Source organism: Amphritea sp. 1_MG-2023 (assembly GCF_030547545.1).
Taxonomy (GTDB): Bacteria; Pseudomonadota; Gammaproteobacteria; order Pseudomonadales; family Balneatricaceae; genus Amphritea.
Genome location: NZ_JAUOQE010000001.1, coordinates 1 through 57671 on the forward strand (window position 1 = coordinate 1; position 57671 = coordinate 57671).

The following is a 57671-nucleotide window of genomic DNA, read 5'->3' on the forward strand; positions in this document are numbered from 1 at the left end:
TCGGGGCTTTCAGAGAAGCAGGATCTCAGCGTTAACATTTTTCGACGTACAACCAGTATGCCTGTAACTGTTGCCTTTATCTCCAGCTTCTCTGTAAGCCAGAGGCGTAATTGACTTATTCGCACCTTCCCTAATATCCTGAAAGCCTTAATCTATGTATGTATACGCAAGATTGAGGTTTTTTATCGCTGCACAAATAGTTGAAGTAGGAAACTTAAGGTTCAAAATCAAATTTCTTTTTCTTCTTATACCGATAACCTTTCGGGTTGTAAGCTACGCCTTTAACAGCCATTACATTCGTCTGAATGGATTTCTTTAACCCAGTAAAGGTATCAATCTCAGCAGAGTTCTCAATGCTTTCCATGATGCCGTCAGCCAGTTCATGAATGATCACTTCTGGATGATAGATCTCATAACCCGGCACAGCAGAAGCAAGCTTAATGAGTGCTTTTTTATCAGGGAACGCTTTATCGTTATCCAGCTTTAAAGCCAACCTTTTATCAAGCGTAGGATAGATCAGCGTATGCGTAATATCGTAAGGCGGTGTTAAGCGGATATCGCTCAGATCGGCATTATATTGAAGGGCAAAGTTCTTCAGGTGGGCATCACCATTACCGATCAGGCAACTGAAGACGATATAGCGATACGCCAACTCAACCTGCTCTTTACTGTGTGTAATGCCTGCAACGACTTTAAGTAGGTTTTCATAGGAGCCTGTGTACTTCGCATCAAATGAATCGCCTTTCTTAAGCAGAGTGGTGAAATCCTCAAAGCCAATCTTTTCCCCCACTTCATCATAATCAAAGCGATCTATGACGAAGTTCTCTAAATTCTCTGACAGATAGAAATTTGGAGGATTCAGGCCACAATGTTTGGCGGCTGACATACACACAAACTCATTAACGGTCAGCAGATCCAATTCTTCATCAAAGGATTTCACGATGAAGTCCTTTTGATGAACGGAAGTCTTCGCTGAGTTAATCAATACTTTAGGCTGCACACCGGAAAGCATACCTTTTAAGTAATGTTTTTCTAATAACTGAGGAAAAAGGGCTTCCTGACTATCCCACTTTAGAACCTCGCTTAAAGTCGTTTCTTGAATGGTAGGTAGTTGGATCTCTGATTGGTAATTTAATTGGCCAATGCCGTTATCCATCTGTAGGGCCAACAGAAACATATCATCGACTTTAATATTTCTATTTAAACGAAAGAGTTTTTCATGAATGTAATGCCGCACATAGCCCTCAGGCAGGTTCTGGCGAAAGATAGGGTGTAGAGCACCGTATGTGATCACGCCCATCTTATCTTCTGAGCGTGCCATTGTCAGAGAGATGGCCGGACTCTCAACATCATCATAATTAAACTCGTGTCTGGCCGCTTTTTTCAGAATACCTGAATGAGTATCGCCAACCTGCACATCAATTCGGCTCACTTTTTCAGGAAAGTAATAATCAGTCTTCTCCATAAAGCCCCTCTATCTCATCAAAACGTGGTAATACGCGCTTTTTAGGTGAGATATCCAGCTCAAAGTCGAGCGCATCCAGATAATCTTCAAAGATGCGCAATGAACCATTAAACCGGCCATTTTCTATCTTCGAGATGATGGCCTGATCCAAACCAGACGATTCTGATATTTGTGATTGCGTGAATCCTTTCTCTTTTCGAGCCTTTGAAAGCTGTTTCCCTATTGCTTTTCTGCCAGCCATTTTATGACCATATATTCATATTTTTTTAAATTATGGTTGAATATGATTATATGGTCAACTTTAATGATTGTTGATATTAAAATATTCACCCCAGATACCATCGGCTTAGCTGAGATATCGGCCTTTAGTTTCCAACTTGAATTGTCGTTATCATAAAAAAAGGCCGCAGATAGCGGCCTTTAGTTTCCAACTTGAATTGTTGTTATCAACTAAATTCAGTCTTCCATGTAGGTTTCGATGCTGGGGCAAGAACAGATGAAGTTCCGGTCGCCATAGACATTGTCGATACGGTTGTTGGTTGGCCAGAACTTATTCTCGCGAGTTGCACGGTTCGGGAAAACCGCTTCTTCACGAGTGTAAGGTCGGTTCCATTCGTCTGCCATGATATCCGCTTGAGTATGCGGCGCACGGCATAGCGGGTTGTTATCGGCAGGCCATTGACCGTTCTGCACTTTATCGATTTCGGCTTTAATCTCAATCATCGCTTCGATAAAGCGATCGAGTTCAACTTTAGATTCAGATTCTGTCGGTTCGATCATCAGCGTACCGGCCACGGGGAATGACATGGTCGGTGCATGGAAACCGTAATCCATCAGACGCTTAGCGATATCTTCTTCTGAAACGCCGGACGCTTCTTTCAATGGACGGATATCGATGATGCACTCATGCGCCACTTTATTATTGCGGCCACGGTAGAGCACTGGGTAGTACGCCGACAGTTTCTCTGCCATATAGTTGGCATTCAAAATCGCGATCTGAGTTGAGCGTTTCAGGCCGGACTTACCCAACATCAAGTTGTACATCCAGGTGATCGGCAGAATCGATGCCGACCCATAAGGCGTTGCCGCTACCGCACCGTTGTCTGGATTCAATCCTTCAACGGGGCTTACTTTATGGCTTGCCAAGAACGGTGCTAAATGGCTCTTCACACCGATAGGCCCCATACCTGGGCCACCGCCACCGTGAGGGATAGCGAAGGTTTTGTGCAGGTTAAGGTGTGACACATCAGAACCGATCAGGCCAGGTTTAGAGATACCCACCTGCGCGTTCATATTGGCGCCATCCATATACACCTGACCACCATTTTTATGGATGATGTCGCAGATTTCGACGATATCTTCTTCATACACGCCGTGCGTGGATGGGTAGGTAATCATCAGGCAAGACAGATCATCTTTATGCTGTTCGGCCTTAGCGCGCAGATCAGCGACATCGACATTGCCCTTCTCATCACAGCGAGTAACGATAATTTTCATATCGGCCATCGCCGCAGAGGCCGGGTTGGTGCCGTGTGCCGAGGATGGGATCAAGCAGATATTACGCGCCCCTTCACCAATCGATTGCTGATATTTACGAATCGCCAGCAATCCGGCATATTCACCCGAAGCACCGGAGTTTGGCTGCAGTGACACCGCATCATAACCGGTGATTTCCACCAACTGCTCTTCTAATGACGAAAGCATTTTATGGTAGCCCTGCACCTGATCGGCTGGTGCGAAGGGGTGAATATTGGAAAATTCAGGCCAGCTCACCGGTATCATTTCGGCGGTAGCGTTCAGCTTCATGGTGCAAGATCCCAGCGGAATCATGCCGTGAACCAGAGAGTAATCTTTATTCTCTAGTTTCTTCATGTAGCGCAGCATATCGGTTTCGCTATGATAGCTGTTGAAGGTTGGGTGGGTGAGAATCGCATCGCTACGACGCATCTCAGCCGTCATACCGGTGGCGGCACCGGCAACGATCTCAGCATCCAGATCAGCAATGCTCAAGCCGTGACCGGCACCGAGTATTACATCAAACAGCTCGGCAACATCGCTTGGACGGGTGGTTTCATCCAGTGAGATACCCAGCTTATCGGCACCGATTTGACGCAGGTTACAACCAGCATCCAAGGCACGCTGATAAGCGTCAGCCGCAGTTTCAGGCAAGGTTAGCGTCAGGGTATCGAAATAGGTATCGTTAACCGCCACCCCTTTAGCTTTCAGGCCATTCGCCAGAATCGCTGTCAGGCGGTGGACTCGCTCAGCAATGGTTTTTAAGCCATCTGGGCCGTGATAAACACAGTAGAACGATGCCATATTGGCCAATAATGCCTGTGCAGTACAGATGTTCGACGTGGCTTTCTCACGACGGATATGCTGCTCACGGGTTTGCATCGCCATGCGCAACGCTTGATTACCATTGGCATCGATAGAGACACCGATAATCCGGCCGGGGACGGAACGTTTCAGCTTTTCGCTGGCGGCAAAGAAGGCCGCATGTGGGCCACCAAAGCCCATCGGTACACCAAAACGCTGTGACGAGCCTAACACCACATCCGCGCCGAGTTCGCCCGGCGATTTAAGCAGTACTAGCGCCAATGGGTCGGCCGCGACCGAAACCATCGCCTTCTGCGCTTTGGCGTTATCAATCAGTGATTTGATATCGGTGATATCGCCATAAGTGCTGGGGTATTGTAGCTGCACACCAAACACATCATGGTTATCCAGTTCGGTCACTGGGTTGCCAACCACAATCTCAAAACCAAAATATTCGGCGCGGGTTTTAATCACGTCGATGGTTTGTGGATGCACATCATCAGCGACAAAATATACATCGGTTTTTTTACGGTTAGAGCGTTTGCACAGCGTCATCGCTTCCGCCGCAGCGGTCGCTTCATCTAGGAGTGATGCATTCGCCAGATCCATACCGGTGAGGTCCATCACCATCTGCTGATAGTTCAGCAGAGCTTCCAGGCGGCCCTGAGCAATCTCAGGCTGATACGGTGTATACGCGGTATACCAGCCAGGATTTTCAAACACGTTACGTAAAATAACATTGGGCACCAGGGTATTGTGATAACCCATGCCGATGTAAGAACGGTTAACTTGATTCTGATCAGCTAGGCTGCGTAGCATCGCCAACGCATCGGCTTCTGATACGGCATCCTCCATGGTCAGCGCGTCATCCAGTCGGATCGAATCGGGCACCGTCTGCGTCATCAGTTCTTCGATAGAACCGACACCCAAATCAGCCAGCATCGCTGCCGTCTGCTCGGCATCCGGACCAATATGTCGACGCGTAAAGTCTGTCGTCTGCTGCAACACACTGAGTGCAGGGGTAGGAGTAAAATTATCAGTAGCCATTACAATAACCTGTTTAAACTGATCAGCCGTGTTAACGCCTGATCTGAAATCAAAGGGGTGCGGGATGCACGTATATCACCCCGCATTTGCGAAAAGATCTGACTGGGGGACATGACCGTCATTATCTCACACGACCCTGCTGCACAACACCGTCATAGCAGAATCGTCGATAACAACCGTCAAGACAACTCAGCTCTCTTCGGCAATCGTCGCCGCATAAGCATTGGCATCGAGTAATGCTTCAACTTCAGCGGTATCCGTCAGCTTAATCTTAACGATCCAACCACCCTCGTAAGGTTCGTTATTCACCATTTCAGGCTCATCTTCCAACGCTTCGTTAATGGCGATAACTTCACCACCCACGGGTGCATAGATATCAGACGCGGCTTTTACCGATTCAACCAGTGAGAACTCTTCACCCGCCGCCACTTCGCGACCCACTTCAGGCAGTTCAACGAAGACTACATCGCCCAGCAGTTCCTGTGCATGATCAGAGATACCCATCGTGACCGTTCCATCACCGTTATCCAGAACCCACTCATGGCTGGATGCAAAGCGGTAGTTAGTTGGAATGTTCATAGTCGTATGTCCCATATAATTAAGATCGGTCGCCCGACCGTTACAGTGAATATCAATACCGTTATTCGGTGTTACTTGTACAGTGGAAAGCGCTGACAAAGGGCTTCAACTTGCGCCTTAACCTCGGCTTCCACGGCAGCATTATCATCCGCATTAGCCACCAGACCATCGAGCACGTCGTTAATCAAATTGCCAATCAGGCGGAACTCTTCGGTGCCAAAGCCTCGTGTTGTTCCGGCTGGCGTGCCCAGACGGATACCCGATGTCACCATCGGTTTTTCTGGATCAAACGGAATACCATTTTTGTTACAGGTAATGCCGGCACGCTCTAGCGCCGCATCAACCACGTTACCGGTTAACCCTTTAGGCCGAAGATCTACCAGCATCAGGTGCGTATCGGTGCCGCCGGTGACAATCGCACAACCACGTTCAACCATCACACTGGCCAGTGCTTTAGCGTTATCGATCACCTGCTGAATATAGGTTTTAAATTCAGGTCGCAACGCTTCACCGAAAGCCACCGCTTTAGCCGCGATGACATGCATCAGCGGGCCACCTTGCAAACCAGGGAAAACCGCCGAGTTAATCTTTTTACCAATCTCAAGGTTATTGCTGAGAATCATGCCACCCCGAGGTCCACGCAGTGTCTTATGGGTTGTCGTCGTGACGACATCCGCATGAGGCAGCGGACTAGGATGTAAGCCTGTTGCCACCAAACCGGCAATGTGCGCCATATCAACAAACAGATAAGCACCGACTTTATCGGCAATTTCACGGAAACGGGCAAAATCAATTTCACGAGGAATCGCAGAACCACCGGCAATAATCATTTTTGGCTGACATTCGACCGCCAGCGCTTCAACCGCATCATAATCGATACGGTTATCGGTTTTAGACACGCCATACTGCACCGCATTAAACCATTTACCCGACAACGCCGGACGCGCACCGTGCGTTAAGTGACCACCGGCATCCAGCGACATACCCAGCACGGTATCGCCTGGTTGCAACAGCGCCAGCATCACCGCGCCATTAGCCTGTGCGCCAGAATGCGGTTGCACGTTGACAAACTCGCAGTTAAACAGCTGCTTGGCCCGTTCAATCGCTAAGCCTTCGGCTTTATCGACATATTCACAGCCACCGTAATAACGACGCCCCGGATAGCCTTCGGCATACTTATTGGTTAACACGGTGCCCTGCGCCTGCATCACCGCTTTAGAAACGATGTTTTCTGAGGCGATTAGCTCAATCTGATGTTCTTGACGGTGAAACTCTTCATTGACCGCCGCCATAATTTCGGCATCACGTGCCGCTAGATCTTGTGTAAAAAAGTCTGCACTCATCGCGTCACCGCGATACTCTTCAGTGTTCATCATATTGTTATTCTCTTGGGTCATTGGAGAGCGATTAAATTCAACTATTTCAAATCAGCAGGCAACGACATTGACCGCCAGCCCGCCCTGTGAAGTTTCTTTATATTTATCCTGCATATCGACACCGGTTTGACGCATGGTTTCGATCACCGAATCGAGCGATACATGATGCTGTCCATCGCCGCGCATCGCTAAACGCGCGGCGTTGATCGCTTTAACCGCGCCCATGGTGTTACGTTCGATACAGGGCACCTGTACCAAGCCTTCAATCGGATCGCAGGTTAAGCCTAAATTATGTTCCATGCCGATCTCGGCGGCATTTTCAACCTGTTCAATGGTACCGCCCATCACGGCACACAACGCCCCAGCCGCCATCGAACACGCCACGCCGATCTCACCCTGACAGCCGACTTCCGCGGCAGAAATAGAGGCATTTTTCTTGTATAACATGCCGATCGCCGCGGCGGTGGCGAGAAAATCGAAGATGCCTTGTTCATTCGAACCATGCACAAAGCGATCGTAATAGGCCAACACAGCCGGAATAACACCCGCCGCGCCGTTGGTTGGTGCTGTCACCACGCGACCACCCGCCGCATTTTCTTCGTTGACAGCAATGGCAAATAGATTGATCCAATCCATCACTGTTAGCTGATCTTTAAATGAAGCTTCTGGACTATTACGCAACTCGTTATAGAGTTCATTGGCGCGACGCTTAATGCCTAAGCCTCCGGGCAAGTCACCCTGCTGCTGACAGCCACGCCGAATACAGCTATCCATCACTTGCCAGATATGACGCAAGCCGGCACGGGTTGCCTCTTCACTGCGCCACACCTGCTCATTTTTCAGCATGATCTGCGCCACGCTCAAGCCACTGTTTTTACACAGCTGGAGTAATTCGATGCCGTTATTAAAATCATAAGGCAGTAGCACTTCATGCTCAGCGCTTGACGACTGATCGGCCTCGGCATCACTGAGGACAAAGCCCCCACCGACGGAATAAAAAATGGCGTCATGCAGTATAATACCCGCTGCATCAAACGCCTGAAAACGCATACCATTAGGATGTTTCGGCAATGTCTCGGCAAAATGGAACAACAACTCGGTGTCAGGACAAAAGCGAATCTGTCGTTGCCCTGCCAGCATCAGTTGCTGAGTTTGCTTAATCTGTTCGATCAACACCGGCACGCTATCGGGATCGACTTGATCGGGCACTTCGCCCAGCAAACCTATCATCACCGCCACATCGGTAGAGTGACCCTTACCCGTCATCGCCAACGAGCCATAAAGGCCGACTTTCACCTGTTCAACTTGAGTTAGCTGAGCACGTTGACTCAGCTCGTCGATAAAACGATTGGCTGCGACCATAGGTCCCACCGTATGGGAACTTGAGGGGCCAACCCCCACCTTAAAGAGATCAAATATACTTAAAGACACCGTCTCGTTGCTCCCATATCATCGTCATCGATACTCATGTTATGTCCCAAGCCAAGACTCAAGCCAAACATCCCCGTTAAAAAATCTCAGGTTAACCACGCTTCAGTTGAGTTAACCCGACCTTGATACATAGCGGCTTAAAAGCCCTATCAAGAACTGGATCGAAGATTAGCAGCGGGATTTCTCAAAATCAACAAAAAGTTTCCTATAAGAAACATATTCCACATAATATTCCAATCTCGATAAAAAAGGCGACTTTCCTTGCCTATAACGGTTGTGTAATATTATTGGAAACAGCAATCCTTTTCTTGCCAACCACGATCGATACGCAACAGCGCGTCACTGTATAGGTTTATGCGGAGCCCCCGATGCCAGACAAGCCCTCCTTTCTTCAGGAATCTCAACAACATCTCTCTGCAACGCAAAATAATGCAGAGGCGATGGTAGAACCCCTTGAATTAGGCAAGCGAGTACGGGAGATACGTCTGAGCCAAAAGCTGACGCTCGAAGAAGCCAGCAAGCTCACCGGATTGGCCCGTTCAACCTTGTCTAAAATAGAAAACGAACAGATCTCACCCACCTTTACCGCCGTGAATAAACTGGTGAAAGGCTTGGGTATCGATATCCCTCAACTGTTTACGCAACCGAAGAAGAAAACCCCAGGCAGCGGGGGACGCAGAGATATTACTCGCTGTGGCGAAGGCAAACCCCATCCGACCCCCACCTATGAACACGAAATGCTGGCCACGCAACTTTCCAGTAAAAAAATGATTCCGTTCAAAACCACCGTGCGCACCCACTCTTGGGATGAATATGAGGATTGGGTACGCCATGATGGCGAAGAATTTCTCCTCGTACTGAGTGGCAGTATTATGTTTTATAGTGAATTTTATGAGCCCATCGAACTGCACACCGGCGATAGCGCTTATTACGACTGTGAAATGGGCCATGCTTTAGTTTCAACCAGTACAAAAGATGCCGTGGTGCTTTGGGTAACCGCTTAACGGAGCCCTGCATCGATTCATCGGTGCCTCCTTCGATTTTAAGATTCTCGACGCCGCCTACTTAAGCGGCGACGATCGCCACGACCCCCATATCGTCGATTCAGGCCCCTCTCGGCAGCACTCCTGCGCATCAACATTGTCTCAAGACGACATCAACTAGCCTCAATGCGTAACTTTTTATTGCAAAATATTTCCTCTTAGATTAACTTTGTTTCCTATTGGAAACCTATTCTATTGCTAATCTATTCTATTGCTCTAGTTTCAATGTTACCGATGTCGCTTAATCTCGCTAGCTCGATATGAGTTCAATTAAGCCATGATGAGCGCAACAACATTCTGCTTAACAGCCTATCTATAATGGAGACACTCATGTCTGAACTGAACAAAACACCACTTTACAATCTGCATCTGGAACTGGGCGGAAAGATGGTCCCTTTTGCAGGCTTTGAAATGCCTGTTCAGTATCCGCTGGGGGTTAAAAAAGAACATATTCATACCCGCGAACAGGCCGGCCTATTTGATGTGTCTCATATGGGACAGGTCAAACTCAGTGGTGCGAATGCAGCCGCTGAACTGGAAAAACTGGTACCCGTCGACATTATTGATCTGCCTGTTGGCAAACAACGCTATGCCCTATTCACCAACGAGCAAGGCGGTATTATGGATGATCTGATGGTCACCAACGCCGGTGACTATCTCTATGTCGTGGTTAACGCCGCGTGTAAAGCTCAGGATATCGCACATATGCAGGCAAACCTTGGCGCAGGCGTTGAGTTGGAAGTCCTCGATGATCGTGCCTTAGTTGCCCTGCAAGGACCAAAAGCCGCGCTCGCACTATCACGCATCTGCCCCGCCGTTAACGATCTCGTGTTTATGGATTCCCGTCAAATGACCATTGATGGCGTGGAATGTTTCATCAGTCGTTCTGGCTATACCGGTGAAGATGGTTATGAGATCTCTATTCCTGCCGCTCAAGCCGAGCGCCTGTGTCGCCTGTTTATTGCTGAACCTGAAGTCGAGTTTATTGGCCTTGGCGCGCGCGATTCACTGCGTCTTGAATCTGGGCTGTGCCTCTATGGTCACGATTTGGATCAAAACACCACGCCGATTGAAGGCAGCCTCATCTGGGCGATCAGTAAATGCCGTCGTGCCGATGGCGAGCGTGCCGGTGGTTTCCCCGGTGCTGACAAGATCTTTGATCAAATCGCTAACAAAAACTATCGCCGTAAGCGTATCGGCCTCATCGCTCAGGGCAAAGCGCCGATTCGCGAAGGCGCTGAATTACAAAATGCCGAGGGCGTTAAAATTGGTGAAGTGACCAGTGGCAGCTTCGGTCCAACCGTGGGTGTCCCCATTGCGATGGGATATGTCGCAACTGAGTATGCTGTACTGGATACAGAAGTATATGCTCTGGTACGCGGTAAACAGCTACCAATGCGCGTGGCTAAAACACCGTTTATCGAACAACGCTATTACCGTGGCTAAATATAACGATCCTCAGCAGCAGCGCTTTAGATAAGCGCTGCCAAGCCAGCATAAAGGAACGAATGATGTCTGTTTATACACCCATCACTCATGAGCAACTTGAACGCTACCTGCAACAATACACTGTAGGCCAACTGATAGATTTTCAGGGCATCGAAGCCGGTGTTGAAAACACTAACTACTTTGTTACCACCACTCAGGGAAGTTTCGTGCTGACCTTGGTCGAATCGGTCAGTGATACACAGCTACCCTTTATTCTCGATTATATTGAACACCTAACTCAGCAGGGCATTGCCTGCGCTACCCCGATTCATTTGAACAATCAGCAACTGTTTGGTCAGCTTAATGATCGGCCTGCGGTATTGATGTCACGCCTCGATGGGGCACCACTCGACACCCCTAACGATCAACAGGCGAGCATTATCGGCTTAACACTGGCACAGATGCATCGTGCAGCAGAATCACTCCGTGCCGATCAGGCAATCCATATTCATCAGTGGTGTCATTCGCTGGGGGATAAGTTGATGCCTCATCTATGCGCTGAAGATCAACAGTTGTTGCAATACAATCTGCAACAGGCTGAATTAATTACTTGGGATCGTTTACCCAACGGGCCGATCCATGCGGATCTTTTTCCCGACAATGCATTATTTGATGGCGACAACCTGTGCGGCCTGATCGATTTCTATCATGCCTGTTCTGCGCCCTATCTTTATGACCTTTGTATCACTCTCAATGCTTGGTGTTATAACGAGACTGATGCGTCCTATGATTTCAATAAAGCCCTATTAATACTCGACAGCTATCAGAGTGTTCGTCCGCTAAACAACGATGAACAACGCAGCTTTGGCGCAATGCTGCAAGTGGCGGCGATGCGGTTCTGGCTATCCCGTTTACGTGATAGTCACTTTCGCAAAGAGGGTGAGGTTGTCACCCGTAAAGATCCAGACGGTAAACGCCAACTACTGAAGCTGCTCGGCGAGCATCAACGCCTACCAATGGCTAGTTAGCTAGGCGATTGACGCCTCGATTGCATCGCCGGTGTGATTCACAAAGCACGTAGTAAGACGACTTAATACGTGCTAACAACCTTACAGTAGGCGTTTCACTTGATATCCCGCCAACTGTAACTGCTCTATTAAGCCATCCTCACCGGCCAGATGGCCACTGCCCACCAGCACTAATTCGACCGGTCGATCGCGCAGCATATTCTTAATCTGTGGCATCCAATGCTGATTTCGTCCCACCAGTAGCGTCTGATATTGCGCCGGAAAATCCCGTCGCATATCATCCACAAGCAGATGTTCAAGCTCATCCAGATGCCCTCGTCGCCAAGCAGTGAGAATCTCATCGATCAATGCGGCCGACTCATCGAGTTCGTCTAACGACAAGCGCATAAAGGTTTCTTCATCGCCCTCACCCATTCGCGACAAAAAATCAATCTGCTGATCAACACTCTCTAAGCCAGACACCGGTTTACCCTGCTGCATGGCTCGTGTGTAATAAAAATCATCGATACCCTGTGCATCGACGCCCATCTGTTTCAAGTTGAGCATCGTTAGCGTAATCACAACCCCCGATGGACGTAACTCATTCAACACCTCAACCGGCAAGCCATAGTGTTGCCAGACGCTCTCGAGACGCTGATATAACTCGGCGGACAGTCGCTGAGATAAACCGGAGCCATCACCATAGCGAATCGCTTGCTGCATGCGCTGCTGTACTGCGACGCTTTGTAATTGCGCCAGATCCGTCTCGAACACTAAGCGGTCGGCACGCAAAAAGGCTCGATCGAATTCAACCGGCAAGGGATAATCTTGCTGACGTAACACATGCACGGTGCCTCCGAGATACAGCACATGATCGCCGTCACTCACCTGCCAAACGCTACTCCCAGTCTCGGCCGCAGCCGTCATCGCAACAACAGATAGACAGATTAGCGTCAAAAACCGCTGCACCTCTTGTATCAATCTCATGGCATACCTCTACAGTTTATCAACCGCGCATCACTCGCGCGGTGTGTCATCATACAGGCAAGATTACCCCTGCTGGCACACAGAAGCCACTGTCTCGTTCGCTCTGATTTAGCAATAAGCCAAGCTCAAAAAAAAACCGGCACAGGGCCGGTTTATTCAAGAACCAATAACTAGCGATTTAAATAGTGCTTATACACTCGGCGCGTAATACCGGTGAATAATGTATAAGGAATCGTATCGCAATAAGTTGCCACCTCGGCGGCGGTAACATTTTTACCCCAAAACTCAACTTCAGTGCCGATATCAGCCCCCTCAATATCCGTGAGATCAACACCCAGCATATCCATGGAAACTCGTCCGACAATACGGCTACGCTGACCGTTAATCCATACCGGCGTACCAGTCACCGCATGACGAGGATAGCCATCGGCATACCCCATGGCAACGGTGCCGACACGGGTCGGTTTATCGGCACAAAAGAGCCCCGCATAACCCACGGTTTCACCCGGCTGCACGTCACGCACGGCAATCACCTTAGAGCTCAGTGTCATCGCGGGAATCAGCTTATTGGCATTTTCTTGCGCCTCAGGGAACGGCGTCGCACCATAGAGCATTAAGCCTGGGCGCATCCAATCACGATGCGCATCCGGCCACGCTAACACCGCCGCCGAGTTAGCCATACAATGAGGCGCATCCAATCCCTCAGTGGCCTTATTAAACACCGCCAACTGCTTCTCTGTATCAGCCTCGGCTAACTCATCGGCATTAAAGAAGTGCGTCATCAAGACCACATCGGCAACATTATCTAGCTGCTTGAGGCGCTTAAACGCCGTTTGATAATCATCAGGATGAACACCTAAACGGTTCATCCCAGAATTCATTTTTAACCAGACGGTAATTGGCTTACTGAGTTTCGCCTGAGCAATCTGTTCAATCTGAGCGAGGCTGTGCACCGCACACCAGACGCCATGCTCACTGATATAATCCAGCTCACTGACTTCAAAATACCCTTCAAGAAGCAACACCGGCTTCTGAATACCCGCCTCAATAAGCTCGGCACCCTCTTCGAGACAGGCTACACCAAACGCATCGGCTTCAGCTTCTAACGCCTTAGCGACCTCAATTGCATTATGCCCATAAGCATTCGCTTTGATAATCGCGACCGCATGCCCTGCGGTATTAAGGGAACGTGCCAATCGATAGTTGTGGCGGATTGCATCCAGATCAACTGTAATTTTAGCTGCTCGACTCATTCTAGTTTACCTTACCCTCTGTTCTGGCCCGATACCTATGAGGTTAACCACAGGTATCAAGGTTCATTCATTCGCGATGCTTACGCTGCTTGTTTAAGCAACAACCATCACGGCTTCAACTTCGATATCTGCATCTTTTGGCAATGCTTTAACCGCATAAGCAGCCCGTGCTGGGTATGGCTGCTCAAAGTAACGCGCCATCACATCATTGACGGTGGCGAAGTTTGCCAAGTCGGTTAACAAGATAGTCACTTTAACTAGATCGTTCATCGAACCACCAGCCGCTTCTGCAACCGCTTTCAGGTTATCAAATACCTGCACAGCCTGAGCTTCAAAAGATTCGGTTACCATTTCCATCGTAGCCGGCATCAACGGTATCTGACCCGAGATATAGACAGTCTTGTCTACTTTAACCGCCTGAGAATATGTGCCGATAGCAGAAGGTGCGTTTTCAGTCGCGATAATGGTCTTAGTTGTCATAATATAAATTCCAGTAATAAATAATGTAATCGACCAACGGTCTAATCAATCGGCCTTAGTCGCAGGCTTTGCCAAACCGAAGCGGCCGATTATAGCCTGTAAAAAAAACTGAGCACAGAGAGATAATCAACTACTGAGGGGGTGCATAAAAACCTCTGTGCTCAAAAAAGAGTGCGTTACTTGTGTCCGTAACGAGCCGCCGATAGTCCCTCGGGATCAATATCCGGCTGCTGCCCACCGATAACATCCGCCACAAACTTGCCGGAGCCCAGCGACATGGTCCACCCCAAGGTGCCATGTCCGGTATTTAGATACAGATTCGGGTAACGTGTACCACCGAGTACCGGTGTACCATCGGGCGTCATCGGCCGTAAACCGGTCCAGAATTCAGCATTGGCCAGATCACCTCCTCCAGGAAATAGATCCCCAACGGTAAACTCAACATTTTTGCGACGTTTCTCCTGTAACGAAACATCATAGGAGGTAATTTCTGCCGTACCGCCGACACGGATGCGATCATCAAAACGAGTCACAGCCACCTTATAGGTTTCATCCATGATGGTAGAAACAGGCGCTCTGGATTCGTCAATAATCGGCAGTGTAAGTGAATAACCTTTGATCGGATAAACCGGTATCGCCACGCCCACATTGGCCAGTAACAGTGTGCTATAGCTACCTAAGCACATTAGATAACGGTCGGCGGTCAAAATACCCTGATTCGTTTTAACCCCGACAATAGCCTTATCATCGCTAATCAAACCTTCGATTTCGGTATCAAACTTAAACTCAACCCCTAGCTTCTTACACTCATCGGCCAAGGCATTGGTAAATTTGAAACAATCACCGGTTTCATCGCCCGGCAATCGCAAACCACCGACAATCTTCTCTTGAACATGCGCCAACGCGGGTTCACGAGCAACACAACCTTGCCGGTCGAGCACTTCATACTGAACCCCACACTCTTCCAATACCGCGATATCTTTAGCCGCCGCATCCACTTGCTTCTGAGTACGAAACAGTTGTAATGTACCGTTAGCTCGCCCCTCATAATTAATACCGATCTCAGAACGCAGATCTTTGAAGCAATCACGGCTATACTCAGCTAAGCGCATCATGCGGGCTTTATTAGTGTGATAAGACGATTCTGTGCAGTTGGCCAGCATTTTGGTCATCCACTTCAGCGTGTTTGCATTGACCTTGGGGTTGATCATCAGCGGAGCGAGATCCTGCATCATCCACTTAATCGCTTTGAGTGGTACGCCGGGGGCTGCCCAAGGGGCTGAATAACCCGGCGAGATCTGACCCGCATTACCAAAGCTGGTTTCCATCGCCGGACCATTCTGCCGATCAATGACGGTAACCTGATGACCCTGTTTGGCGAGATACCAAGCGCTGGTTACGCCAATGACGCCACTACCCAAAATCAAAATTTTCATGAAAGATACCTATCCATTTTTATACTTATCACCAACAAACTATTTAACTAGTGTATTGTATATTTGACAGATTATTTTTTTGTATTTAAAATATTTTCAAATAAATCACCCTATAAATGTAGCTTAATAAAAATTTTTACCTCCTTAGAGGTTTAAGAGCAAAGTGACACTATGAACAGTCAACAAAAACGTAAACTGGATAAGATTGATCTCAATATCCTAAAAACCCTGCAGGAAAATGGTCGTATCAGTTATGTTGATCTGGCGGATATTGTTGGCCTCAGCACTACGCCCTGCATGGAACGAGTAAAAAGATTGGAAAAAGATGGACTGATTCAGGGCTACTATGCCCGTATTGATCCGCATGCGATGGGTTACGGTATGCTGGTGTTTGTCGAAATATCCCTCTCCTATCAGTCTCCCGATGCCTTCCTCAAGTTTAATAAAGCGGTGGTATCGCTGCCCTATGTACTCGAATGCCATCTGGTATCCGGTGATGCCGACTTCCTCATCAAAGCACGGATTGCCGATATGTCAGAATACCGAGCGCTACTCGGCGAGATGCTGCTAACCCTACCGGGGGTTAAAAACTCGAAAAGTTATATCGTTATGGAAGAAGTTAAAGAATCGCTTAACCTACCGATCAACCCAGTGCAGCCAAGAGGCTAACATGAGTCTATGTCGCTCGGTTAGGTTAAGTTAGCCGCCTTAGTCGAATAACAGCGTCGGTGGTTCAGCCTGGCTGACCACCAATCTCTATCAACCAATCGTGTACGGCTTTAATCCCCGGGTTATTGAGCGCACCGTGTTCATAAACCAGATAATAGCTACAACGGCAGGTCTGTTTAGGATAAGGCGCAAATAGCCGGCCACGAATAATCTCATCGGTTAATAGCGATTCTCGCGCAATGGCTATCCCTAGCCCCGATTCAGCAGCCTTAATCGCCATATCGCCGCGATTGAAATAATGCCCACGATCCGTCTCAATCCCCTCGATACCACTGACTTGCAACCAATAACGCCACTCGGCATCGGGCTTTGCATTCGCCCACGGCGCACTGTCATGCAACAGCGGCACGCGATTCAGTACCCCAGGCGCATGCCAATCGATATCACTAAAAAACTCAGGGCTGACCACCGGAAACAAGTTTTCACCTTTCATGCGTGAATAACCTAAGCCGGGGTAATGGCCCACGCCATAATCGATGGCGATATCAAAATCGCGCTTATTCAGATCCAACAAGCTGCCTTCGGCAATCGTCTCGATACGGATATCGGGATAGCGCTTCTGAAAACCGCCCAATCGCGGAATTAACCATTTAAACACCAACGAGGGAATCGAGCGAAGCCGGACACTGCCCTCAGGGTCAGGGCGTTTGATCCGATTCAAGCAGCTTTCCAGACTGAGTAATGCCGGCCTAGCGGATTCATACAGCTGCAACCCCTGAATGGTTAACTCAACTTGTCGAGTCTTGCGGGTAAATAGCGGCACGCCTATCTGCTGTTCTAAGTTTTTAATCTGCTGACTCACGGCACCTGGGGTAATCGCCAGTTCGCTAGCGGCCTGACTGAAACTATGCAATCGCGCAGCGGCTTCAAACGTGCGCATAGCCGCCAGAATTTGACTATTGATATGCATAAAAATACTTTCATCTTCGATAAGATTAGTTTAGTCAAACTAAACTATACAATAGAAATGATCGTTTGTTTAGTCATCCCTTTGACTAGAGAATAGCCTCACTGTGCGATATAAACATAATAATATGCAGCGTGATTAATATAGAGCTAGCTATGAGCCACCTTATTGATACAGCACTAACAAAATCACTCAGCGCCGGTCAGCCGATGTTTTGGTTGAATCCCGACTACCAAAGCGCGCCTAATCAGCCTCAAACTGAACTCAGTCGACTCGACATTGAGCAAGCCGATCAACGTTTAAGACGCTTTGCGCCACTCTTGCAGCAACTCTTCCCTGAACTTATAGCCAATCAAGGCATCATTGAATCCGAACTGCATCAGGTCACCGAGCTGCAACAACAGTATTATCCTGATTTATTAGGTAAACTAATGATCAAGGGCGATCATGCGTTACCGGTTGCCGGATCAATCAAGGCCCGTGGCGGCATCCATGAAGTCCTCTGTCATGCCGAACAGCTGGCACTGCAACATCAACTGATTCATAGCACAGAAGATGATTATCTCACCCTACTCAGCCCTCAAGCCAAGGCGATCTTCAATCGCTATGAGATTGCCGTCAGCAGTACTGGCAACCTCGGTTTAAGCATCGGCATTATCAGTGCAGCCCTAGGATTTAAAGCGGTGGTACATATGTCAGTGGAGGCTAAACAGTGGAAAAAACAGCGCCTACGTGATCGCGGCGTGCACGTCATTGAACACCGTGATGATTACAGTGCCGCTGTCGAAGCAGGCCGGCGCGCCTCTCAGGCCGACCCAAACAGTTACTTTGTGGATGATGAAAACTCGTCACGCCTGTTTCTCGGTTATGCGGTGGCCGCGCTTCGCTTAGAGCAACAGTTAGCCGAGCAGCAAATTCGCGTCGATACCGAACATCCTTTATGCGTCTATCTTCCCTGCGGAGTTGGCGGTGCTCCCGGCGGCATTACCTTTGGCCTCAAGCAGGTATTTGGTGCCGCTGTGCACTGTTTCTTTGCTGAACCGGTGGAAGCGCCTTGCGTTCTACTCGGCATGCAGGCGGAGGATAAGCGACATCCTGAATCTGTCTATCAGCTCGGCCTCAACGTCACCACTGAAGCCGATGGACTTGCGGTCAGCATGGCTTCCGGCTGGGTCTGCTCGATGATGGAGACCATTCTCAGCGGCGTGTTTACCGTCACCGATGAGGCGTTATTTATTCACCTATATCAGCTGTATCAGAGTGAAGGCTTGGCCATCGAACCCTCCGCGGCAGCAGGGTTTTCTGGGCCTAACTGGTTAACCAATACTCCCGAAGGCTACCGTTATCAACAACAGCAACAATTACAGCCTTTGATGTCACAAGCCACCCATCTGCTGTGGACCACCGGTGGCTTATTTGTACCACCTGAAGAGATGCAAAAATTTCAACAACGTGGCGCTCAACTCGCCACTTAAAACGATTACTCAGGCTAACCACTCACTTGGCCTGAACAGATATCGGTCAGATCGCTTATTTGACCGATATCGCGCTGCGGCGTAGAACCGCCGCAACATTGACGCTGGAGATCAAACACGGTGACTTAATCAATAACCGTGATTTTATTCATCGTCACCATAATACAGCCGTCACAAAACGGCCACATAACCAATCGAAAGGCCCTCTCGAGAGTCGGTCAGTTGGAACATTACAATAATGATGGAGTTCATATGGAAGCTATTTCTTCGGTAATCAGCACAATCAACGGTATCGTTTGGGGACCGATGATGCTGGTACTAATCTTAGGCGTTGGCCTGTTTCTGATGTTGGGTCTGAAACTCATGCCAATTTTAAAACTGGGTACCGGCTTTAAACTACTCTGGAGTGGACGTTCGGCAGAAGGTGATGCAGCCAGTGAAGGTGAAATCCCCCCTTATCAAGCCCTCATGACGGCGCTATCAGCCACCGTGGGCACCGGTAATATTGCCGGGGTGGCCACCGCAGTTTTTCTTGGCGGTCCCGGTGCGCTGTTCTGGATGTGGTGTACAGCATTGGTGGGGATGGCCACCAAATACGCAGAAGCCGTATTGGCGGTTAAATACCGAGAGGTAGATGATGCGGGTAACCATGTGGGTGGCCCGATGTACTATATCAAAAACGGCTTAGGGGCTAAGTGGGCTTGGCTCGGCAGCGCCTTTGCGATTTTTGGTGCCATCGCCGCTTTTGGTATCGGTAACACCGTACAATCGAACTCCGTTGCCGACGTTATTCAATCCAACTTCGGCCTGAATGTTTGGCTGACCGGTGTTATTTTGATGGTTCTCGTTGGCGCCGTACTGATCGGTGGTATCAAGCGGATCGGTAGCGTTGCGGGTGCCCTAGTGCCAATTATGGCGATCGCCTACCTGGTGGCTGGCCTCGTGGTTCTAGCCATCAATGCCGATGCGATTCCCGCCGCTTTAAATCTTATCTTTACCTATGCCTTTACTGAAAGTGCGGCCGAAGGTGGTTTTGCCGGTGCGGCTATCTGGATGGCGATCCGCTTTGGTGTGGCGCGCGGTATTTTCTCTAACGAAGCGGGCCTTGGCTCAGCGCCTATCGCACATGCCGCGGCACAAACAAAAGATCCCGTTCGTCAGGGTTTGGTGGCCATGCTGGGCACCTTTATCGATACCATTATCATCTGTTCAATTACCGGCTTAGTCATCATCACGTCCGGCGAGTGGACCTCAGGGGTTTCTGGCGCAGCACTCACCTCAGCAGCCTTTTCTCATGCGCTGCCCGGCTTCGGAAATTATCTCATTGCGATCTCGCTAGCGATCTTTGCGTTCACCACTATCATTGGCTGGTCTTTCTACGGTGAGCGTTGCGTTGAGTTTCTGTTTGGCCTCAAGGCTATTACACCCTACCGCATTTTGTGGATTATTGCCGTGCCATTAGGGGCGGGAGTCAGCCTCGATTTCGTCTGGCTGTTAGCCGACACGCTCAATGCCATGATGGCGATTCCTAACCTGATTGCGCTGGCGCTGCTCAGCCCGGTTGTCTTTAAGTTGACACGGGAATACTTTGCTAAACAACGATAAAGCTAGCTATCGGTTTGACATCTAAGAGGGCTGCGGCCCTCTTTTTTATGTCCAGATTAACCCCATCATTGATGTTCATCAGCCACGTTAGCCCTCGATAAGCGCACAACAAAATAGCCATATTACCCTTTTCTCCTCGGTATTTTTACGACTACACTTTCACTGAGGTGTAACGCGACAATGCAAGCAGGCAAACGAGATCTCGCTATTCACAAGCATGGCGCCGATAAGCCTTAGCACCAAGGAATCTACCCTGTATTAAGTGGAGGTGAAACAAGACTGTTATGGCTAAACAACAGTGGCTATTACTGCGAGGCCTATGCCGTGAAAGCCGGCATTGGGGCGCATTTCCAGAACAGATGCAGAAGCATTTACCCAACACTCAGGTTAGCTGTATCGATTTACCGGGCAACGGAAAACGTTACCGTCACCCCTGCCCGACCTCGATTAACGAACTAATCAACGATCTGCACCGTCGTCACCGACCAGAACAACCGGTGTACCTTCTCGGCCTGTCCCTCGGCGGTATGATTGCCTACCACTGGATGCAGGAATACCCAGATGACTTACGCGGCGTTGTCTTGCTCAACAGCAGCCTATCTCTCGATAGCAGCTTGCCTTTACGGCTGCAGCCCGGTGCATGGCCCAAATTAATACGCGCCATGCTCAGCACCGGCTATTCGCGAGAGAAGGCCCTCTTTGATCTCACCTGCGAGTCGCCCCATGCGCAACAAGAAATACTCTCTTTCTGGCAGATGTATCAGTTGGAATACCCCCTCAGTTTCAGTAATGTCCGGCGACAGCTGCAACTCGCGATGCAATGCGGCACTCAGCCCTATCCACCGAAAAAGCCGGTGCTATTACTCAGTAGCGAGAACGATAAACTGGTTAACCCTCGCTGTTCGGAACAACTCGCCAGCGCTTGGCGTATGCCTCACCGCCAACATCCGAAGGCGGGGCATGACCTGCCTCACGATCAGCCTGACTGGCTGATTCGGCAGCTTCAAGAGTGGCTAAAAGGCTAAGGGAGGTATGATAGGCAAGAGGCCATCGACTCATGGGCTGCCATGAATATGCTGATTGAGCAGCTCCATAAACAGATCTCTGGGCTTATTTAACGGCCCAGAGCGGCGGCTAATCGCCGCCACCTGTAAATTATAAAAACGGCTGGCAGGCAATAATGCTCGCATGCGTCCTTGCGCGACCCACTGCTGAGCGAACTTTTCCGCCAGAAACCCCACATAGACACCCGACAGAATCATGGTGGCCCGCGTTTCATAATAATAGGCTTCGGCCGCTTTATTCATCTCCTGCAACTGCTGACTCGCCTCGGGGTTAGTCAATACTCCCGCATGAACGAGCTTCGCTTGTTTTAAGGCGTGATTCAGTTGTTGCTCGTCTTGCTCATCAAACAACGGATGACGATCACCACAATAGAGCAATGATTTATCTTGATACATCAAGAGAAAGTCCAGCCCCTCTATATCACGATGATGAGGTATAAAACCAACATCGGCATCGCCATTAATCACTCGACGCTCAATCTCACCGAGGGGCGCGGTATCAAAACTAATATAGACATCCGGTGCCAGTGCGGCGAATTCAGCCAGCACCCGATCCAAACCGCAACGCTCATCCAGACTAATGGTATCTGAGGTTAAAATACGTACTTCACCGGTCATCTGCTGATGTAACGCGTTGACTGTCGAACGAAACTCCGCTAAACGAGAAAATAGCTGACGGGTCGCGTTATAGATCGTTAACCCCTCTTCCGTGAGGGCGAAGCCAGACCGCCCCCGCTGACAGAGCTTAAGCTTAAGACGGCCTTCAAGGTTTGACATATGTACTGAGATCGTTGAACGACTGATATTCAACTCCACCTCGGCGGCAGAAAAGCCACCACACTCAACCACCGTTTTAAAGACTCTCAGTAAACGGATCTCAAAATCCCCCACCTTACCCATACTTTGCAGCGCTTTGTTGACCATCCACTCTTTCCACATATTAAGTTTGATAAAGATAAAAGTAAGTATTCAATGTTTGTTATTTATAAGACTTTAACACTGACGCTACTATGTCGCCATAAGGCCATTAAGTTAGACGCTAATATTGGGTTCTGATGCTCACTCATCGATGCCCTATGGCGGATAAAAACGCACGCCACTAAGCGAACGTTAGCCTCCAACCATTACTCATCACCTAGATAGGGTTTTCTCATGAGCACAAACATTAATATGGATGCGTTCTGGATGCCATTTACGGCTAACCGGGACTTTAAAAATCAGCCTCGCTTGATTGAGCGCGCCGAAGGTGTGATGTACTACACCACTGAAGGCCAAGAAATTCTCGATGCCACGGCAGGCCTTTGGTGTGTCAATGCCGGCCACGGGCGTAACGAAATCGCCGATGCGGTTAGTCAGCAATTACGCGATCTCGATTATGCCTCACCGTTCAACTTTGGCCATGAGATCGGTTTTGAGTTTGCTAATCGTCTGATTAAACATACCCCCGCCCCCCTGAATAAGGTGTTCTTTGCCAACTCGGGTTCAGAAGCCGTTGAATCGGCGCTAAAAATTGCGCTGCAATATCAGAAATCCCGCGGCAAGGGTGGCAAAACTAAGTTTCTCGGTCGCGAACTGGCTTACCACGGTGTTAACTTCGGTGGTATCTCGGTTGGCGGGTTGACTCCAAACCGAGTTGGCTTTGGTCCATTGTTACCCACAGATCACCTGCCACATACTCTGGATATCGCTAATAACGCCTTCAGCAAAGGCTTACCCGAACAGGGCATCGATAAAGCGGAAGCGTTGGAACAGCTGATACATTTCCACGGTGCTGACAGCATTGCCGCCGTGATTATCGAACCGATGAGCGGTGCCGGTGGTGTGATTATGCCGCCACAAGGCTATCTAAAGCGGATGCGTGAAATCTGTGATCAACACGATATTCTGCTGATCTTTGATGAAGTCATTACCGGCTGGGGACGTTTAGGCTCAGCCTTTGCCTCTGAAGAGTTTGATGTAGTTCCTGACATGATCACCTCAGCAAAAGGAATCACCAACGGTGTCATTCCCTTGGGTGCCGTATTTGTTAAAGATGAAATCCACGATCAAATCGTCAATAACGTCGCCGTCGGTGGAATCGAGTTTTATCATGGCTACACCTATTCGGCTCACCCTGTTGCCTGTGCTGCGGGTCTAGCAACGCTGGATATTTATGAGCAAGAGGGCTTGTTAACTCGCGCCAGCGGCGAAATCGGCACTCACTTTGAAAATGCATTGCATAGCTTAAAAGATGCCCCCAAAGTGATTGATGTGCGTAACTACGGCTTAGTCGGTGCGGTACAGTTTGATGCCTCGGTAGCCGCCAACGGGGCCATCGGTTTGGACTTCCAAAAAGGCTGTTACAATCGCGGCGTGATGGTGCGCACGATGGGTAATATCGTGGCCTTTTCACCACCATTAACCGTTCAAGCCAACCATATCGATCGCTTAGTCAATGTACTACGAGAAACCGCAGAAGATATGTTCGGTTAAGCCGGCTCGGTTAGCCGCTCTAGGCTAAAGCGTGCCAACGTCGGGGCATCTCGACGTTACCGTTTTTGAGGACATCAGCCCCAGCTCGAGTAAGGTTGATGTTCTTTTTTTTTCAGCGCAACACACAGCCACTATTCATTTGCCGTCAGTTGATCGTACAGCAACTGTTCAAAATCCCCCAGTGTCAACGGCTTTGAATATAGGTAGCCTTGACCCAAATCACACCCCAGTTCCAGTAACAAACGATGCTGTTGTTCGGTCTCAATTCCCTCGGCAATCACTTTAATGCCTAAGTTATGCGCCATGACTATAATGGCTTTACACAGTGTGTAGGCATCCGACGAGAGCGACAGGTTTTTAACAAAATAGCGATCAATTTTCAGGTAATCGATATCGTACTCACTGATATAGGCCAGACTCGAATAACCGGTACCAAAATCATCTAACGCCACCTGCACCCCTGCGGCCTCAAAAGCAATCATCTTCTCACGAATTTCTGCCGCATCGCTCATCATCATCCCTTCGGTGATTTCAGCAACGATCGAGTCCCCAGATAACGCCATCGCGCCAAGCTGCTCGAGCCAAGACGATATATTGCTATCTAAACTTTCGAATTGTACCGGTGAGATGTTCACACTCACTTGAAACGCTGGATGATATCTATCTCGCAACATCAGCACCGCCTTCGATGCCTCTTCAAGTACCCAACGACCAATCGATATGATCAGCCTCGTCTCTTCTGCAACGGGAATAAAGTCATCCGGCATGATCATGCCTTTCTCTGGGTGAGGCCAACGCAGTAGCGCCTCAGCTTTCTGGACGGAGCGATCGCTCATCTGCACTATCGGTTGATAATAAAGCACAAACTGATGCTCAGATATCCCTTGGCGGAGATCGGAAATTAACTGCCGACGATCAATCGCCTGCTGCTGCATCTGTTGGGTAAAATACTGATAGCGGTTACGACCACTCTGCTTGGCGGCATACATCGCCTGATCAGCAGACTTGATTAAATCATCGGCATTGGTCGCATCGTCAGGATAAAACGTAATACCAATGCTGGCGGTAATATACGCCGTTTCTTCTCCTAGCTGAAAAGGTAAAGCAAGTTGATGTAGCAGTTCATCGCAGATAGTATCCACGACATGCATATTCTTCACCTGACTGAGCAAAATAGTAAATTCGTCACCGCCCTGTCGCGCTACCGTATCCATCGAACGAACACATTTGATCAGCCGATCCGCCACTTGCACCAGCAACTGATCGCCCATCACATGCCCTAGCGTATCATTTATCTCTTTGAACAGATCTAGATCGAGAAACAGCACGGCGGTGGGTAAGCCACTGCGATCGGTATGTTCAAGTTCTTGTAAGATTCGATCGGACAATAACTTGCGGTTGGGCAAACCGGTGAGAGTATCCTTATGCGCCTGATGCCAAATCACTTCTTCAGCGCGTTTTTTCTCGGTAAAGTCAATAAACATGGCGATACGGCGAACCGGCGTATTCTCATTATCGTAAACCGTATTGATGGTTAGCCATTCAGGAAATACCTCACCATTTTTACGTTGATTATAAATCTCGCCTTCCCAGGTGCCAGTGTCCGTCAGTTGTTGCCAAAATGATGCGTAGAACGCAGCATCATGATAGCCCGATTTGAGTATTGCCGGGGTTTGACCGATAACGTCATCCAGACGATACCCCGTTATCTTAGTGAACGCTGGGTTAGCATCCAAAATCACGCCATTGGCATCAGTGACCAGAATACTTTCACTCATCGACTTAAATACCGTGGCTGATAACTCGAGTGATTCCTCCGCATGCTTTTTAGCCGTGATATTGCGCACCACCACAATAAACTGATTAAAACCAGCAATCCGGCTCATGCGGGCTTCAAAATATTTTTCATCACCGGAAAAATCCAAGCGATATTCCCAGATCACCGAGCCATTGCGATTCTTCAGTTGATGCTTATATTCATTAAACCCAACCGAAGCAGGCATCACATCGATTATCGATCGGTTAAGAAAAGCGTCTGGAGAGAGGTATAGATCAGATTCCACATCCGCTTTGTAATCCAGAATAATGCCGTCTTCATTAAGCCTGAAGTAAAGGTCGGGTAAGGCATTAAACACAGAGTTCAGTACCTCATTTTTCTCCAAAACCTGTTGTTCAGCATCGAGGCGTTTACCTGCCATATCCTGAAACTGAGCATGTAGCTGTATTATTTCAGGTGCCGCCTGAGGCACAGAAGCTAGCGTAAAGCGGCCTTCAGACAGTAACCGAGTCGCCTCAGTCAGCTGAGCTAGCGGCCTGAGAATACTGACTCTCAGCCCATTGATCGCAATGATCAGCACCCCCACCATTAAACCGATCAATAACAGCAAGCTGACATAAAGTTGTCGATTAGCGGCGCTTATCTCCGCCTCAATCGGCACCCCTACACTCATTGAAATCGTTCTACCCGCCGGTGTCTTATAGAGATCGGCAGTAAAATAAACACGATGGATATCGTCTAAACCCTTATGGATAAAGCTAGCGGTAACCTGTTCTCCAGCGCTTGACGAGGAGCTATCCGATACCTCAAAGCGCTGATCATGCCGCTCAGCTAAACCACCAGATTGACGCGAGTCCGACGGATAACGAGCAATCACTTCGCCACTAGCATCATAAATATACGCGACGGCATTATCCGGTAACCCCGATTCAGCCAGATATTGATTCCACCAATTGAGCGACACTACGGCAACAACGGCGCCAGCAACATGCCCGTCATCGGCGATCACTGGGTAAGCGAAGTTAATACTCACAATATCTGCAGCGCGGTCTAGTTGATACTCACCGATCGCAAAGCTGCGATGCTCTAGCGCACGTTGAAAGTAGCCTCTGTCTGCCACCGAGACCGGTTTATCCAACGGTAAAGCGTTACACAAAAGCTGCCCGTTCTTATTGGGCACCCCCAAGTTCACAAAGTCATTATTAAATCGCAGCAGGTGTGACAGATACTCAGAACAAGCGGGATCCGAAGGTTTTTTAACCAATGGATAATTCGCCAGTAGCTCAAGATATTGACGGGTACTCTCAACCAGATGATGTTGATGCTGAAGCGAGTGTTGCACAACAAATTGAGCCTGATTACGGCTAAAGTTAATCGCCGATTCCCGCTGTTGATGTACATGAATGAACACGGCTAAAAAACCGGGCAATGCCACCAAAAGCATCAACAATACCAAACGGCATTTCAATGACCCGAACGGACAACTCAGTTTCATTCATCCTCCCCGCCAGCCAAACCAATATACTTATAATATGATACTAGGCGGAACAGAATACCACCCCCTTTTATAGTACTGATCTCAATATAGAAGGTTATTATCAATCCAGCATCTGCGGCTTGCATAGCGCCTCACACGCTCTGATAAGATTCGCTAGGCTTATCTAGCCAATCATCCCGCCGATGGATGGTTCAATTTAAGCCCTGACAGCCCATCGAGGAGCGATTTAAGCTATGTTTAACTGAAAGAGAATGGCTTATCACTAGCATAATAAGATACATTACTTTCATCGACCTTCGTAAATCAAGGCACGGCTGTGCGCCCCCTCCAGTATTCAATCAGTCATCTAGGTTATCGCCATGAAACATTACTTTGAGAATTTGGCAAAAGCGCTGTTGGGACAAAGCTATGGCGCGCTGGCCAAGAAAGAGCAGAAAGTCATCACGAGTATTGCCGAACACACCACCGTGTCGGAAAACATTAATGACACCTATGGCGATAGCCTGACCAGCGGTGAGAAAGTGGCTGATATCGTCGCTCGATTCGGTGGTTCTTGGTGGTTTATCTCGCTATTTTTTCTGTTCATCATTGCCTGGATTGTGCTCAATAGCTATTTACTGATCGACAAACCATTTGATCCTTACCCTTATATCCTGCTCAACTTGGGTCTATCAAGTTTGGCGGCCTTTCAAGCCCCGATTATTATGATGTCGCAAAACCGGCAGTCGGCCAAAGACCGGATCAAACAAGATGCCACTTACGAAATAAACCTAAAACTCGAGCTGCAGATCATGCGACTGCATACCAAGCTGGATCAGCTCAACGAAGTGATGACCCAGCATGACAATGAAAAATCGGGAGATGTATAAATGATGAAGTACTTTATCGTGCTCGCCGTCATCGTCGCTTATGCGCTGGCGATCCGTTTAATCAATCGTAGCATCAATCGACTCGGAGAAATAAAAGGCACCGATTCCTATCGATTAAAATATATCGCTAAAACCCTCAACATTGCCTTAACCGTCTTATTCTTGACACTGTTAACGCTCATCTTAGGCATTCAGTATTCGCAGCTATCCGTCTTTTTGTCATCCGTTTTTGCCGTTATTGGTGTGGCGATGTTTGCTCAGTGGTCGATCCTCAGCAATATCACTGCCAGCCTAATTATCTTCTTTGGTTTTCCTTATCGAGTGGGCGATGCGATCAAGGTTGTCGATAAGGATGATGATATTCGCGGGATCGTCGACGAGATCACCCTGTTTCATGTAATCATCCGGCGTCAAGGCGAAATCATTACCTACCCTAATACACTGATTCTACAAAAGGCCGTGATTAAATTTGAAGACAGCTCCTCACTCGACAATCCAGCCACTCATCAAGCTGATAAGGAAGCGAGTCTAACAACGCCAATCGAGAGTACAGCCTCCACATCGACGCTTGAGACACCCATCAAAGACCGTTAAACAGCGGGGTTGGCACTCACGATCTCGCATACCTCAGCGAAGCTATTGCGAAACCGATGTGGGCGGTTACTATCAAAATAATAACCATCACCCGTTTTCAGGTGGTAGACCTGAAAGCCCACCGTCAGTTCTATCTCTCCGCGGATAACCACCCCGGCCTCTTCACCTGGGTGCTGGAGCATCTCCGGACCGGTTTCTGCACCGGGTTCATAGCGCTCAACCAACAGATCCATCGAGCGTCCCTTATAGCGGCCGCCGATCAGCTTAAGACTCAGGTTATTAGAACCTATATCGGGCATCTCTGCGGCTTTATATACCACGCTATCGGGCTCAATATCGTCTAAGTCCAAGGTAAAGAAATCGCCAATCGAGATAGGGATACCTGATAACACCTTCTTTAATGAACTCACCGAAGGGCTCACACCATTTTTCTCAATCATCGAGATCGTGCTGTTCGTGACGCCGACTCGTTTCGCCAGCTCTCGTTGCGACAGCCCGTTCATTTTGCGAATCGCTTTTAAGCGTTCGCCAACATCCATATGCTCCACGTCAGTTGCCACCGTCAATTTTCATTATGAGAACAATCACACCTCAGCATGACTCTGTGTGTAAAATATTTTATACAAAGAACGGCATAGGAGGAAGGGGCGTGCTCGAGTCGCACAACGCACGACTCAAGCGATCAACGATATGATAACGGGGTTCAGCCGCTGACGGACTTAAAGCCCACCCACCAGGGTGTATTTAAGCTCCAGATAATCATCCATGCCATATTTCGAACCTTCACGACCGGTACCCGATTCTTTAACGCCACCGAAAGGGGCCACTTCCGTCGATAGAATACCGTCATTCACCGCCACCATACCGTATTCCAGCGCCTCAGATACACGAAAAACACGCGCGTAATCACGGGTAAAGAAATAGGCAGCCAAACCAAATTCGGTATCGTTGGCAATCTGCACCGCTTCTTCTTCGGTTTCGAAACGAAACAGCGGCGCCACCGGACCAAATATCTCTTCGTGGGCTAAGCGCATATCGGCGCTAATATCCGCGACGATAGTGGGTTCATAAAAATTGCCCCCCAGCGCATGAGGCTTTCCACCCGCAATAATACGGGCGCCTTTGGCCACCGCATCATCCACCATCGCAGTAACTTTTTCTACCGCTGCCTGATTGATTAACGGCCCCTGCTGAAACTCCCCTTCGGAACAGTTACCCACCTCAAGCTTAGCCACCTCAGCGGCATAACGCTGTGCAAAGGCTTCATAGATACCACTCTGAATCAATAACCGATTGGCACAGACACAGGTTTGTCCCGAGTTACGGTATTTAGACGCTATCGCCGCCGGGATGGCCTTATCCAGATCCGCATCGTCAAAGATGATGAGCGGCGCATTGCCTCCCAGCTCCATAGAGGTCTTCTTCACGGTATCGGCACACTGACGCATCAACTGTTTACCCACTGGCGTCGAGCCCGTAAAGGACAGCTTACGTACCACCGAACTATCGGTCAGCGCCTTGCCGACTTCGATTGGACGCTTGGTGGTTAACACACTGATAACACCCGCCGGAATACCCGCGCGATCCGCCAGTTCCATCAATGCCAATGCCGACAGTGGTGTATCTTCCGCCGGCTTAATCAGCATGGTGCAACCCACCGCCAATGCTGGGGCGCATTTACGCGTGATCATCGCGTTAGGAAAGTTCCACGGGGTAATTGCGGCGGTAACACCGATAGGTTCTTTGGTGACAATAATACGTTTATCGACGGCATGACTGGGGATGACATCGCCATAAGCTCGCTTACCTTCTTCGGCAAACCACTCGATAAAGGAGGCACCATACAATACTTCACCGGCGGACTCTGCCAATGGCTTACCTTGCTCTGCGGTCATTAGCATCGCCAGATCATCTTTATTCGCAACGATCAGTTCAAACCAGTTACGCAGCAGCACTGAGCGCTCTTTCGCGGTTTTCTTTTTCCAGCTTTTGAAGGCGACCTCTGCGGCAGCGATCGCCGCTTCGGTTTCTTCAACCCCTAAATCAGGTACCGTCGCGATCTGCTCGCCGGTGGCGGGATTGATCACCGGATTGACGTCACCATTTAAGGCATCGATCCATTGACCGTTAACATAGGCTTGTTGCTTTAACAAAGAGGGATCTTTCAAATTAATCATGTGTGACTCCAAAACAGTCGGGTCATCCGTAGCACCGCTCAGAATGACCCACAAACTAAAGAATTTTTTACATACGCTTATATCAAAAGCGAATCACTCACGGCTTACCGTAGGTTTAAAACGCTCTATAAAAACGGCGTAAAAAGCATTAAATGGGTGCGCCGCGTAACAAGCGCTTTAAAAACGATTATCAATACCACCAGCCAATTGCTCGCCTAAAGTTAGCCAATCACCTTACTGGCCTTTAGCTGAACAATCTCTGCTTGCGAAAGCCCCAACTCGGTGAGTACCGCTTGCGTGTGTTCGCCCAACATCGGAGATGGCCGATGATATTCGATAGGGGTGTGCGAAAATTTCACCGGATTCGCCACCGATGGCACACAACCAACAACGGGATGCGGCAGATCGAGGCGTAATTGACGATACTTTACCTGCGGATCATTAAACACTTGATCGAGTGTGTTAATGGGACCACACGGCACCCCTGCTGCTGTTAAATTGTCTAACCACCAACGACTCGCGTGATTCAGCATCAATTCCGCCATCAAAGGGATCAGATAGGCTCGGTTCTCTACCCGTAAAGCATTGGTCGCGAAAGCAGGATTAACGGCTAACTCAGGCACCGCTGCTAGGTCACAGAATTTAGCAAACTGCGCATCATTACCCACTGCCAAAATAATATGCCCATCGGCGGTTGGAAAAGCCTCATAGGGGACGATATTCGGGTGAGCATTACCCAACCGCTCAGGGGATTGATCAGTTGCCAGATAGTTCAGCGCTTGATTTGCTAGAGTTGCCACCTGTACATCCAATAACGCCATATCAATATACTGCCCAATACCGGTTTCTCGCCGATGCAGTAGCGCCGCCTGAATCGCATTACAGGCGTACAGCCCCGTCATCACATCCACCAGCGCCACACCGACTTTCATCGGCGCGCCATCGGGTTCACCGGTGACACTCATCAAACCACCCATGGCCTGAATCATAAAATCATAACCGGCCCGTTCGGCATAGGGTCCATCCTGACCAAAGCCAGTGATAGAGCAATAGATCAGGGCAGGATTGATCGCCTGTAGACTGGCGTAATCGAGACCATACTTTTTCAGCCCACCGACTTTATAGTTTTCGATGACCACATCCACCTCGGCCACCAAACGTTTAATTAACGCCTGACCTTCCGTGCTGGAGATATCGATCGCGATTGAATGCTTGCCACGATTAGCGGCATGAAAATACGCCGCATCAGCCGAGTTTCCTTGTTCATCCTTGACGAACGGCGGCCCCCAGCTGCGAGTATCATCACCACCATCGGGCCGTTCCACTTTAATCACCTCGGCACCGAAATCAGCCAGTAACTGACCGGCCCAAGGGCCCGCCAGAATACGACTTAAATCCAATACCTTGATATGACTCAGTGCACCCGACATCAGAAGAACGCCTGAATGCCTGTCATTGCACGGCCCAGAATCAGCGCATGAATATCATGCGTGCCTTCGTAGGTATTCACCGCTTCTAGGTTCATCACATGACGGATAACGCCAAATTCATCGGAGATACCATTACCACCGTGCATATCACGAGCGACACGGGCGATATCCAACGACTTACCGCAGTTGTTACGCTTCATCAGCGAGATTAACTCCACTGGGCAGCAATCATCATCCATCAAACGCCCCATCTGCAAGCACCCCTGAAGCCCCAGCGAGATCTCGGTTTGCATATCCGCCAGCTTCTTCTGCACCAACTGATTCGCCGCCAGTGGTCGCTGAAACTGAATCCGATCGAGCGTATATTGCCGTGCCGCCATCCAGCAGAACTCTGCCGCACCCAACGAGCCCCAAGCAATACCGTAGCGGGCTTTATTCAAACAGCCGAACGGACCAGCCAACCCCTGCACATTGGGGAGCAGGTTTTCATCTGGTACAAACACATCTTGCATGACGATTTCACCGGTCACCGAAGCCCGCAGTGAGAACTTACCTTCAATCTTCGGTGCACTCAGACCCGGCATGCCTTTTTCCAAAACAAAGCCACGCACCACGCCATCGAGCTTAGCCCAAACGACAAAAACATCGGCCACCGGCGAATTGGTAATCCACATCTTCGCGCCTTTTAGACAATAGCCACCATCGACTTTTGTCGCGCGCGTTTTCATATTGTTAGGATCAGAGCCCACATCCGGTTCCGTTAGACCAAAGCAACCGATCCACTCGCCAGATGCCAGTTTCGGCAGATATTTCATGCGCTGTTGTTCGTTGCCGTAAGCATAGATAGGATGCATCACTAGCGAGGACTGCACCGACATCGCCGAACGATAACCGCTATCAACTCGCTCAACCTCTCGAGCAACCAAGCCATAACAGACATAGTTAACGTCAGAGCCGCCATACTGTTCTGGCAAGGTGGAACCGAGTAAACCAAGGCCGCCCAGCTCCTGCATAATCTCGGTGTGGAAGATCTCGTGACGATTAGCTTCTGTCACCCGCGGTAACAGCTGCCCCTGACAGTAGTCGCGGGCCGCATCACGTACCATGCGCTCCTCTTCGGTCAGTTGGCTTTCAAGGGAGAATGGGTCTTCCCAGTTAAATGCAGGCTTGCTGGAAGATTTGCTCATGGAACACACCTTTTGCTTGATGTAGGGTCATTGCTATGGACAGCGGTAACACCGATACCGACAGTATAATGACCCTATATTGTTCATTATTTTTGACAAAAAATAGTCATCGACATGGCCGATAAGCGCTTTTTGTCCTTATATCGATACTACCTTTCTGCCTAGTTGGGCGTAAATGCCCCAACAGGGGGAGGTAAAAGCGAGTCACATAGCCAGCGATAGCAATAAAAATCTCAACGAATTAAATCGTAATCAAGCTAAAATCACTCTAATATTCAATCAACGGCCTTACTCTGCCATGTCGCAGATCGATAGAATTTAAAGTTTGCCTGATCGATATCCGTTAGTTACCTTAACCATCGATCTATTAGGATAATCCAAACCCAACAACCGAGGATAAACTGTGCGCCACACGATCATCCGAACACTTTATCTATTAGGCGGTTTTATATTCGTCCTGCTGGGTATTATCGGTGTGCTACTACCATTATTACCAACCACGCCATTTCTTTTACTGGCGGCCTTCTGCTTCTCCCGAAGCTCTGAACGCCTACATCAGTACCTGCTTAATCAACCCACGTTTGGTCATTTTATCCGTGACTGGGAAGCCCATGGTATCATTCCCTTCAAAGCGAAAATTTTTTCTACCGTCATGATGCTACTAATGATCAGCTATCCTCTCTTCTTCCTACCTTTTCATCTCGGTTTAAAGTTACTGGCCGCGACAAGCGTTGTCTTCGCGCTCTGGTATGTCTGGAGTCGCCCTTCCTGCCCCAAGACAAGCACAAACGACACCATCCATCAGCTAGAAACCAACCTACTCGAATAAGCTAAACAGCCAAGCCTTAGCCTCACGACAGCCGTCAACCGGATAACGATTAATTTACCTGATACAAACTCACCCTCAGAGTAAACTCATTTGCAGACGCGCGATATCGAGTCGACCTGACATTATCGCGTGATTACATCGATGTCTGACAATACGGTTTTGAAATGAGTTCTTGAAAAACGATTTTAAACAACAGCACTGAGGCAATCCCTCATCAATATCGACGATAGCGAATCGAGATAGGCTGAGAAGCGGTCCTCAGCCAAACGGCTGTAGCAACACTATAGACGTTAGCTTGATGGCCCATTGCTCTGCAGCCGATCCACATCTCGCAAACCATCGGCATAAAAACATACCGTTTCTGCCTTTCTTTTAGCCGCATACATCGCAGCATCGGCCGCCGCAACCAGGTCGATTAAGTTGTCACCATCCTTAGCGTAAAGCGCCACACCAATGCTATTTGAAATTTTCGCATGGTTACTACCTAATTCAATCGGCTCATTTAAGCTATCGCTTAGCTTTTCAACGATAATCAGAATATCCGCCCGGCTGGGATTGTCCGGCAAAATGAGCGTAAATTCATCGCCCCCTATGCGCGCCAAGGTATCGCTATGGCGCAAGACACTACTGAAGCGGCGACTCACTTCTTTTAATAGCTGATCACCACACTCATGCCCCAAGCTATCATTGACGACTTTGAAACCATTTAGATCCATATATAACAGTGCCACGACCGTATTATTGCGCTGACATAAATCGAGTGTGTGTTGCAGTCGATCAAGAAACAAACGTCGATTCGGTAGTCCCGTCAACGAATCATAAAAGGCATATCGTTGTAAATCGGCGTTCACTTGCTTCAGTTCTTGTGTCCGACGGCTGACCAATCGATTAAGTTTTTCATAATAGCCAAAGGCAGATAACACGATAAACACCGCTAAAAGACCAAATACCGCCTGAGCGGCCAAAAAGTTCAGTGTATCACCGACCCTCAGAACCGTGACACCCTTTGGACTGACATGCAGGTTAAAGGTCCATTGATGATTAGCGAACTGCATCTCAAACTGATAACTCAGGCCTTCTGCCGCATCAACAGCCAACAACATATCGGGATTGCCAAAAACAGCGTTAGCCGGATTGCCGTTTTCATAGATATACAGCTCCATTAGTTGACTCGCATCCCTAAGGCTATGCTGAAGAATGTCGTCAACCTGAAAAACACCCACAGCAAAGCCGCGCAGCGCTTCATACCCACCGAGAGATATATTCGCTGAATCAACCCGTTGATAAACCGGTGAAAATATCAAAAAACCCGGCACATTTTTTTCCAATTGCACTAACTGAATGATATCTGTTGCTTTATCAACATGTGTCTCTTTAGCCGTGAGCATACTTTTTTTACGCTCGGGATTGGAAAAAACATTAAACCCTAAGGCCGCACGGTTTTCCTCCAACGGCTCGATATACTGTACAACAACTAACGGATCCGTTGGCGTTAACGGTGTGCCTTTAATCTTAAAATCAGCATAACCTTGCTGCTGCACAGACTGTTCAAACAGCGTCGCTTTGTGCTGCTCGATCAGCGGATTCCAAGACATAGCCTTAATACCCGGTCGATGCATTCTTAACCGCTCAGTTTGATCAATAAACGCCTCTTTAGTCACCTTGTCTGTTTGCCCTAGCCAAACGGCTAACTGTTTTAGAGCATCGGTGTAATCTTTCATATTCTGCTTAAAATTATTTTCAAGCGCTTCTGCTTTTAATACAAACTCATTGTTCGTGGTTTTCACTACCGTATATTCAATATATTGCTGAGCCACCTGAAACACCACGATGATCAATAGTAACGGCAGTGATAAGGCCTTCAGCAAACGTAAGCGAGTTAATCGATCAACCTGCCGACGCCGTAAACTCAAGAGTAACGGCGTGACCAGAATCACGCCCAGAAAATCGCCCGTCCACCAGATTGATATATTGGCCCAATGCACCTGTCGATCAATTTCGCCCAGCGAAAAAAATATCAACGCTTCATTACCAATAACGGCACTGATCAAGCAACATGCCAACGCAATCGCTATAAACATTGCTACATGGGAATATGAAGGGGCATCGAGAATATTAATACGGCGCAGATAGAGTAGTTTAAAATTCATCCAAACCTGTAGAACCGAACCCAGCGCGATCACCAACGAACTCAGCAATACCGATAGATCCAATTGCCCATGCTGCCAGAGATAAGACCCCGTGTTAAAGCTGAGTGAACCAAGCAACACGGCGGGCAAAAAACAGCGGCCAAAGATAAGACAACCGGCTAACGCCACGCCGGCAGGAGGCCATAAGGATACGATTTGAGCCTGAGGACTAAACACTGAAAAAAACCAGGCCGAACCGATATAGAGTAAGAAATAAAAAGCGTAAGCGCTTTTACTCAATAGCTTAGATTGAAGTTTCAAACTGTATCGACACTCCTTTGTATTACATTATCCTCAACAATGACACATTCGTTCGACACTAATACAGTCTTTTTTAGTTTAGTAGACGTTTGACTAAGCTGTCGCCAATCGCTCGTTTATAAAATAGGCCACCGGGCTAGCACTTAAAAGTCTATCCCGTTAGTAACACATCTATAGGCACATCAATCGATTTCGGCCGCCCTCTTTAGCCTCATAGAGACGATCATCCGCCATCTTTAACACATCGACACCGGAAACACCTCGCGCCGGTATCAGCGATGTTAACCCAACGCTCACCGTCAAGTATTGATTCACCGGAGCCCCCTTATTCGGTATTCGCAGTGCGCTGACTTCATCAATAATGGTTTGACTTAAGCGACGCGCTACGGCTAATGAGGTCTCTCCCCAGATAATGACAAACTCATCACCTCCCAACCGCGCGCACTGATCGACGCTTCTCTGCGAGTAACAGGATAAGATCTCGGTGACTTTAATCAGACATGAATCCCCCACATCATGACCATAGGTATCGTTTATTAATTTAAAATGGTCTAAATCAATTAACGCGACACATAGATTATGCTTTAAGCGAATACTCCGGTTAATTTCATTATCCAAAAACTCATACAGTACTCTGCGATTCGCAATACCCGTTAGGCTATCTGATTGAGCCAGCTTGTGCACACGCTCTTCGGCTAACTTTCGCTCAGTGATATTCCGATGAGAGATGACAATATAGCGAACATTATCGCTGATACAGGGGGTAACACTCATCAGAAACCATCGCCTTTCATCGGGACTATCACAGGGATACTCGAAATTGAATGTAGCGACTCGCCCCTCAATCACACGGCGAATACCATCGCCTGCAGAGAGGCCAAACATATCCCCTTGCTCAGCCGCCTTATCGCACTCATGTAGATAATTAACGCTGCGCCAATCCTGTCTCAATGCACAGCCATTATCCTTGCCAAACGCCAACCAACTGTTATTGGTATATTCGATACGACCCTGCTCATCGATGACGACGATACTCTCCGTCATTGAATCGAGCACCATACTCAGGAAACTCGTTGAGTGATTCAATCTAAAACCTCACTAGCTTTTGAGTCAACATTTAGTCCATTCATCAACCGCTAATCGTGACAAACAAAGCACGACTGCATTTAATATTATAATGCCCGTTTTTGACACACTAAGACTAGGGTTGAGACTCTGAGCAACCCATCAGGGGCATCGCTGCAACAAAATGCTCAAACCATCACTGCCATCGTCAGTAACTTATGCCATGCACACCGAGAATAGCCTTATCGGCGAGCTAGAACACCATACCAACGTTATCACGCGGTGAGAACCATTCGTCTTTATAAATGCCTAGAACCCTTTTAATAACAAACAATCATACGGCCTCATCAACGAGATGATAGCGCTATTGCTGTTCACCCAACAGATTTCATGCAGCACGGCCTAAGTCGAGATTATCAGCAGAGGAAGTTTTTACGCAGCTTGCCTAAAAAGGCCAATGATATTGAAACCCTAGAGTATCGTTAAGGCTAAGGAAGATACACACGGCTAAGTTCGACCGCATCTTAAACAGGGCTTGGACCACTATCAAAGCTGAACGATAAACCGCTATGTTGCTGTAACATGTTGGTTTGATAGCGCCGAGTCGGTGTAGCTTTAATCGACCAGCAACAAAACCGGGGGAGCATTCCTCCCGGTTTTTCAGCCTAAAAGGCTTGCTTATGTAGTCAAAGAAAAGCTCATAAACCAAGTATTACAGTAAATCCCCATAGCGCTCAATATTCGTTTTTCTAATAACCTCTTCAATAAAATCTAAAAACACCTTTACCCGCACCGGCGTTAACCGCCCCGGTGGCCGAACAGCCCAAATACGGGTTTCGGGCCAAATCTTATAGTCAGGTAGAACCTGTACGACCTTGCCCTGTTTAATCGCTGGACCAACATGCCATAACGAAGCCATTCCAATCCCCATATCCGCTTCCACTAAATCGGCAATCGCATCACCCCAGTTGGCGGTGATAGGCCCTGATACCGACACCTCATGGGTTTCACCCGCCTTATCTTTGAAGCGCCAATGGTTAGATTTAGCAAACGGAATGCAACGATGCTGAGCAAGCTCCGCCGGTGTTTGAGGATGCCCCACTGCTGCAGATACGCTGGCGAAGCCACTAAGATCATCGGGTTATCGGCTATGCGCCGGGCTAATAAACTGGTCGATTCGAGCGCGTGCATTCGAAAAGCAATATCGTATCCCTGCTCCACGATATCGATGGTTTTATCGGTAAAATCGATCTCAATTTGTAAATGAGGATACTTTGCTAATAATTCAGGGATAAAAGGGACTAGATAGATACGCCCATAAGAGGCCGACACCGTTAAGCGAATCTTCCCCTGTACCTTATCGTCGTCCCCCTTAAAGACGTTCCAAGTTTCCTCCACATCATCGAGGATACGTTTCGCATGTTCTAAAAACACCTGTCCATCATGGGTCAACGTGACGACCCGTGTCGTACGGTGGAAAAGTTTAACGCCTAACGTTACCTCTAACGCCTGTATCCGCTGACTGGCATTGGTTGACGATAAGCCGAACTCCTCCCCTGCTCGACCAATAGCGCCGAGTGAAGTAATACGCACAAATAACGCTAAGGTTTTTAAATCCAGATCCAAGACAGACTCCGCTCAACAGATAGATCGTTATCCATTCAATACTATCCCGAAAAACAGGAAAATCAATCCTGATATAGCTAGATGATCATTGTAAACGGGATAGCTAACATAAGCCTCATATTAAGCAAGACCAATCAACCGTTTACACCCAGATGAGGCGCCCATGAAAGCAATTGGATATCAAACCCCCGGCAGTATCGACCGTCAAGAAGCTCTCGTCGATATCAGTCTCGATCAGCCAATACCACAAGGCCAAGACCTACGGGTTAAGATTCAGGCCGTTTCCGTTAACCCCGTTGACTATAAAGTCCGACAGGGTATGCCCGCTCCTGAGGGTGGCTGGAATGTCTTAGGCTATGATGCCTCGGGGGTGGTTGAGGCGGTCGGCGAAGCGGTGCAAAACTTTCAAGTAGGCGATCAAGTTTTCTATGCCGGCTCCATGATTCGTCCAGGCACAAACAGTGAATACCATTTGGTAGATGAACGTATCGTGGCGAAAAAACCCACCAGCCTCAGCCATGCAGAAGCAGCGGCGATGCCGCTGACAAGCATTACCGCGTGGGAAGCATTATTCGATCGCTTAGATGTCACCCGTCCAACCACTCAGGGCGGCAAGCTGATCTTGATTATTGGTGGCGCCGGTGGCGTTGGCTCCATTGCGATTCAATTGTTACGCGCCCTGACTGACATGACTATTATCACCACCGTGTCACGCCCCGAGACGCAAGCTTGGGTGGAAGAGCTTGGCGCCCATCATGTTATTGATCACAGCAAACCGATGGCACCACAGATTGACGCCTTAGGCTTGGGTGCACCTGGATTCGTATTTTCGACCAACCACAGCCAACATCACCTCGCAGATATTGCTGAGCTAATCGCGCCACAGGGACGCTTCAGTTTAACCGACGAAGTCGACGCCTTTGACAGCCGCCCGTTCGTTATGAAGTCGATCTCCGTGCACTTTGAATTGATGTTTACCCGCTCCTTGTTTGGTACCAGCGATATCGCCGCCCAACACCAGCTGTTAAGCAAGGTGGCAGAACTGATTGATGCAGGAAAAATCAAAACCACACTGACCGAAATCGCCGGCCGCATTAATGCTGATAATTTGAAGAAAGTGCACGCACAGCTTGAAACGGGTAAAGCGCGGGGAAAAATCGTACTCGAAGGCTTCTAAACATCTAATTTCATCAGGAGAATCATCATGGCTTTTACTCAAATTATTAAATTTTCAATTAAACCTGAGTTCAGCGAAGCATTTGCCGCGGCCCTATCAGTGAATAAAAAAGGCGTTGCACAGGAACCCGGCAACCTTGAAATGCGACTCTATCGGGACAATGCTAACCCCAATCTATTTTTTGCCTATGACCGCTGGCAAGATGAAGCCGCATTAGCGACTCATATGCAGCAGCCCTACACAAAAGAGCTGCTAGCACTGGCAGAACAAGCGCAGGATAAACCGATTGAAGTATTTACCGTCAATGACACTCAGCCTGCCCCCATTGCATTAAAACAGGCCAACCCAGAAGATCCGTTATTTAACATCTTCTTCATCTTTAAAATTAAGCCTGGCAGTCGGGAAAAGCTGATCCAGCAGTTTGAAAAACACATCACCCACACCCGCACCGAAGACGGCTGCTTGCTGTTCGATCTTTACACCGTCGAAGGCGATGACGAAACCTTGGTTGTCTATGAGCATTGGCGCAAAGAATCTGATGTCTGGGACATCCATTTCAAGCAACCTTATGCCATGGAAACCGGTGCGTTAATGGAAGAGTGTGTCATCGGTGAGCTAGAACAATATATGAACTTTGTATCGCTGTTATAACCGTTACCCGCCAAAGCGCTATAAAACTGAAAAAGCAAAGCGTCGCGTGATTAACTCGATTAAACACGCCTGCAATTTAGATTAAAATGAGCGCTCGTTGAGTGGCTCAGCCATTGGCCAAACCACTCAACATTGCTCGAGATAGACTAGGAGAAAAATGACATGAACTTGACCGACATTGTGAAGTCTCGTTATTCAACTAAAGAGTTTGATAGCAATAAAGCCATCCCCGAAGCACAGTTTCAGCAGATCAAAGACGTCCTGCGCTATAGCCCTTCGAGCGTTAACTCTCAACCTTGGCACTTTATCATTGCCGATTCACCAGAAACACGTAAACGCATCAGCGCAGGTACTCAGGGAGCCTTTTCATTTAATGAAGCCAAAGTACTCAACGCGTCCCACGTTATTCTATTTTGTGCCAAAACAGATATAGATGATGCCTATCTGCAGCACCTGCTGACGGTAGAGGATAATGACGGACGTTTTGCTGAGCCTTCCTTTAAAGAGGGTGTGAACAATGGCCGTTCAATGTTTGTCAATTTGCACCGCTTCGAGCTAAAAGACGCACAGCACTGGATGGAAAAGCAGGTTTACCTCAACATGGGCACAGTACTGCTCGGCGCTGGCGCACTGGGCATTGATGCTGTCCCTATCGAAGGTATTGACACTAAAGCGCTTAACGAAGAGTTTGGTCTACTGGAAAAAGGCTATACAGCACTCGCCCTGATTGCGCTGGGCTATCATAGTCAAGCCGATTTCAATGCGGGTTTGCCTAAATCTAGATTGCCGGAAGACGAGATATTCACGCTGTTGTCTTAATCGCGGCGATCAGTTCGCTGATGATATCAACCCGATATCTTAATCATCAGCACCTATCAGGCTTTTCTAAAATCCCCCTTAGACAAGCCTGTTTTAAAGCCCCCTCGAAAAAGACAGTCTAGAAAATCATGTCATTTAAGCCATCGAGCGGTACTGCAAAATCAGACTAATAACATCATGATCGCTTGCAACCGCTTCCATCGCTTCATCTATGCGCCGGCGTTGCGGTAAAAATATATTAAATTTGTTACGTAAAACTTCGCTTACCTGTTCATCTGAATTAGGATCAAAAGTCTTGCCAGCAAAATTACAGATGCGTTGGAGCGTAAATGCTTTAGTGGTCATAAATATAATATCTGCTTAAGTAAAAGAAGCTCTGCCCTATAAAACTCATCAGCAGATAGCTAAAAACGGCCGCAATAGGCGGAAAATAAAACGGGAAAAGAAGTCAGTATATCGAAACGTTTAATGCTGATAAAAAATAAAAAAATGTTCGCGCCCTACTACGAACAATGCGACCGGCATATAGCCAGATTAAACACACATATCGAATACTAAAACAGGAGCGCGGGTCAAACAAATCAACAAGCGGAACTATCTAGGGGATGGTTTGCCTAATACGATATGCCGTGGGCCTGCATTATTTTCACGACCCGAAACACCCTTATCAATTTTCTGAATTTCACCACCCGCTTCCAAGAATGCGGCTGTCTGCTCGGCAATAGAATCATGAGTTTCATTTGCTGCTGTTTTTTTAGACTTAACTGCCATAAAGTAACTCCGTTTTAATGGTGACTAATAATAATACCATTTTTTTACCTCCGCTGTGCGGATATTTACAACACCCCCTATTTATGTTTGGTACTACCTTGTTTATTCAAGGTTTTTTAGATCCTCCGCTTACGCCTCAGAACGTTTTTAATCGCCTTACGACGCATTAACCCGACTTTAACCTTGTCCCTGTTAAGCTGAACCAATAACTGGACATCTATCAGTGTTGCGCTATTCAAAAATCACGATAGCCCGAATCGCTGATTCGTCTTAAGCCTCGTCTTTATTATTTATTTTTAGGAACATTCCATGATGAAATATTCAAACAAAATTGGGGGGCTAGTACTCATAACCGCGTTACTCAGTGGTTGCCTACAAGACAGTCAACCGACGAAAAGCGTGTCTGTCCCCGCCGTTTCCTACGTTAGTGTGACAACCGCCAGCCACAATATTAATACTCAGATGCAGGCCCGAGTGGTGGCCTCACAAGTCGCCGAAGTGCGGCCACAGGTGAGCGGTATTATTCAACAACGTCAATTTCAAGAAGGTAATTTAGTCGAACAGGGACAACTCCTTTATCAAATTGATCCGGCCAGCTATCAAGCCGCTTATAACGAAGCAAAAGCCAATTTAAACAGCGCTAAAGCGGCCCTACAGACCGCCAAATTAAAAGATCAACGCTATGCAAAATTGATCAAACTTCAGGGTATTTCGCAACAAGATGCCGACGATGCCCATGCCCTCTATTTAGAAGCGAAAGCTAATATTGAAAAGTATCAAGCGGCTTTAGAGACTGCGGCCATTGACCTTGAGCACACCAAAATCAGAGCCTCTATCTCAGGGCACATCGGCATCTCTAGTGTTACCAAAGGGGCGTTAGTGACCTCACAACAAACCTCAGCATTAGCCACGATCCGCACCTTAGACCCGATCTATGTCGATATGACAAAGAGCAGTACTGAACTATTAACACTGCGTCAATTAATTCGTGAGAAGGGCGTCACCCAAGGCACCACTACCGTCACACTCACGCTTGAAAACGGCAGTGAATACGATCACGAAGGCCAACTCAAGATGCAAGAAGTCGCCGTTGATTCCGCAACCGGCGCCGTTACCCTGCGCGCCGAGTTCCCTAACCCTGATGGCTTATTATTACCGGGTATGTTTGTCCGCACCCAGGTTAATGAAGCCGTCAATGAGAACGCTATTGTGGTGCCTCAACAAGGCATTTATCACGCCGCTGATGGCCAAGCCTATGCTTACGTGATTGATGATAATAATCGCGTAGAAAGGCGCATCGTACAAACCAGCGATGCCATTGACAACAAGTGGGTCATCACCAGCGGCTTGTCGGCCAACGATAAACTTTTAGTCGAAGGGTCTGGCAAAGTTCGCCCCGGCAGTGAAGTGCAACCAATACGTGTCAATATAGACGGCAACGGCTCGATGATATCTGTGGTAGAACCCAGCCCTGACGCTGCGTCATTACAAGGGGGGGCATAACCTATGTTTGCCCGTTTCTTTATTGACCGACCAGTCTTTGCTTGGGTTATTTCCATCATCATCATGCTCACCGGTATCGCCTCCATTATGTCGCTGCCGATCGCGCAATATCCCAGTGTTGCGCCGCCCGTTATCAGCGTCAAAACCACTTATAGCGGAGCCGACGCCGTAACGGTTGAAAACAGTGTGACGCAAATTTTAGAACAGCAATTAACCGGTCTTGACGGATTGCTGTACTTCTCATCATCCAGCACCTCTGATGGCACAGCAGAAATTCAAATCACCTTTGAAGAAGGTACTAATGCTGATTTCGCCCAGGTTCAGGTGCAAAACAAAGTTCAACAAGTCAACTCGCGACTCCCCGACTCGGTCCAATCTCAAGGGGTAACGGTAACTAAATCAAACTCTGATTTCCTCTTGGTCACCGCCGTCTATGACTCCACTGACCAAGCGAATGCATTTGATATTGCGGATTACATCTCCTCTAACATGTCAGATAGCATAGCGCGTGTAGATGGTGTCGGTGATATCCGTGTGTTTGGTGCAAAATATGCGATGCGCATCTGGTTAGATCCAACCAAATTAGCTGCCTATGAATTAATGCCATCCGATATTATCAGTGCTTTGGAGGCACAAAACGTACAGGTACCTGCAGGTAAGATAGGCGCCTTACCCGCCTTAGCGAGTCAGGAGCTCAATGCCACCGTCACCGCACAATCGATGATGTCTACGCCGGAACAGTTTCGCAACATCATCGTAAAATACGATACATCGGGGGCCAATGTTCGCTTAAGTGATCTTGCTCGGGTCGAAATTGGCAGTGAAAGTTACGATGTTATTCCTCGCTTAAACGGCCACCCAGCGTCAGGTATTGCCGTGATGTTATCACCAGGTGCGAACGCACTCGACACCGCGACCCTGGTTAAGGAAAAAGTCGCTGAGCTGGCAGCTAACCTGCCCGACGGTTACGAGATCACCTTCCCAAGGGACAGCACCGATTTTATCAAAATTTCAATCAGTGAAGTGGTACAAACCCTCGCCGAAGCGGTCGTGCTCGTTGTACTGGTAATGTGGTTGTTTCTTCAAAACTGGCGGGCTACGCTCATCCCCGCCATCGCCGTACCCATCGTACTGCTGGGCACCTTTGGTGTGCTCTCGGCGTTTGGCTTTTCAATTAATACCTTAACGATGTTTGGTATTGTCTTGTCCATCGGTTTACTCGTGGATGATGCCATCGTGGTGGTGGAAAACGTTGAGCGCTTAATGCGCGAAAAAAATCTATCACCACGGGATGCCACCATTGAATCGATGTCAGAGATCAGTAGCGCACTGGTGGGTATTGCCGTCGTGCTATCGGCGGTATTCTTACCGATGGCCTTTTTTGGCGGTTCAACTGGGGTTATCTATAAACAGTTCTCTATCGCCATTGTCTCATCCATGACCCTGTCGGTAATCGTTGCTCTGACCCTCAGCCCAACCTTATGCGCCAGCCTGCTTACCAAAACCGAACATAACAGCAGTGGCAAAGGATTTTCTGCCGGCTTTAACCGCTTATTTGATCGCATGACAGCATCCTACACCGGTCATGTACAAGGCATTATCAGCCGCAAAATACGCTGGGTGTTAGTCTATGGGGTGATTGTTGTGATTCTCGGTGTATTGATCGTGCGTCTGCCAACAAGCTTTTTACCGCAGGAAGACCAAGGCAGCATCATGTACCAAATTAGCTTGCCGAGTGGTGCATCGATCAAACGTACCCGCGCCGTTGCCGAGCAGGTAGAGCAATACTTGGCTGAGAATGAAACGGATAGTGTTATTCGCGCCTTCTCGGTGGCGGGTTTTAACTTTTCAGGGAGTGGACAAAATGCCGGTCTAGGCTTCGTATCATTAAAACCCTGGGGTGAGCGCCCTCGAGAAGATCAAAGTGCCGATGCGTTGATTCAACGAATGAATCAAAATCTATCATCGGTTCGGGATGCGAATATATTTGCCATGTCGCAACCGGTCATTCGAGGTTTAGGCCAAAGCAACGGCTTTACCTTTGAATTACAAGCGGCCTCCGGCACCAGCCGCGCTGAATTAACCGCCCTCAAGAATGAACTGTTAACCCAAGCGCGACAAAGCGGCTTACTCACGGCGATCAGGGAGGGAGCCCTCAGTGAGACGCCACAAGTTAAAATTGATATCGATAGTGGCAAAGCAACCGCACTGGGGTTATCTCTGGCGGATGTTGCCAGCACTCTTACCTCGGCTTGGGCAGGTTCCTATGTGAATGACTTCATCGATGATGGTCGAGTGAAAAAAGTCTATATTGAAGGTGATGCTGAATATCGCTCTAAGCCTGACGACCTCAATCAATGGCATGTTCGCGGCCAAAATGCCGCCGGCGAAACCACCATGACGCCGTTCTCGGCCTTCAGTACGTCCTCTTGGTCAAGTACACCGCAAAGTCTGTCACGCTTTAATGGTATTGCATCCTACGAGATACAGGGTGCGCCCGCCAGCGGTGTTAGCTCCGGCCAAGCAATGGATGAAATGGAACGCCTCGCCCAAGAGATCGGTCAAGGCAAACTTAGCTATGCTTGGAGTGGTTTATCCTATCAAGAGAAACTCTCCAGTGGTCAATCGACAATGCTATACGCGATCTCGATCTTGGTGGTTTTCCTCGCGTTGGCCGCCTTGTATGAGAGCTGGTCTGTGCCGCTATCGGTTATTCTGGTGATCCCGCTAGGCGTGGTTGGCGCGGCATTAGCCACCAGCATGCGAGGGCTAGAAAACGATATATACTTCCAAGTGGCAATATTGACGACCATTGGTCTGGCCTCAAAAAATGCCATTTTGATTGTCGAGTTTGCCGAAACGTCCTATCAACGGGGTGCTTCGTTAATTGATGCCGCCGTACAAGCCGCCAAGTTACGCTTGCGTCCGATCATCATGACGTCGTTAGCATTCATCTTTGGTACTTTACCCCTAGCACTGTCATCCGGCGCAGGGGCCAATAGCCGCATCTCGATCGGTACCGGTATTGTCGGTGGCACCTTCACCGCAACCGTATTGGGGATATTTCTGGTCCCCCTCTTCTTTGTGTTGATTCGTGGGCTGTTCCCGTCAAGACGCCCCGTGTATGACGACGCAGCAACGTTAGAGGAACGTAATCATGACTAAGTTAAGTACTGACATACCTCGTCCGGCTAGGTTATTACCCCTCGCCTGCGCTCTCTTACTTGCCGGTTGTAGCTCGCTCGCGCCAGACTATACGCGCTCCGAGCTACCGCTCGCCAATGATTGGCAGCACTCACTCGATACCAATGTTGCAGGGCTATCCGCCGAGCAAGCCGTACAGGTGCCGTGGAAGAACTTTATCCATGAGCCTCTTTTAGCCAGCGTGATTAGCTTAGCACTTGAGAGTAATCGAAGCTTACGTCAATCCCTTGCCGATGTCGCCGCTGCTCGCGCCACTTATCGGGTTCAGCGAGCCGATCAATTGCCGCAAATTGATGCGGGATTAAGTGGCGATCGCAGCCAATCCTCCTCCGGTGATATAAGCTCTAGCTATCAAGCCGAGATCGGCTTAAGTAGCTATGAGATTGATCTATTTGGCAAAAACCGAAGTTTAACTGAGGCTCAAATGGAAGCCTATTTAGCCAGCGAAGCAACAGCCAAAGCCGCTAAAATTTCGCTTATCGGAGAAATCGCCAATGCTTGGCTCACTTTAGCCGCGGATCAAAGCGCCTTGACGCTAGCCAAAGAGACCATGGACAACGCTCAACAAGCCATGGAGATCACTCAGAAGCGTTTAAGCCTCGGTGTCGATTCAGAAATTGATGTGCTCAGTGCGGCCACGATCTATCACAATGCACGCGCGGATACAGCTGCTTACAAAACGCAGGTAGCGCAGGATATCAATGCCCTGAACCTGCTCGTCGGTGAAACACTCGATGACAGCCTGTTACCCATCGCCCTACCTGATAGCGCAACATTGGTGAATGATGTGCCTGCGGGATTATCCTCATCGGTGTTACTGCAACGCCCCGATGTTTTGGCGGCCGAGCACAGTTTAAAATCTGCTAATGCCGATATTGGTGTCGCCCGAGCGGCATTTTTTCCCACCCTATCATTGACCGCTACCGGTGGTGTGGCCAGTACGCTTCTGACAGATCTCTTCAGTGGGGGCAGTTCTATTTGGACAATCGCACCTAGCTTAACCCTGCCCATTTTCGATGCGGGCTCGAATGAGGCTAATCTCGCCTACAGTGAGGCGATACAACAGAAAACACTGGCGGCTTATGAGTATGCGATTCAAAACGCTTTCGCAGAAGTCGCCGACGCGCTCGCACGACGGACAACGATCCAACAACAATTGGATGCCGAAAACGCTTTAGTGACAGCCGCTACTCGTCAGTACGATTTATCATTAGCCCGTTATAGCAATGGCGTTGATAGCTTTCAAAATACCTTGGAAGCGCAGCGAACCCTGTATAGCGCCCAACAAGCGTTAATTACCACGCGCCAAGCCGATCTGAATAACCGTATCGTACTGTATCGTGTTTTAGGTGGCGGACTGAGCGATGCGGCAGTATCAAGTTAGCGTTACGCTAGCGTTCTTGGTTCAATCCTCAATTAAGTTCTGAGTTCTGAGTTCTGAGTTCTGAGTTCTGAGCTAAGTTCTGAGCTAAGTTCTGAGCTAAGTTCTGAGCTAAGTTCTGAGCTAAGTTTAAACCTAGCTTAGAACACTACATCGATACCACGACATAAGCTATATTTTCAGGTGATAGCGTCGCTAGGTATAAAGGAAACGTCGATTAATGATGAATGTACTTCTGGTGGAAGATGATCTTGATCTTGCCACCACTATTGTTGATTATCTTGAGATTGAAGCCATTCAATGTGATCACGCCAGTAATGGTCTAATGGGATTGAATTTAATACAAAGCAATCATTACCAAATGATCATGCTGGATATTAATATGCCCAAAATGGATGGCTTAACCCTGTGTAATACACTGCGAGAAAAAGGCATGGATATTCCCATACTCATGCTGACGGCTCGTGATGGTCTCGAAAATAAGCTACAAGGATTTAAAGCCGGTAGCGATGACTATTTAGTCAAACCCTTTGATATGCAAGAACTGGTAGCCCGTGTGCAAGTGCTTGCTAAACGCCGTAGTGGTGAAGTAAAACGTCTCATATTAGGCGATTTAACGCTCGATTTAACTCAGCATACGGCACAGTTAAAACAGCAAACACTCAAACTATCCCCTATCGCGTTTAAATTATTAGAGGCGCTCGTGCGCGCTAGCCCTCAACCCCTGAGCCGCCAACACATTATGCAAGCTGTCTGGGGGGATGAGCAACCCGACAGTAATAGCTTAAAAGTCCATATCCACCATCTACGTAAACAGCTCGATGTGAACAGCAGCAACATCACCTTAGAGACAATTTCAGGTATTGGCTTCGCCATCAAAGAACAACCTAAAGAAGGGTCTTCATAATGAAAATCAGGCCAAGCCTCAAACTGTATTTTTTTATCAGTGTCGTGCTGCTTGGCTCAGTCATGGCGATCGGCTTTTCTTTATTAAGCGCTAATTATTTTATTAATGGGCTCGATAAAGGATTAAATATCGTGATGAAGGATATCGCGAAAACAGCAACAGTCGAAGATGGACAACCCATTGACCTTATTGGCTTTAATATCGCTAGCCGTTGGCAAGATACGCCTGATATTATTCAGAAAAATTTTGTATCTCCGCCAACGGAGGCTGGACAGTTACAGAAATTAAAAGATCAATCCTCTATCTTTTCCATTCCTGAGAACATCTATTTTGTCGTTCTTACTTACACACCATCAGGGGAAAAAAGATTTGTTTCGAAGGTCATCCTCGAAAAAAATCGTCTCGATGCGAACGCGGCAAAACAACCCAAAAACCGTTTATATTGGGCACTTTTTACTGCGCTAGCAGCCATCACATTATTTGCCTTCTGCTTGGTTATGATCATGCAGAAAATAGCTAAGCCGATTGAATCTTTAAAAAACTGGGCTAAATCACTGACTCAAGAGAATGCACAAGCCCCTCCTCCCGATTTCTCTTATAACGAACTCAATGTTTTAGCCTCATTAGTTCAAAACAGCTTAGTATCGGCACATCAAAGTTTAGAACGTGAGCAGCAATTTTTAAGCTACGCAAGCCATGAATTACGAACGCCTATCGCGGTTATTCGTAGCAATGTGGATCTGCTTAAGCGACTCAGTGAAACATCGCCTCTCAGCGACAAACAAGCACTCACGTTACAGCGAATTCAACGTGCAGGCCTCACCATGAGTGACCTAACTGAAACATTATTGTGGCTTAGTCATAAAGATAAGCAAAACATCGCTCTCGTGCCGATAAATCTACATGAAAAAGTTAAACAGCTAACCGATGAGCTTAATTATCTACTTAATACAAAAAACGTTACCGTTAAAATAGAGACTGACGAAGCGCGTGTGAATGTCGCAGCAACCGCTTGCCACATTGTGCTCAGCAACCTTATTCGAAATGCTTACCAACATACGCAACAGGGGCTAGTCGAGATTAAACAGCAAGGCAGCCGCGTCACTATCACTAACCGTCACGAAAGCGATAAAGAATCGGCTCAGGTAACTAAAATAAACACTCAAGAAGTATCACTAGGATATGGCTATGGTTTAGGCCTACAACTTAGCGAAAAAATCATTAACCGTCACGGCTGGTTGTATAAGGTCGCTGATCTTCAAGGCTGTTATCAAGTCACCGTTGATTTTGACGGTCACGACCAAGCGACCTAACCACTCGATATAATACCCAGCGCCTCCTTGCAGCCAAAGTGGGAGGATTCGCCCTCCCCTATTTCAAACGCCCTATGACGGCTATAACGTTTTCTGCTTTAGATTTTTCATAAAGGCGGCGAAATGTGGCATCAAATTAACAAATAGCTCCTGTTTTTTATTGGCCAACATGATTCCGCCAAATAACTTAATGCCAAGCGCCAGCGGTGCCGCTTTTTCAGGGCCAACATCCGCTCTGCTTTTTAGTTTTTCGATGATCTCAAACAGCTCATCATGGCTTAAAAATTCAAATTCACAAATGTCATCGTCAGGCACAGAACCATCCGCGTTTTGAATGTGATCAATGCTTATTTTATACAGGTGTTGTTTCTTCATTATCGTTATCTCTCTTCGTTCGTCACGGTAAAGCGGGCACATCAATGCTCACGCTTCGATAAACGGTGTTTAATACTTCGGTTAAGCAGGCACTCAGCTCTTCAAATAAAGCTCGATTTTAGGTTTAACCGTCAGCGAGATAACCATCATTAAGGTTAACCCTAAAGGCAGTGCCGCTAAAAAGCTGAATGACCAGCCCGTCAAAAAATCAGCAAAATTGGAAAAACCAAGGGTATTGGCGGTGGTACTAAACGCCATCATCGACTCCATGATGCAAGCCATCATCCCACCTGTAACGAGATTACGGGCATGGGCATTCGCGTTTGGTAACCACAGTGCAACAAGCTTGGTGATCAACCCCATCAATAGAAATCCCACAGGCATCAAGATAAGAGCCGCTAAAAACGAACTCAGCCAATCGCTATAAAAAGTATTCGCGTAGCCGACATTCATATAGGTCATTACTCCGGTTAATGAACCGCCCATAACGCTCATGATGCTGACTACCACCAGCGCCTTATAGATCAGTGGTGTTTTCGATATTGAATCGGTGTGTACGCTCAAGATAGCTCTCCTGTCTTGATACAAATACAAATATAGTTGATAATGGCAACTATATTAACAATGGTTGACTTTGTCAACCATTTGCGCAGAGATTCGTTATGTCTGATCAATCATCATTAGAAAGCTTGTTTCACTTAGTCCACGGATTGAAGCGTCAATTACATCAACAAACTGAGCAACTAAATTTGGGTATTACACCCATGCATATTCGTGTCATCAAGATTATTCACCGCAAAAAGCCCTGTACCGCCATTGATATCGCCAGCTTTCTCGGACGCGACAAAGCCCAAGTAACACGCTTGGTTAACACCTTAATTGAACGGGGATTTATCTCCCGAATGCCCAATCCGAATGACAAACGCAGTCATTACTTATGTCCTACGGATGCAGGGATTGCCGTGATCAAAGAGATTATCGATATTGATGCCAAAACGGTTCAGACAATGACTGAGGGACTTACGTCAGAAGAACTAACGGAATTTCAGCGTATTTCAAGCATAATGGCGAACAACCTTCATCCGACGAGCGATTCTCACTAATCGCCCTTCTCGACTTTAATCGCCGGCCCACTTCTCCAGCTAAGCTCGGTCGCCACGCTGTAGATAGTAAGCGATGAGACCGATACACAACCCCCAAAAGGCGCTACTGATACCCAACAGATTCATCCCCGATGCAGTCACTAAGAAAGTCAACAGGGCGGCATCTCTCTCAGACGGCTCTGCCAACGCCCCTGACAAGCTATTACCAATAGTACTCAGCAACGCCAACCCAGCAACCGCCATCACTAATGCTTCAGGAAAAGCCATAAACAAAGCGGCAATGGTCGAACCAAACAAGCCCGTCAGCAAGTAAAAACCGCCCGCCCAGACCGCGGCCAAATAACGTTTGCTCGGGTCCTGCCCCGCTTCATTCCCCATACAGATGGCTGCAGTGATAGCCGCCAAGTTATAGGAAAAACCACCCAAAGGCGCTAAGATCACGCCCGTTAAACCGGTCCAGGTCAGTAACGGTGAAATAGGGGTGTCATATCCGTTGGCCCGCATCACCGCCACCCCGGGGACGTTTTGCGAGGCCATCGTGATAATAAATAATGGAATACCGATACCGATGATACTTTGCAGATCAAATACCGGCGTTACCCAAACGGGAGTCGATAACTGCCACTGTAGAACCTCTAGATTCAACTGCCCCTGAAAAAACACCACCAGCGTACCAATCAATAACACTAGCGGAATCGTATAGCGAGGCAAGGTAAGCTTGATCAACAGGAACCCCGCTAACATCAGCCCCACGAGCAATAGGTTAGTCCCCATCACCGTAAATAGATCAAGACCGAACTGCAATAAAACCCCTGCCAACATTGCTCCAGCTAGCGGCTGGGGCACATGATGCATAATCTTTTCAAACCAGCCGGTTATGCCGCACAATAAAATCAAGCCAGAGCTGAATATAAACAACCCGATCGCTTCATTGATCGGCACGCCGGATAACGCCGTGACCAACAACGCGGCACCCGGCGTCGACCAAGCGGTTAAGATTGGCGTACGAAAATAAAGCGAAAGCCCAGCACTGGTTAATCCCATACCAATACCTAAGGCCCATAACCAAGAACTCACTTCAGCAGGCGATGCACCTGCCACTTCCGCGGCCTGAAAGATAATCACCGCCGAACTGGTATAACCGACCAAAACCGCGACAAAACCAGCGGATATATGCGATAGGCTGAAACAACCGCTTAATTTTAAGCGACCCATTATTGATCCCATTCGAACAACCTCTTACACTTCATTAATTATTTGTGCGTTATAACATCCAAGATCAAAAGCGTATCACTGTGCGCTATAACGTACAACCAAAAGATAGCCACCGTAATTGGGAATATATCTGTGCAAGAAATTAATCAGAACATCGCTAAACACTTGAAGCAGCAGCGTCAGCAAAAAAACTGGAGCCTCGATCGGACCGCCAATGAAACTGGGGTGAGTAAAGCGATGCTTGGTCAGATTGAACGGGGGGAATCGAGCCCAACCATTACCACCCTATGGAAAATTGCCACGGGATTTCAACTCTCCCTCTCCAGTTTGATTGAATCCTCCAAGGAGCAGAACGACAGTACTGTGATCCGACCGGTGCTCGAACAACATAAATATTTAGCCGACGATAAAGCCCCTGCTCCGGCTATTTTTCCCTATGACGATCGCTTTGGCTTTGAAATGTTTGAGTTCATTCTTGAACCCGGTGTCGAACGACTATCCGATCCTCATCGCTCAGGGGTAACAGAACATGTAATCGTTATTAGTGGCACCATGGAATTACTCATCGATGGACAATGGCTAACGCTTGCCTCTGGTGAAGCGATACGCTTTTCCGCTGATCAATCTCACGGCTATCGCAACCTGTCTGAACAAGCTGCCGTGTTCCATAATATTATCCACTATGCAAAGGTGGTCAGTGAGGTATAAAACGCGTTCCACTGTTCGCGTATGACGTATCAACACACAGGTTGATTTTTTAGACTACGCTTAGGAAGGTGTGAATAAGTCAATTACGCCTCTGGCTTACAGAGAAGCTGGAGATCAAGGCAACCGTTACAGGCATACTGGTTATTCGCACCTTCCTTAGATTTATCTTTCAGCAGCCAAGGTAATAAAGCATATGTCTGATCATCATACATACAAGAAGATCGAGGTTGTCGGATCATCCGCCATCAGTTCCGACGATGCCATTCGTAACGCATTGGATCACTGCAGCAAAACAATTAAACAGATGGACTGGTTTGAAGTCGTAGAAACCCGAGGGCATATTGTGAATGGTCAGATCGGCCACTTTCAGGTGACCCTCAAGATTGGTTTTCGCTTGGAAAACAGCTAAGACTAAAGACACTTTAAATTAGCTGATATAGGGGTTAGCTGAATAACGCTACCACTCAGCCGGTTGCTTATGACGGCGAAGATGGCTGCTGAGCGGCTCCCTGCTGTTCAGCCGTCTCCTCATTTGCATGCTCAAGCTGACTCACTTGCGTGGTTTTCTGCTCAATCACCTCGGCTATACGCTGTTTATCATCGCCTGCCGTATTTTTGGCCTCCGCCTGTAATGCCGCTATTTCACTGAGCAGCAACAACTTTTTTTCTTCTCGCTCTTGCGCTGCTTCAGCCTTATCAAAAACGACGTCATCCGCGTTAAAGGGCGCATGGGCTGGTGTTTTAATCACCGAGGCCGGCAAAATTTTACTGTTTTCCGCTAAACGGCGCTGATTCATGAAGCTCGGCGAGACAATCTCAACATCGTTGCGATGCAAAGTATCGAGGATATTACGATAAAGATTAGAACGGGTGGTGAGTAAGCTGGTCACCTCAAGCAGTAAGCCACTCACCCGATAAGTAATCGCATAATCACCTAATTCGGTAATCTGACAGAAAGGCTCTGTCAAACCGGTTTCTTCTGCCGCTTGAATAAGAAGATGTTCGATCTGCCCGTGATGGAGATCGTAACCTAAGGATAACGTTGCAGAGATAATGGCACCATCCGACAACACCACTTCAATCGGATTTGAGATCAGATAGGTATTCGGTAGCGATACCAACTCTCGGTGCTCTGTTTGAATTTCAGTATCGAACAGACCTCGCTGTGAAACCCGGCCAAAATGATCACTAACCCGAATAAAGTCACCCACCCTAAACGGTCGCGTGTTGCGCAACATCACACCGGCCATCAAGTTTGTAATCACCGCCGTTGACGAGAAAGCAATCACTCCTGAAACCAACACGCCGATCAAGCCGATGACCTGATTACGCGTACTCTCACTCACCGGTAGTGCAATGGCAATCAATACCGTGCCCGCTAAGCTCAAGGCTAATAGTATTAGCTGTCGCGGTAGCTTACGTTCATTACCCATTTCGGGATGCCGCGCCAGCAATAGCCAGTGCAGCCCCAATAGACTCATCAGCACCAACATACCCGTTAACAACAACGGTAAAAAGGCAAAAACCTGCTCTAACAGTTGTTCCATAAAGCCCTCAGACAGCATTATTCGACTTAATCGCTAACGACTGTATAGGATACATTCCAGATATCACAGATATTCTCTATTATCGGCAACGTTTCTTCGCCAACATGACCTATAGTCACGCTGATATAAGCAGCCCTAGCCACGACTTTACGACAGCCATCGATCTCTGACAGACGCTGAAAAAAGGCATTTTCATCGGCCAAGCATTTAAATATCGGGGCGGTTATTTCAAGCTGCATGATTATAGAATACCCCATTATACGGGTATCTGCCGCACCCTGATTTACCCTGAAAGCATTAAAGCCAATAGACTGGGTAGTGCCTACCCGGATTGCGGGATATATTGTTAACCAACAGCGTAACCAGCAACATAACCAACGCCCCAGTTAAAATAGGAGGTAGCACATACAAATAGCCCATCGCATGGATACCTTCACCGCCAATAATAGCAATCAGTGCTGTAGCTCCACCTGGCGGGTGAAGTGTGCGGGTAAAGTGCATCGCCACGATCGCGAAAGACTCCGCTAAGGGGGCCGCGAAGAGTGGCTGATCACCTTCCTTAGAACATGGGACAGCAGATAAATCGAACACACAAAGCAACAGGCCGAGCGACATCACTATCGCTCGGCCTGAGATTTAACAGGGGTATAACAAAAACTTACACCTTCTCCTGCTGAAAATAACGCCTTAACACTTTCGCTAGATTGACAGGATCATCGCTGCCGGCCAATTCCCGAATTGAATGCATCGCTAATTGCGGCACACCGATATCAACGGTTTTAACGCCCAGTTCAGCGGCGGTAATCGGGCCAATCGTGCTGCCGCACCCCATATCACTCCGTACGACAAAAGACTGCAAGGTGACGTCTTCTTGCTGCGCAATATGGCGAAACAGCGCCGAGGTTTCACTATTAGAAGCGTAACGCTGATTGGCATTAATTTTAATTACCGCGCCGGCATTCATGCGTGGGCCATGATTACTATCATGCTTATCAGCAAAGTTAGGGTGTACCGCATGCGCGTTATCGACAGAAACCATCATCGAGTGAGCGATCATCCGGCTACGGGATTCAGGATCGGGCAGGATACGTTGCAACAGTTGTTTCAACATCGGTCCCTGCGCACCGGCAGCACTCATGCTGCCCACCTCTTCATGATCGTTACAGACCAACAAACAACTCTGCTCAGAATCGGACTCAATTAACGCCTGCATACCGATAAAGCAGCTCAACAAATTATCCAGTCGAGCCGCAGCAAAAAACTCATTATTCAGGCCAACATACGCCGGCTGCTGTACATCATAGAAACATAATTCGTAATCTAATATTTCAGCAACATCATCAATATGGCTGGCCAACAGTTCATTTTTCAGCACCTCACACAGTTGCATCT

Annotated in this window: 52 protein-coding genes (1 of these 52 running past the window's edge); 22 read left to right on the forward strand and 30 right to left on the reverse strand. The window is 48.1% G+C overall.

Annotation, left to right across the window (positions count from 1 at the left end):
• Positions 1–214: 214 nt before the first annotated feature.
• From Q4488_RS00005 to Q4488_RS00030, 6 genes are all read right to left on the reverse strand, one after another.
• On the reverse strand, positions 215–1465 hold the full coding sequence (locus Q4488_RS00005) for a type II toxin-antitoxin system HipA family toxin (RefSeq protein WP_303578389.1): 1251 nt from the start codon (positions 1463–1465) through the stop codon (positions 215–217).
• Positions 1452–1706, reverse strand: a complete 255-nt coding sequence (locus Q4488_RS00010) for a helix-turn-helix domain-containing protein (RefSeq protein ID WP_303578390.1) — start codon at positions 1704–1706, stop codon at positions 1452–1454. The genes Q4488_RS00005 and Q4488_RS00010 overlap by 14 nt, the downstream gene beginning before the upstream one ends.
• Positions 1707–1921: 215 nt before the next feature.
• A complete protein-coding gene (gcvP, locus tag Q4488_RS00015; RefSeq protein ID WP_303578391.1) occupies positions 1922–4831 on the reverse strand; it encodes an aminomethyl-transferring glycine dehydrogenase in 2910 nt (969 codons plus the stop codon).
• Between the two features lie 189 nt (positions 4832–5020).
• Positions 5021–5410, reverse strand: coding sequence for a glycine cleavage system protein GcvH (gene gcvH, locus Q4488_RS00020; protein WP_303578392.1), 390 nt, complete (start codon positions 5408–5410; stop codon positions 5021–5023).
• Between the two features lie 71 nt (positions 5411–5481).
• Positions 5482–6786, reverse strand: a complete 1305-nt coding sequence (gene glyA, locus Q4488_RS00025) for a serine hydroxymethyltransferase (protein ID WP_303578393.1) — start codon at positions 6784–6786, stop codon at positions 5482–5484.
• A gap of 51 nt (positions 6787–6837) precedes the next feature.
• A complete protein-coding gene (locus Q4488_RS00030; protein WP_303578394.1) occupies positions 6838–8217 on the reverse strand; it encodes an L-serine ammonia-lyase in 1380 nt (459 codons plus the stop codon).
• Positions 8218–8585: 368 nt separating this feature from the next.
• Here Q4488_RS00030 and Q4488_RS00035 point away from each other — a divergent pair, with 368 nt between their 5' ends.
• From Q4488_RS00035 to Q4488_RS00045, 3 genes are all read left to right on the forward strand, one after another.
• On the forward strand, positions 8586–9221 hold the full coding sequence (locus Q4488_RS00035; RefSeq protein ID WP_303578395.1) for a helix-turn-helix domain-containing protein: 636 nt from the start codon (positions 8586–8588) through the stop codon (positions 9219–9221).
• Positions 9222–9590: 369 nt separating this feature from the next.
• Positions 9591–10706 carry a glycine cleavage system aminomethyltransferase GcvT gene (gcvT, locus tag Q4488_RS00040; protein ID WP_303578396.1) on the forward strand — a complete coding sequence of 372 codons (1116 nt, stop codon included), beginning with the start codon at positions 9591–9593 and terminating at the stop codon, positions 10704–10706.
• Positions 10707–10771: 65 nt separating this feature from the next.
• Complete coding sequence (locus Q4488_RS00045) at positions 10772–11716, forward strand: homoserine kinase (RefSeq protein WP_303578397.1); 945 nt, start codon at positions 10772–10774, stop codon at positions 11714–11716.
• A gap of 81 nt (positions 11717–11797) precedes the next feature.
• Here the strand turns inward: Q4488_RS00045 and Q4488_RS00050 are convergent, their stop codons facing one another.
• From Q4488_RS00050 to Q4488_RS00065, 4 genes are all read right to left on the reverse strand, one after another.
• On the reverse strand, positions 11798–12682 hold the full coding sequence (locus Q4488_RS00050; protein WP_303578398.1) for a TraB/GumN family protein: 885 nt from the start codon (positions 12680–12682) through the stop codon (positions 11798–11800).
• A gap of 170 nt (positions 12683–12852) precedes the next feature.
• The gene (gene alr, locus Q4488_RS00055; RefSeq protein ID WP_303578399.1) at positions 12853–13935 is read right to left on the reverse strand and encodes an alanine racemase; all 1083 of its coding nucleotides are present in this window, start codon (positions 13933–13935) and stop codon (positions 12853–12855) included.
• 93 nt (positions 13936–14028) lie between these two features.
• Positions 14029–14415: a RidA family protein gene (locus tag Q4488_RS00060; RefSeq protein WP_303578400.1), complete on the reverse strand. Its 387-nt coding sequence runs from the start codon at positions 14413–14415 to the stop codon at positions 14029–14031.
• Positions 14416–14591: 176 nt separating this feature from the next.
• Complete coding sequence (locus Q4488_RS00065) at positions 14592–15851, reverse strand: D-amino acid dehydrogenase (protein WP_303578401.1); 1260 nt, start codon at positions 15849–15851, stop codon at positions 14592–14594.
• 171 nt (positions 15852–16022) lie between these two features.
• Here Q4488_RS00065 and Q4488_RS00070 point away from each other — a divergent pair, with 171 nt between their 5' ends.
• Positions 16023–16520, forward strand: a complete 498-nt coding sequence (locus Q4488_RS00070) for an Lrp/AsnC ligand binding domain-containing protein (protein WP_303578402.1) — start codon at positions 16023–16025, stop codon at positions 16518–16520.
• Between the two features lie 64 nt (positions 16521–16584).
• On the opposite strand, the gene Q4488_RS00075 is transcribed toward Q4488_RS00070, so the two are convergent.
• Entirely contained in the window at positions 16585–17490 is a 906-nt protein-coding gene (locus tag Q4488_RS00075; protein ID WP_303578403.1) for a LysR substrate-binding domain-containing protein, read from the reverse strand.
• Positions 17491–17642: 152 nt separating this feature from the next.
• On the opposite strand from Q4488_RS00075, the gene Q4488_RS00080 reads away from it, so the two are divergent.
• The 3 genes from Q4488_RS00080 (at position 17643) to Q4488_RS00090 (ending at position 21592) form a co-directional block, all read left to right on the forward strand.
• Positions 17643–18962: a D-serine ammonia-lyase gene (locus Q4488_RS00080; RefSeq protein ID WP_303578404.1), complete on the forward strand. Its 1320-nt coding sequence runs from the start codon at positions 17643–17645 to the stop codon at positions 18960–18962.
• Between the two features lie 252 nt (positions 18963–19214).
• Entirely contained in the window at positions 19215–20567 is a 1353-nt protein-coding gene (locus Q4488_RS00085; RefSeq protein WP_303578405.1) for a sodium:alanine symporter family protein, read from the forward strand.
• Positions 20568–20851: 284 nt separating this feature from the next.
• The gene (locus tag Q4488_RS00090; RefSeq protein ID WP_303578406.1) at positions 20852–21592 is read left to right on the forward strand and encodes an alpha/beta fold hydrolase; all 741 of its coding nucleotides are present in this window, start codon (positions 20852–20854) and stop codon (positions 21590–21592) included.
• 30 nt (positions 21593–21622) lie between these two features.
• On the opposite strand, the gene Q4488_RS00095 is transcribed toward Q4488_RS00090, so the two are convergent.
• Complete coding sequence (locus Q4488_RS00095; RefSeq protein WP_303578407.1) at positions 21623–22555, reverse strand: LysR family transcriptional regulator; 933 nt, start codon at positions 22553–22555, stop codon at positions 21623–21625.
• A 228-nt stretch (positions 22556–22783) separates the two neighbouring features.
• On the opposite strand from Q4488_RS00095, the gene Q4488_RS00100 reads away from it, so the two are divergent.
• Complete coding sequence (locus Q4488_RS00100; protein ID WP_303578408.1) at positions 22784–24103, forward strand: aminotransferase class III-fold pyridoxal phosphate-dependent enzyme; 1320 nt, start codon at positions 22784–22786, stop codon at positions 24101–24103.
• 131 nt (positions 24104–24234) lie between these two features.
• Here Q4488_RS00100 and Q4488_RS00105 read toward each other — a convergent pair whose 3' ends face one another.
• The gene (locus Q4488_RS00105) at positions 24235–27375 is read right to left on the reverse strand and encodes an EAL domain-containing protein (protein WP_303578409.1); all 3141 of its coding nucleotides are present in this window, start codon (positions 27373–27375) and stop codon (positions 24235–24237) included.
• Between the two features lie 362 nt (positions 27376–27737).
• Between Q4488_RS00105 and Q4488_RS00110 the strand changes: the two genes are divergently transcribed.
• Positions 27738–28247: a DUF1003 domain-containing protein gene (locus Q4488_RS00110; protein ID WP_303578410.1), complete on the forward strand. Its 510-nt coding sequence runs from the start codon at positions 27738–27740 to the stop codon at positions 28245–28247.
• The gene (locus tag Q4488_RS00115; protein ID WP_303578411.1) at positions 28248–28841 is read left to right on the forward strand and encodes a mechanosensitive ion channel domain-containing protein; all 594 of its coding nucleotides are present in this window, start codon (positions 28248–28250) and stop codon (positions 28839–28841) included.
• On the opposite strand, the gene Q4488_RS00120 is transcribed toward Q4488_RS00115, so the two are convergent.
• The 4 genes from Q4488_RS00120 to Q4488_RS00135 all read right to left on the reverse strand — a co-directional run bounded on the left by Q4488_RS00120 (position 28838) and on the right by Q4488_RS00135 (position 33635).
• Positions 28838–29380: a cupin domain-containing protein gene (locus Q4488_RS00120; RefSeq protein ID WP_303578652.1), complete on the reverse strand. Its 543-nt coding sequence runs from the start codon at positions 29378–29380 to the stop codon at positions 28838–28840. The two genes, Q4488_RS00115 and Q4488_RS00120, sit on opposite strands and share 4 nt — an antisense overlap.
• Before the next feature lie 180 nt (positions 29381–29560).
• Positions 29561–31018 carry an NAD-dependent succinate-semialdehyde dehydrogenase gene (locus Q4488_RS00125; protein ID WP_368411559.1) on the reverse strand — a complete coding sequence of 486 codons (1458 nt, stop codon included), beginning with the start codon at positions 31016–31018 and terminating at the stop codon, positions 29561–29563.
• Between the two features lie 221 nt (positions 31019–31239).
• Entirely contained in the window at positions 31240–32448 is a 1209-nt protein-coding gene (locus Q4488_RS00130; protein ID WP_303578412.1) for a CaiB/BaiF CoA-transferase family protein, read from the reverse strand.
• Entirely contained in the window at positions 32448–33635 is a 1188-nt protein-coding gene (locus tag Q4488_RS00135) for an acyl-CoA dehydrogenase (protein ID WP_303578413.1), read from the reverse strand. Before Q4488_RS00135 ends, Q4488_RS00130 begins: the two co-directional genes overlap by 1 nt.
• A 403-nt stretch (positions 33636–34038) precedes the next feature.
• Between Q4488_RS00135 and Q4488_RS00140 the strand changes: the two genes are divergently transcribed.
• Complete coding sequence (locus tag Q4488_RS00140) at positions 34039–34464, forward strand: YbaN family protein (RefSeq protein WP_303578414.1); 426 nt, start codon at positions 34039–34041, stop codon at positions 34462–34464.
• 290 nt (positions 34465–34754) lie between these two features.
• Here Q4488_RS00140 and Q4488_RS00145 read toward each other — a convergent pair whose 3' ends face one another.
• From Q4488_RS00145 to Q4488_RS00160, 4 genes are all read right to left on the reverse strand, one after another.
• Positions 34755–36914 carry a diguanylate cyclase gene (locus Q4488_RS00145; RefSeq protein WP_303578415.1) on the reverse strand — a complete coding sequence of 720 codons (2160 nt, stop codon included), beginning with the start codon at positions 36912–36914 and terminating at the stop codon, positions 34755–34757.
• Between the two features lie 171 nt (positions 36915–37085).
• Positions 37086–38000 (reverse strand): diguanylate cyclase, encoded by a 915-nt coding sequence (locus tag Q4488_RS00150; protein ID WP_303578416.1) that lies wholly within the window; start codon positions 37998–38000, stop codon positions 37086–37088.
• Positions 38001–38691: 691 nt separating this feature from the next.
• Positions 38692–39036: a LysR substrate-binding domain-containing protein gene (locus tag Q4488_RS00155; protein WP_303578654.1), complete on the reverse strand. Its 345-nt coding sequence runs from the start codon at positions 39034–39036 to the stop codon at positions 38692–38694.
• Positions 38922–39605, reverse strand: a complete 684-nt coding sequence (locus Q4488_RS00160; protein WP_303578417.1) for a LysR family transcriptional regulator — start codon at positions 39603–39605, stop codon at positions 38922–38924. The genes Q4488_RS00155 and Q4488_RS00160 overlap by 115 nt, the downstream gene beginning before the upstream one ends.
• Positions 39606–39768: 163 nt before the next feature.
• Here Q4488_RS00160 and Q4488_RS00165 point away from each other — a divergent pair, with 163 nt between their 5' ends.
• From Q4488_RS00165 to nfsB, 3 genes are all read left to right on the forward strand, one after another.
• Positions 39769–40782, forward strand: a complete 1014-nt coding sequence (locus Q4488_RS00165; protein WP_303578418.1) for a zinc-binding alcohol dehydrogenase family protein — start codon at positions 39769–39771, stop codon at positions 40780–40782.
• Between the two features lie 27 nt (positions 40783–40809).
• A complete protein-coding gene (locus Q4488_RS00170; protein ID WP_303578419.1) occupies positions 40810–41433 on the forward strand; it encodes a putative quinol monooxygenase in 624 nt (207 codons plus the stop codon).
• A 162-nt stretch (positions 41434–41595) separates the two neighbouring features.
• Positions 41596–42252, forward strand: a complete 657-nt coding sequence (gene nfsB, locus Q4488_RS00175; protein WP_303578420.1) for an oxygen-insensitive NAD(P)H nitroreductase — start codon at positions 41596–41598, stop codon at positions 42250–42252.
• A 135-nt stretch (positions 42253–42387) separates the two neighbouring features.
• Here the strand turns inward: nfsB and Q4488_RS00180 are convergent, their stop codons facing one another.
• On the reverse strand, positions 42388–42597 hold the full coding sequence (locus tag Q4488_RS00180; protein ID WP_303578421.1) for a hypothetical protein: 210 nt from the start codon (positions 42595–42597) through the stop codon (positions 42388–42390).
• A gap of 249 nt (positions 42598–42846) precedes the next feature.
• Positions 42847–43023 (reverse strand): hypothetical protein, encoded by a 177-nt coding sequence (locus tag Q4488_RS00185; RefSeq protein WP_303578422.1) that lies wholly within the window; start codon positions 43021–43023, stop codon positions 42847–42849.
• A gap of 309 nt (positions 43024–43332) precedes the next feature.
• Here Q4488_RS00185 and Q4488_RS00190 point away from each other — a divergent pair, with 309 nt between their 5' ends.
• The 5 genes from Q4488_RS00190 (at position 43333) to Q4488_RS00210 (ending at position 51331) form a co-directional block, all read left to right on the forward strand.
• Positions 43333–44526, forward strand: coding sequence for an efflux RND transporter periplasmic adaptor subunit (locus tag Q4488_RS00190; protein WP_303578423.1), 1194 nt, complete (start codon positions 43333–43335; stop codon positions 44524–44526).
• A gap of 3 nt (positions 44527–44529) precedes the next feature.
• On the forward strand, positions 44530–47691 hold the full coding sequence (locus tag Q4488_RS00195; RefSeq protein WP_303578424.1) for an efflux RND transporter permease subunit: 3162 nt from the start codon (positions 44530–44532) through the stop codon (positions 47689–47691).
• Entirely contained in the window at positions 47684–49114 is a 1431-nt protein-coding gene (locus Q4488_RS00200) for an efflux transporter outer membrane subunit (RefSeq protein WP_303578425.1), read from the forward strand. Before Q4488_RS00195 ends, Q4488_RS00200 begins: the two co-directional genes overlap by 8 nt.
• A gap of 217 nt (positions 49115–49331) precedes the next feature.
• Entirely contained in the window at positions 49332–50018 is a 687-nt protein-coding gene (locus Q4488_RS00205) for a response regulator transcription factor (RefSeq protein ID WP_303578426.1), read from the forward strand.
• Entirely contained in the window at positions 50018–51331 is a 1314-nt protein-coding gene (locus Q4488_RS00210; protein ID WP_303578427.1) for a HAMP domain-containing sensor histidine kinase, read from the forward strand. The genes Q4488_RS00205 and Q4488_RS00210 overlap by 1 nt, the downstream gene beginning before the upstream one ends.
• An 81-nt stretch (positions 51332–51412) precedes the next feature.
• Here Q4488_RS00210 and Q4488_RS00215 read toward each other — a convergent pair whose 3' ends face one another.
• Positions 51413–51706, reverse strand: coding sequence for a DUF3861 domain-containing protein (locus Q4488_RS00215; RefSeq protein WP_303578428.1), 294 nt, complete (start codon positions 51704–51706; stop codon positions 51413–51415).
• A gap of 93 nt (positions 51707–51799) precedes the next feature.
• Positions 51800–52270, reverse strand: a complete 471-nt coding sequence (locus Q4488_RS00220) for a DUF2798 domain-containing protein (protein ID WP_303578429.1) — start codon at positions 52268–52270, stop codon at positions 51800–51802.
• 98 nt (positions 52271–52368) lie between these two features.
• Between Q4488_RS00220 and Q4488_RS00225 the strand changes: the two genes are divergently transcribed.
• Complete coding sequence (locus Q4488_RS00225) at positions 52369–52809, forward strand: MarR family winged helix-turn-helix transcriptional regulator (protein WP_303578430.1); 441 nt, start codon at positions 52369–52371, stop codon at positions 52807–52809.
• A gap of 39 nt (positions 52810–52848) precedes the next feature.
• On the opposite strand, the gene Q4488_RS00230 is transcribed toward Q4488_RS00225, so the two are convergent.
• Positions 52849–54036: a benzoate/H(+) symporter BenE family transporter gene (locus tag Q4488_RS00230; RefSeq protein WP_303578431.1), complete on the reverse strand. Its 1188-nt coding sequence runs from the start codon at positions 54034–54036 to the stop codon at positions 52849–52851.
• A 120-nt stretch (positions 54037–54156) separates the two neighbouring features.
• Between Q4488_RS00230 and Q4488_RS00235 the strand changes: the two genes are divergently transcribed.
• A complete protein-coding gene (locus Q4488_RS00235) occupies positions 54157–54732 on the forward strand; it encodes a helix-turn-helix domain-containing protein (RefSeq protein WP_303578432.1) in 576 nt (191 codons plus the stop codon).
• A 193-nt stretch (positions 54733–54925) separates the two neighbouring features.
• Entirely contained in the window at positions 54926–55141 is a 216-nt protein-coding gene (locus Q4488_RS00240) for a dodecin (RefSeq protein ID WP_303578433.1), read from the forward strand.
• A 67-nt stretch (positions 55142–55208) separates the two neighbouring features.
• Here Q4488_RS00240 and Q4488_RS00245 read toward each other — a convergent pair whose 3' ends face one another.
• The 4 genes in view from Q4488_RS00245 to Q4488_RS00260 are tightly spaced (at most 43 nt apart) and all read right to left on the reverse strand, a layout consistent with a single transcriptional unit that may run on beyond the window.
• Entirely contained in the window at positions 55209–56279 is a 1071-nt protein-coding gene (locus Q4488_RS00245; RefSeq protein WP_303578434.1) for a mechanosensitive ion channel family protein, read from the reverse strand.
• A 26-nt stretch (positions 56280–56305) separates the two neighbouring features.
• Positions 56306–56536 carry a hypothetical protein gene (locus Q4488_RS00250; RefSeq protein WP_303578435.1) on the reverse strand — a complete coding sequence of 77 codons (231 nt, stop codon included), beginning with the start codon at positions 56534–56536 and terminating at the stop codon, positions 56306–56308.
• Positions 56537–56576: 40 nt separating this feature from the next.
• Positions 56577–56894 (reverse strand): HPP family protein, encoded by a 318-nt coding sequence (locus Q4488_RS00255; RefSeq protein WP_303578436.1) that lies wholly within the window; start codon positions 56892–56894, stop codon positions 56577–56579.
• Positions 56895–56937: 43 nt separating this feature from the next.
• Positions 56938–57671: the 3' portion of a M18 family aminopeptidase gene (locus Q4488_RS00260; RefSeq protein WP_303578655.1), read on the reverse strand. It continues 562 nt past the right edge of the window; 734 of the gene's 1296 nt are visible here — the last part of the coding sequence; its start codon lies beyond the right edge, outside the window — the gene reads right to left on this strand; the stop codon is at positions 56938–56940.

Coding starts and splice junctions, on each gene's coding strand:
- Q4488_RS00005 (WP_303578389.1), bottom strand. CDS start 1,465: ATGGAGAAGACTGATTATTACTTTCCTGAAAAAGTGAGCCGAATTGAT.
- Q4488_RS00010 (WP_303578390.1), bottom strand. CDS start 1,706: ATGGCTGGCAGAAAAGCAATAGGGAAACAGCTTTCAAAGGCTCGAAAA.
- gcvP (WP_303578391.1), bottom strand. CDS start 4,831: ATGGCTACTGATAATTTTACTCCTACCCCTGCACTCAGTGTGTTGCAG.
- gcvH (WP_303578392.1), bottom strand. CDS start 5,410: ATGAACATTCCAACTAACTACCGCTTTGCATCCAGCCATGAGTGGGTT.
- glyA (WP_303578393.1), bottom strand. CDS start 6,786: ATGATGAACACTGAAGAGTATCGCGGTGACGCGATGAGTGCAGACTTT.
- Q4488_RS00035 (WP_303578395.1), top strand. CDS start 8,586: ATGCCAGACAAGCCCTCCTTTCTTCAGGAATCTCAACAACATCTCTCT.
- gcvT (WP_303578396.1), top strand. CDS start 9,591: ATGTCTGAACTGAACAAAACACCACTTTACAATCTGCATCTGGAACTG.
- Q4488_RS00045 (WP_303578397.1), top strand. CDS start 10,772: ATGTCTGTTTATACACCCATCACTCATGAGCAACTTGAACGCTACCTG.
- Q4488_RS00050 (WP_303578398.1), bottom strand. CDS start 12,682: ATGAGATTGATACAAGAGGTGCAGCGGTTTTTGACGCTAATCTGTCTA.
- alr (WP_303578399.1), bottom strand. CDS start 13,935: ATGAGTCGAGCAGCTAAAATTACAGTTGATCTGGATGCAATCCGCCAC.
- Q4488_RS00060 (WP_303578400.1), bottom strand. CDS start 14,415: ATGACAACTAAGACCATTATCGCGACTGAAAACGCACCTTCTGCTATC.
- Q4488_RS00065 (WP_303578401.1), bottom strand. CDS start 15,851: ATGAAAATTTTGATTTTGGGTAGTGGCGTCATTGGCGTAACCAGCGCT.
- Q4488_RS00070 (WP_303578402.1), top strand. CDS start 16,023: ATGAACAGTCAACAAAAACGTAAACTGGATAAGATTGATCTCAATATC.
- Q4488_RS00075 (WP_303578403.1), bottom strand. CDS start 17,490: ATGCATATCAATAGTCAAATTCTGGCGGCTATGCGCACGTTTGAAGCC.
- Q4488_RS00080 (WP_303578404.1), top strand. CDS start 17,643: ATGAGCCACCTTATTGATACAGCACTAACAAAATCACTCAGCGCCGGT.
- Q4488_RS00085 (WP_303578405.1), top strand. CDS start 19,215: ATGGAAGCTATTTCTTCGGTAATCAGCACAATCAACGGTATCGTTTGG.
- Q4488_RS00090 (WP_303578406.1), top strand. CDS start 20,852: ATGGCTAAACAACAGTGGCTATTACTGCGAGGCCTATGCCGTGAAAGC.
- Q4488_RS00095 (WP_303578407.1), bottom strand. CDS start 22,555: ATGGTCAACAAAGCGCTGCAAAGTATGGGTAAGGTGGGGGATTTTGAG.
- Q4488_RS00100 (WP_303578408.1), top strand. CDS start 22,784: ATGAGCACAAACATTAATATGGATGCGTTCTGGATGCCATTTACGGCT.
- Q4488_RS00105 (WP_303578409.1), bottom strand. CDS start 27,375: ATGAAACTGAGTTGTCCGTTCGGGTCATTGAAATGCCGTTTGGTATTG.
- Q4488_RS00110 (WP_303578410.1), top strand. CDS start 27,738: ATGAAACATTACTTTGAGAATTTGGCAAAAGCGCTGTTGGGACAAAGC.
- Q4488_RS00115 (WP_303578411.1), top strand. CDS start 28,248: ATGATGAAGTACTTTATCGTGCTCGCCGTCATCGTCGCTTATGCGCTG.
- Q4488_RS00120 (WP_303578652.1), bottom strand. CDS start 29,380: ATGGATGTTGGCGAACGCTTAAAAGCGATTCGCAAAATGAACGGGCTG.
- Q4488_RS00125 (WP_368411559.1), bottom strand. CDS start 31,018: ATGATTAATTTGAAAGATCCCTCTTTGTTAAAGCAACAAGCCTATGTT.
- Q4488_RS00130 (WP_303578412.1), bottom strand. CDS start 32,448: ATGTCGGGTGCACTGAGTCATATCAAGGTATTGGATTTAAGTCGTATT.
- Q4488_RS00135 (WP_303578413.1), bottom strand. CDS start 33,635: ATGAGCAAATCTTCCAGCAAGCCTGCATTTAACTGGGAAGACCCATTC.
- Q4488_RS00165 (WP_303578418.1), top strand. CDS start 39,769: ATGAAAGCAATTGGATATCAAACCCCCGGCAGTATCGACCGTCAAGAA.
- Q4488_RS00170 (WP_303578419.1), top strand. CDS start 40,810: ATGGCTTTTACTCAAATTATTAAATTTTCAATTAAACCTGAGTTCAGC.
- nfsB (WP_303578420.1), top strand. CDS start 41,596: ATGAACTTGACCGACATTGTGAAGTCTCGTTATTCAACTAAAGAGTTT.
- Q4488_RS00180 (WP_303578421.1), bottom strand. CDS start 42,597: ATGACCACTAAAGCATTTACGCTCCAACGCATCTGTAATTTTGCTGGC.
- Q4488_RS00185 (WP_303578422.1), bottom strand. CDS start 43,023: ATGGCAGTTAAGTCTAAAAAAACAGCAGCAAATGAAACTCATGATTCT.
- Q4488_RS00190 (WP_303578423.1), top strand. CDS start 43,333: ATGATGAAATATTCAAACAAAATTGGGGGGCTAGTACTCATAACCGCG.
- Q4488_RS00195 (WP_303578424.1), top strand. CDS start 44,530: ATGTTTGCCCGTTTCTTTATTGACCGACCAGTCTTTGCTTGGGTTATT.
- Q4488_RS00200 (WP_303578425.1), top strand. CDS start 47,684: ATGACTAAGTTAAGTACTGACATACCTCGTCCGGCTAGGTTATTACCC.
- Q4488_RS00205 (WP_303578426.1), top strand. CDS start 49,332: ATGATGAATGTACTTCTGGTGGAAGATGATCTTGATCTTGCCACCACT.
- Q4488_RS00210 (WP_303578427.1), top strand. CDS start 50,018: ATGAAAATCAGGCCAAGCCTCAAACTGTATTTTTTTATCAGTGTCGTG.
- Q4488_RS00215 (WP_303578428.1), bottom strand. CDS start 51,706: ATGAAGAAACAACACCTGTATAAAATAAGCATTGATCACATTCAAAAC.
- Q4488_RS00225 (WP_303578430.1), top strand. CDS start 52,369: ATGTCTGATCAATCATCATTAGAAAGCTTGTTTCACTTAGTCCACGGA.
- Q4488_RS00230 (WP_303578431.1), bottom strand. CDS start 54,036: ATGGGATCAATAATGGGTCGCTTAAAATTAAGCGGTTGTTTCAGCCTA.
- Q4488_RS00240 (WP_303578433.1), top strand. CDS start 54,926: ATGTCTGATCATCATACATACAAGAAGATCGAGGTTGTCGGATCATCC.
- Q4488_RS00245 (WP_303578434.1), bottom strand. CDS start 56,279: ATGGAACAACTGTTAGAGCAGGTTTTTGCCTTTTTACCGTTGTTGTTA.
- Q4488_RS00250 (WP_303578435.1), bottom strand. CDS start 56,536: ATGGGGTATTCTATAATCATGCAGCTTGAAATAACCGCCCCGATATTT.
- Q4488_RS00255 (WP_303578436.1), bottom strand. CDS start 56,894: ATGTCGCTCGGCCTGTTGCTTTGTGTGTTCGATTTATCTGCTGTCCCA.